Below are 55683 nucleotides of genomic sequence, written 5' to 3'. Positions count from 1 at the left end.
AGCGCCTCTTCCGCGTGAACACCCCCACTCAAAGGAACTGTGGTCTTGGCTCTCGCGTACCCTGACGCCCCGTCAGCCCGTCGACCAGGGCGTACCTGGACTATTCGCATCACAGGTCACCGCGACCGCACCGCCTCGGTCAGCTGCTCCTCCGGGTGCGGCATGCCCGCCCGGTCGCGTGACCTCCCGGCCCTGCGCCGCTTCGCCGAAGCCCATGCGGCGGCCCATGTCAGAGCGGCGACCGTACGCCCCGACGCGGCCTGCGGCTGCCGTCGGCAGCGGTGTGCGGCGCACGAGGGGACCCGGGTCGACTGCTCGGGTTCGGTGCTGCTCGTGCTGCGGCACGATCCGGCGGTCGGCCAGGTGTGGACCCTGTCCGAGGTCTGTGCGGCCTGCGCCTCGCTGATGACGCACACCCGGGTCGTCGGCAAGCCCGTGCCGCGCACCCGGCCGCCGCGCCAGGAGACGGTCGTACCGCTGGAAGCGCCGTCCCCGGCGGGCGCGCGTTCGGTTCCGGCCGGGTTCAGCGCGCCGCAGGCCGAGGCGGGTGTGCCGTCCCGGCCGGAGCGCCGGCGAAGGTGAGGTGTGCGGGGGTACACGGAAGGGACCCACCCCGAGCGGATGGTGGGCGGGTCCCGTCCGCGCCACCATTCTGCGGACCGGGCCATGTCAAAGGCACGTGTGAAACCCCGCCGCCCGGAGCGGACCGATCACACCCCGCGCGTATGCTCACGCGGGATCGCAGGAATTCCGGGCATACGAGACTCAACGACCCCCGCTTGACCCGCCAAGATCTCCCACGGGGATACTGGTGGGTCAGCCCCGCTCCCGCCCGCAGATTGGCCTATGTCGAACTCCTCCACAGCTTCGCCCACGATCCCCCACACGGTGTGGCTGGCTCGCGGCCGCCACGTCGGGTCCGAGGACGCGGCGGGTGTCGTACGGCGACAGTTGCAGCGACTCAAGGACCGCGAGGTCATCGACGACCTCATGGAACCGGACGAGAACCAGGGCCATGATCCCGGGGAGCTGGTCTTCGAGGCCCGTTGGCGGGTCGAGGAGACGGTGACCGTGCGGGCGCGGCTCACGTTTCCGGCGCCGCCGGAGCCGGGCTCGCCCTCGGCCTCGGCTTCGGGCGACGGGCGGGAATGGATCCTGGTCGCGGAGGCCGAGCGGACCTGGGCTCCCCACTGGCCCTCCCCCGCGACCGTCTTCTGGCCCGGGGACGCGGATGCCGGCTGGGACCACGCGCCGGTCCCCGGTCTGCGCTTCCGGGAGGTCAATCCGCTGCCGCACGACGAGAAGGACCTGCGGCGGCTGTTCCGGAGCTGCGCGCAGGACGGCTGGAGCGTGCACGTCGTCGTGCACGAGGCGATGACCCCGGACGCGCTCGGCCGGCTCCCGCTGGCCCGGCTGCTGCCGACGAGTCTGCGGCACTGTGTGGTGGAGCACCGGGCCACACCCGACCAACTACGGTCCGTCAACTGGGCGTTGCTGCGCGAGTTCGACTTCCAGGTGCCGCGCGGCGGCGCCGTCGTACTCCCCACCAACCCGGCCGCCCCCGGCTACGACGTGCGCGACTTCTCCGTGCGCAGCGTCTTCCTCGACGGCTCCGAGCCCACCGAACTCGTGGACGTGCTCTGCCGTTACGCCGCCTCCGCGCGCCCGCTGCCGGAGGGCGGGGAGGAAGCCGTCACCGCGCTGCGCGAGCAGTGGAGCCTGATGACGATGGAGGAGGAACTGGCCCGGGAGCGCAGGCTCGTGGCCATGTACGCCGAGGCGCTCGACGCGATGACCAAGTCCCGGGATCTGTACCGGGAAGCGGCCGACCGCGCGAACGAGGCGCTGGCCGCGCTGCGCGAGTCGGGGGGCGCTGTCGTGCCGGGCGGGCCTCCCGCGTCGACGGGGTCCCCGTTCCAGCGGACGTTCGGCCGCTTGCGGGACGCGACGAAGGCGCTGCGCCCGGCGCCGCCGGCCGAGAGAGACCCTGTACCGCCGGCGGCCGACGGGGACCGTGTCGATCCGTTGCGGGACGGCGACGAGTCAGCTGAAGAGCGGTAGCCGGTCGGCGTCCTCACCGAGGGAACGTCGTTCGTCCCCGGTGAGGGGTGTGCGGCCCGTGGCGGCGCGCGCGTAGTGCTCGTCCGTCCAGTCCAGGGGGACGGGGCGGCCCAGCAGTCCGTCCAGGGTGGTGCGCACAATGGCCAGTCCGTTCGCGGATGGGCCGTGCGCGTCGGGCAGCTCCCGGACGAGGTCGAGGTGGTGGATGCTCGCCTCGACCGCGAGGGTGGTCATCAGGTCGGCGGCGGTCAGGACGTGGCCCTGGGTCGACACCAGGAGGTCCGGGTCCGTCGCGGCGGCGGCCGTCACCGTGGCCGTGGCGGTCTCCAGGTACAGCGCGCGCAGCTGCCGGAAGTCGAGAAACATGCTCGCCCCGACCCTGCTCCAGCGCCGCCCGTTGGCCGCGCCTGCAGGATCGGGCCGCCAGTCCTGCCAGTAGCTGACGGCATCGCGGTCGGCCGGGCCCGGGGCGGGGGTGTGCAGCGCGACCAGAGCGCGCTGGGCGTCCGCGAGGCAGTGGAAGACCAGATCGCGTACCGCCCAGCCCGTGCAGGCGGTCGGCAGCCAGGACTCCTCGTCCCCGAGCGGCGCGACGACGGACGCCAACGCCTCGTAGGAATCGCGCAGTTCCTGGAGCGGGCGGCTCCGGTGACGCGAGTGGCTTCCGGGAACCTCAGTCATGCGACCACCCTACGCAGCACCGTGGCGGTGGTGAAAATGGACCACCAGTGGTGATCACCGCCCACGCGCCCCGCCGTCGCGCGGCCTAGCTTGGCGGTATGCCGATGCAACCCTGGTTCCGCGATGCCAAGTTGGGCATCTTCGTCCACTACGGGATCTACGCCGTCGACGGCGTGCCGGAGTCCTGGTCGTTCTACACGGGCCAGGTTCCGCACGACCAGTACATGCGCCAGCTGGACGGGTTCACCGCCGCGCGCTACGAACCACGGGACTGGGCAAGGCTGTTCGCGCGGGCGGGCGCCCGGTACGCGGTGCTCACCGCCCGGCACCACGACGGTGTGGCCCTGTGGGACTCGGCCCACGGCGACCTGGACGTGGTCCGCCGCACCCCGGCCGGCCGCGATCTGATCGGGCCCTATGCCGAGGCGCTGCGCGAGGAGGGCCTCAAGGTCGGGCTCTACTACTCCCACTCCGACTGGAACCACCCCGACTACGCCAGCGCGGTGCACCCGAACCCGCCGGACGACGAGATTGTCGCCAACCCGTACGCCTCCGCGCGGCCCGGCGAGGAGGATCCGGTCGCCTGGGCGCGCTACCTCGCCTACCGCGACGGCCAGGTCGGCGAGTTGGTGGACCGCTTCCGGCCCGATCTGCTGTGGTTCGACGGCGAGTGGGAGCGGGCCGAAGAGCAGTGGGGCATGCGGGAGTTGGCGGAGCTGATCCTCGCCGGAAAGCCCGACACCGTCCTCAACGCCCGCATGCTCGGCCACGGCGACTACGCGACGCCCGAGCAGGGGGTGCCGCTGCAAGCCCCGGACGGGCCTTGGGAGTTGTGTCTGACGGTCAACGACTCGTGGGGTTTCCAGCACGGGGACCACCATCACAAGTCGGTGCGGCAGCTGGTGCGTTACTTCACGGAGACCATCGGGATGGGCGGCAATCTGCTGCTCGACGTGGGCCCGAGGGAGGACGGGACGATCCCGGCCGCGCAGGTGGAGCGGCTCGAGGGGCTGGGCGCGTGGATCGCCCGGCACTCCGAGGCGGTGTACGGCACGGTGGCCGGCCTGCCCTCCGGGCACCACTACGGGGCGAGCACCCTGTCCGCCGATCGCCGCACGCTGTACCTGGTGTGCTTCGACCCGCCCCGCGAGTCGGTGTCGTTGCGCGGCCTGCGTACGCCCGTCAAGCGGGTCCAGGTACTCGGAACCGGCGCCGCACTCGGCCACGACGTGATCGGCGGGCTCGGCGAGGTGCCGGGCGTGACGTGGATCGACGCCTCGCGGGCCGCCGATGTGGACGACCTGGCGACGGTCCTGGCGGTGGAGCTGGACGGGGAGTTGGACCTGTACCGGGGTACGGGCCGGGACTGACCCGCAGAGTACGGGCCGGCTTCACCCGGTACCGGCGCGAACCGCCCTCGGTGAGGCGCCCAGTTCGCGTCGGCACGCCTTGTTGAAGGCCTGGAGGTCGCCGATGCCGACGGCCGCCGCGATCGCCGGGACGGACAGCGTCGACTCGCGGAGCAGGTGCCGCGCGTGTTCCAGGCGCCGGTGCCGGATGTAGGCGACAACCGTGCTGCCGATCTCGGCGCGGAACAGGCGGATGAGGTGGTTGTGCGAGACCCCGGCCACGCGCGCCACCTCGGGCACCGTCAGCGGTGCCGCCAGGTGCGCCTCGATGTGTGCGACGGCGAGGGCCAGCGCGGGATGGGGTCCGGCGGTGTCACCTGCGGTCGGGGTCGCGAGGTCGGCCACCCGCCACAGCACCGTCCACAACTCGGCAGCCGCACGGGCGGAGTTGCGCGGCGCCGCCGCCATGGCCCGCAGCATCAGGTCGGTGAGCACGGGTGTCTGCGTACCGGCGTCCTGCATCACGGGAACGGTCAACCGCTCACCGGCGGAGGGGAGTTCCAGGTGGGCGAAGAGATGCTCGGAGCGGCCCCGGTAGTGGAAGCGCACCAGCGCGCCGGGCGGCACCAGACTCACATGACCGGGCCTGATCCCGTACGGCACCCCGTCGACGGTCAACTCCGCCTCGTACCGGTAGAGATGGAGCTGCCAGAGGTCGGGCAGCCGGAACACGTCACGCGGGCTCGCCGTGCCGTGCACACCGACCCCGAGGCCCGCGACGCGCGGTGGGGCGTCGAGGCAGATCCGTACATGGGTTCCCGTTCCCGTACCGCTGGTCGCGCTCACGGTGAAAACGTACCAGCGCCCGACGTGGCGCAGATGGCTGTCAAGACCGTTCCCGGCGTTCGGGTGTGATGTTCCCCTCTTCGGCAATACCGGGGCCTCAACCGGGCATCCGGATAGGGCACATGCCGTGCGGCCGGACCGGAAAAGGGGAGCCCGTGGATTCGACCACAACCGTGATCGTCGTCGCCGTGGTGCTCGCGGTGGCACTGCTCGCCGTGGCCGTCGGAGTGCTGGTGCGGCTCGTCCGCATGCGGCGCGGACTGCGGCGCGCAGGGCTTCCGACCGGCCCCAAGTGGGTTTTCTGGGGTGCCGTCCTGTACTTCGTGCTGCCGACCGACCTGATGCCGGATCCCGTGTACTTGGACGACATCGCCGTACTTCTGCTCGCCCTGCGCTCGATGCGCAAGTCCCTCGGCGAGCAGGAGGAGGGGCGGCCGGGCGACCTCGGCTGAACCCTGAAAGGCTCTTACCTTCCTTACCCTGGTTACACAGAGTAAGGAAACCATTCACTCGTTCGATTCGTATAAGTCTCTGGAAGCAGACGGAAGTCAGCGGGCCAAGCGACCTCGCAGGGTGGCCACCGCTTGCACGAGGCAGTACCGACGAGGGAGAGACGATGCAACCGTTCGCGCTCAACTACGCTCGCCCGGCAGCACAGTTGGAGATTACCGCTCCGTACAGCTACGACTCCGGACTGCAGTTGAACGTGCTCGCCGACGGACGGGTCGCCGCCCATGATCTCGCTCTGCTGAGAGAACTGGGGACCACGACGTCCACCGCGGGATCGAAGACTCACTTCGACGACTGAACGCGGAACGACGAAAATGACCGTGTTGGTCCTTACCTGCGAAGAGGACGTCACCGCGGACCTGGTGATGGTGCACCTGCACGCGGCCGGTGTCCCCGTGGTCCGGATCGATCCCGCCGACCTCACCGGCGGGGTCGCGCTCTCCGGCGAGTACGTCCACGGAGCCTTCCGCGGCCATCTCGCCGCCGGCGGACGGCTGGTGAGCGTGAGCGGGCTGCGTTCCATCTGGGTGCGCAGACCGGGCGCCCCGGCGACCCGCGCACCCCAGCCCTCCGCGTGGCTCACCGAGGAGGCCTCACAGGCGCTCTACGGCATGCTGCGCGGCTCCGGCGCCCGCTGGATGAACCACCCCGACGCGGCGCGCCGCGCCCGGCACAAGCCCTGGCAGCTGCGGCTGGCCCAGCGCAGCGGACTGCCGGTGCCCGCGACGCTGATCACCACGTTCCCGCAGGCCGCCCGCGAGTTCTCCCGGCGCTTCCCGGACCTGGTGGTCAAGCCCGTCTCCGGTGCCCATCCGCAGGATCCGCCCCGGGCTGTGCCGACCAGCCGGGTCGCGCCGGACACCGACTTCGCCGCCGTGGCCTTCGGTCCCACGCTGCTGCAGCGCCGGATCGCCAAGCGTGCCGACATCCGGCTCACCGTGGTGGGCGACCGGATGCTGGCCGCCCGTATGGCGACCGCCCAGGACGCGGACCCCGCCGAGGTCGACGTCCGCTTCGCCGCGCCTGCGCAGCCCTGGCACCCCGCCGAGGTCCCGCCGCGCGTCGCCGAGGCCGTCCTGACGTATCTGCGCGAGGCCGAACTGGCCTACGGCGCCTTCGACTTCGCCGAGGACGCGGACGGCACCTGGTGGTTCCTGGAGTGCAACCAGTCGGGCCAGTTCGGCTTCGTCGAGGCGGACACCGGCCAGCCGATCGCCCGCACCATCGCGGAGTGGCTGGCCCTGCCAGCCGCCCCGGAACGGGAAGGTCTGGTCAACGAGTCGGACAGCACGGTCGCTTGAGGTAGCGGAAACGGTTCGCCGTAGTCACAGTTCGCAGCCGTCCTGCCAGTTGCACGCGCCACAGATGACCAGCCGCAGCGCCCTGTCGTACTGATGGTCGACCGTGACGTACGGGCGCAGCCGTTCGCTGCTTTCTCCACACCCCGGGCAGCTCGCGAACAGTCCCAGAGGGCCGAAGTCGCTGATCGCCAGGGTGTTTTCGGTCGGGTTGCCCCGAACCGGGAGCGGCGGCACGAGGGCCGGGAAGGCGAGGCGCACGATCATCGCCGCCGCCTCGTCCGACACCCGGCCCCGGCCCTGAGCGAGCCGTAGGTGGCGCAGCCCGGCCAGGGCGGACGGCAGGAGCGTGTCGTCGAGCCGGACGGGCACAGGTGCGCCGGGCGGCGCGGGTTCCGTCGGTGTTCGGTTCCACGCCGCCGACCACAGCAGGACGACGACGGTCTCCGGGTCGGGGGCACCGTCCGCGGCCGTCGGCCACACGTCGAGCACGACGTCGGCACCGGCGCGTCGCAGCGCGTCCGCGAGCGCCGACGCCGCCCGCTCGTCCTGCCGTTGATAGGTGAGTCGCGTGTGCACGCACTCATGGTGCGGCATGCCGGAGGCGTCCGGCACGCCTGTGGTGTTACGACCCGTATGTCCCCAGGAGGCTGCACACCGCGTCCTCCTCGACCGCGCGCACCTTGCTCAGCAGAGCGGCGTTCCCCGCCTGGTTCACCTGAGTTGTCAATGAGAAAGTGAGCGCGCGCCGGCCGTCGGGGGTGGCCGCGATCAACTGTGTGTAACCGAGGGTGTTTCCGGTATGTCCAAGAACGACCCCGCAGCGGGTTTCGTAGCGGAAGATGGCCAGTCCCGCGCTGTTGCTGCCCGGTCCCGCCGGTTCGGAGGCGCCGGGGATCCAGTGCCGCTGTTCCCGCAGCGCCGCCTTCGAGGTGAGGGCTCCGGAGGCGTAGCCGCCGATGAACGAGGCGAGGTCGCGGGGCGAGGAGGTGATGCCGCCGGACGCCCACACCCCCGACATGCCGATCGTCTCGCTGACGTCCTCGGGTCCGGACGGTCCGCCGACCGCGTAGCCGTGCATGTACGGCTCCGGCATCCGGTACCCCTGCGGCAGACTCGTGTCGCGCAGGCCCAGCGGCCGGTACACGTGGCGGCGCAGCAGGTCCTCGTAGCGCGTACCGGTCGCGGCCTCCGCCATCAGCGCCACGGCGATGTTGTCGGAGTTGGAGTACTGGTACTGCGAACCGGGCGCGAACCGCAGCGGCTCTCCCGCCACGAAGTCGAGCAGGTGCCGCGAGTCGAAGTGGTGGTGCGGGTCGGCCTGGATGAGGCTCCGGAACTCCGCGCTCTGGCTGTAGTCCGGGAGCCCGCTGGTGTGCTGGAGGAGCTGACGCAGCGTCACTGCCGCCCAGGCTTTGGGGAGTTGGGGCAGCCGGGTGCCGATCGTGTCGTCGAGGGTGAGCCGGTGCTGTCGTACGAGACTCAGGGCCACCGCCCCGCTGAACGCCTTGCTGGTGCTGGCGGTCCGGGTGTGGTCGCGCGCTTCGAGCGGGCGGCCGGTGGTGACGTCGGCGGTACCGGCCCGCAGCACGCGCTGCCGGTCGCCGTCGCGCAGCACGACGATCACCCCGGGCGGGCCGTCCGGCGCGGCGACCAGTTCGTCGAGGCCGCGCTGGAGGGAGTGGTCGTCGGCCGCGACGGGCGACGCGGGCACGAGGGCGCCGACACAGCCGGCGACCAGGAGGGAGACGAGACGGAGGGGGAAGGGCATCGGGTTTCCTGGGGGAAGTGGGGGGCAGGGCACGACCAGAATCCGGGGGCTCGTCGGCTCCCGCACGGGTAAGTGCTCCATACGGCCCCCTGTCCTCACGGTGTTGCCGGGTGGGGCGGGCTGTGCCGTAATCGGATGACCGGTGGTGCGGATCTTGGTGGTGTCGTGCCGCGCCGGAAGGAGCGGCTGGATGGACGCGTACGGTGCCGGGGACGGTGTCACGGCCGCCTCGGGAGGGCTGCTGGACCTGTTGCAGGTCGCGGCGGTGGTCCTGGACGCCGGCGGGTACATCGCCCTGTGGAGTCCCGAGGCGGAGCAACTGCTCGGCTACTCCGCCGAGGAGGCGCTGACGCAGCGCGCCGACCGGCTGCTGGTGGCGCCCGACGACCGGGTCCGGGCGCGTGAGCTGTTCGCCCAGGTGGGCTCGGGTGCCCGTTGGGCGGGGGTCTTCCCGATGCTGCACCGGGACGGCACCGAGCGGCCCGTGGAGTTCCGCACGATGCGGCTGCGCGACAGCCACGGCCAGGCACATCTGCTGGGACTGGCGGCGAACGCCACGACCGTACGCGGCGTCGAACGGGATCTGGCGCTGTCCCACAGCCTGGTGCGGCAGACACCGGTGGGCATCGCCGTGTTCGACACCGATCTGCGCTGGGTCACGGTGAACCCGGCCCTGGAGCGCATCAACGGCGTACCGGAGGCCGAGGTCGTCGGGCGTCGGGTCGGCGAGGTGCTGCCGGGTCTCGACGTGGCGGCCATCGAGTCGCGGATGCGGCATGTGCTGATCACCGGCAAGCCGCTGCTGGACCAGCAGACCGTGGGCCGTACGCAGGCCGATTCCGCGGAGCGGGCGTACTCGGAGTCGTACCACCGCATCGAGGACGCGCAGGGCCGGGTGCTCGGTCTCGCGATGGCCGTCCTGGACGTCACCGAGCGGGAGCAGGCGGCGGCCGAGGTCGCGCAGGCGCGCCAGCACCTGTCCGTGGTGGCCGAGGCCGGGGTACGGATCGGCACGACGCTGGACCTCCAGCAGACCGCGCGGGAGCTGGCCGACGTGGCGGTACCGCATGTGGCCGACCTGGCCGCCGTGGACGTACTGGAATCGGTCGTGGCGCACGGCCGGATCACTCCGGTGGCCGGGGACGCGCAGGTCGAGTTCCGGGCGCTGGCCGTCGCGGCCGGATACCTCACCGACGCGATCCACGCGGCGGACCCGGTCGGCGAACTGGCCACCTACGGCCCCCATCGCATCATCACCCAGTGCGTCCGCGAGGCCGGGCCGATCCTGGTGGAGCGGGTGGACCGGCCGATGATGCGGCGCATCGCCAGGGACGCACGCGCCGCCCAGACCCTGCGCGCGGCGGGCGTCCACTCCTACCTCGCCGTCCCGCTGATGGCCCGCGGCGAGGTGCTCGGCACACTGAGCCTCTACCGCACCGTCAACGAGCGCCCCTTCGACGAACAGGACCGCCTCCTCGCCTCGGAACTCGCCGCGCGCGCCGCGATCTGCATCGACAACGCCCGTCTCTACGGCCGTGAGCGCACCACCGCGCTGACCCTGCAGCGCAGCCTGCTGCCGCCGGCCCCGGCCCGGCAGGACGGGCTCGACATCGCCGCCCGCTATCTGCCGGCGCTGAGCGAGGTCGGCGGCGACTGGTACGACGTACTGCCGCTGGGGCCGGGCCGGACCGGGCTCGTCGTGGGCGATGTGATGGGCAAGGGAGTCCAAGCGGCCGCCATCATGGGGCAGTTGAGCTCGGCGACCCGCGCGCTGGCCCGACTCGACCTGCCGCCCGCCGAGTTGCTGCACCACCTGGACGACCTGACCGGCTCGCTCGACACGATCGCGACCTGCGCGTACGGCGTGGTCGACCTCGGCCGGGGCACCTGCGCCCTGTCCAGCGCCGGGCATCTGCCGCCCGTCCTGATCCGCCCCGACGGCCATGCGGAACTCCTCGACATCCCCGGCGGAGTCCCGCTCGGTGTCGGCGGGGTGGACTTCGGGACCGCCGAAGTCGAGTTCACCGCGGGCGCGTTGCTCGCCCTGTACACCGACGGGCTGGTGGAGAACCGGGGTGAGTCGATCGACGTGGGACTGCACACGCTGACGCGGCTGTTGCAGAGTTCCCGGCGGCCCCTGGAGCAGACGGGCGACATGCTCCTCAACGCGCTGCGCCCCGAGCCCGACGACGATGTCGCGCTCCTCCTGGTCCGCGCCACGGGCTGACCGGTCAGGCGCCCGTGGTCGAGCCGGGACGGATGATCATGAGGACGGTGACAGTGGCCCACAGCAGGTTGAAGATGCCGGTGAACATGGCGAGTTGAACGGTCCCGGCCCGCTCCACGGGCTTCCCCGCGCCGAGTTCCTCCAGGAGTTCGTCCTGACGCGGCAGGACGAAGGCGATCAGGAGGCCGGCCGCCACCGCGGTGAGGGTGATGGAGGCGATGAGCCAGCCGCTGCCCAGGACGCCCATCGCGGCGGCGGTGGCAAAGCCGAAGAGGGGCACCGCGAGGCCGACCGCGCCGTAGAGGCGGCAGATGCGGTGCAGCAGTCGTACGGTCGGCACCCCCGCGTCGGGACCGTCCCCACCGGTGAGGGCGCGGCGGGCCGCCGGCGGGAACATGCTGGCGGCTACGGTCACGGGGCCGACCGCGACGATGGCGGCCAGCACATGCAGTGCGAGAAGGATCTTGGTCACCGGCCCAGGCTAGGGAGGTCCCGACCGGCCGCACAGGGGCTGGAACGACAGCTTCCAACGGATTCCCGCCAAGCCCTCTGGTCAGGCTTTGGGGGCATGTAGTCGTGTCACCGGGCTGGCGGGAATCTGCCTATCGTGGTGTTCATGCATACCGTCGCGATCCTCGCTCTCGATCATGTGGTGCCGTTCGACATGGCGACCCCGATGGAGGTGTTCGGCCGCACCAGGCTGCCCGACGGCCGGAACGCGTACCGGATCCGGGTGTGCGGCGAGACGCCGGAGGTGCGCACAGACGGGTTCGCGCTGCGGGTCGACCACGGGCTGGAAGCGCTGGCGGACGCCGACACCGTCGTCGTCCCCGGCTGCTCGGAGCAAGCCGGACCGCCCTCCGCACGGGTGCTGGCGGCGCTGCGGGAGGCAGCGGCGGCGGGTACCCGGATCGTGTCGATCTGCGCCGGCGCCTTCGTGCTCGCCGCGGCCGGACTGCTGGACGGGCTGCGCGCCACCACCCACTGGATCGCCGCCGACCTGCTGGCCCGCGAGTATCCGCTGGTCGAGGTGGAACCGGACGTGCTGTACGTCGACAACGGGCAGATCCTCACCTCGGCCGGGGCCGCCGCCGGGCTCGACCTGTGTCTGCACCTCATCCGCCGGGACTTCGGCTCGGCCGTCGCCGCCGACGCGGCCCGCCTCTCGGTCATGCCGCTCGAACGCGAGGGCGGGCAGGCCCAGTTCATCGTGCACCGGCACCCGCCGGTCCCCCAGGGTTCGGCCCTCGAACCGCTCCTCCAGTGGATCGAGGACAACCTCGCCCACGAGGTCACCCTGGCGACGCTGGCGAAGCGATCGGGCATGAGCGAGCGGACGTTCAGCCGCCGTTTCCGCGAACAGACGGGCAGCACACCGCTCCAGTGGCTGCTGCGCGCCCGGGTCCGACGCGCCCAGTACCTGCTGGAGAACAGCGACCACCCCATCGAACGAGTCGCCCAGCAGGCGGGGTTCGGCTCCCCCACCGCGTTCCGCGAACGCTTCCGCAAGGTGGTCGGCACAAGCCCCCAGGCGTACCGCTCGGCGTTCCACGGCAGGACGGCCCGCGAAGTGGCGCTCTCCTGACGGCTCTACGCGAGGGCGCGGTCGTCGTCGGCCGCGCCACGCGCCGCCGCCAGCAGGGCGTCCGCCTTGACGATGGCTTCCTGGATCTCCTTGGTGCCCGTCATCACGCACAGGGTGTAGCTGACGTCGTTCAACTCGGCGGCCGCCTGCGGGCGTTGCCTCTCCGCCTGGGCGATGCGAAGCACCGCGTACCGGGTGAGCAGTTTCCTGACGGCCTTCGGGTCCGGGACGAGCACGGAGCACCCCTCTCTCGTTGTGCGCTCCTTGTGCCCCGCCGACGCCTGATCAAGCACACGGCCACGAGATCCGGTCAGGCGAGCTGCCCACTGTGCAGCGCCGTGTACGCCCCGCCCCGGCGCAGGAGTTCGTCGTGCGTACCGACCTCCAGGATCTCCCCGTCACCCATCACCACGATGCGGTCGGCGCCCCGGACGGTGGACAGCCGGTGCGCGACGACGAATGTCGTACGGCCGCGCAGCAGTCGGGCGAGTGCCTCCTGGACGAGCGCCTCCGAGCGGGTGTCCAGGGCCGAGGTCGCCTCGTCCAGCACGAGTACCTTGGGGTCGCGGATCAACGCCCGTGCGATGGCGAGGCGTTGACGCTGCCCGCCGGACAGCCGGGCCCCGCGCTCCCCCACCAGGGTCTCCAGTCCCTGCGGCAACTTGTCCACGAACTCGAGGGCGTTGGCGTCCCGCAGCGCCGCGCGCACCGACTCCTCGCCGGCGTCGTCCATGCCGTAGGCCACGTTGTCGCGGATCGTGCCGTCGAAGAGGATCGACTCCTGGGGGACGACCGAGACGAAGCGGCGGTAGGTGCGCAGGTCGAGGGTGTTCATGTCCGTGCCGTCGAGCAGGAGTTGGCCGCTCGTTGGGCGGATGAAGCCGATGACGAGGTTGAGGACCGTGGACTTGCCGGCGCCGGACGCACCGACCAGGGCGACGGTCTCGCCGGGTGCGACGGTGAGGGTGAAGTCGTGGACGGCGGGGCGGAGTTGGCCCCCGTCGTAGGTGTGGCCGACGCTCCGGAAGGTGACGGCTCCGCGTACCGCGGTGACCACCTCCTTGCCCTCGTTGTCCTCCAGCTCGGGTGCCTGGAGCACCTCTCCGACCGAACGGACCGATTCCAGGCCCTTGGTGATGACGGGGGCCAGGCCCATGAGGGTCGTGGTGGAGTTGGTGAGGGTGGTCAGGAAGGCGCTGAGCATGACGACGTCGCCGGCGGTGACGCCCCAGACGCCGTAGTACGACACCAGGGCCGCGCCGGCGAGGACCAGGACGCCGACGACGTTCAGCACCACCCAGGCCAGCGAGCCGAAGCGGCCGTTGAGGAGGTCGAGGCGGTTTCCGGTGGTGAGGAGGCGGCGCAGGGTGCCGTCCATGCGGCGCAGGGCCTTGCCCTCCAGGCCGTGGGCGCGGGTGACCGGGATGAGGCGGGTCATCTCCGTCACGCGCGAGGAAAGGGTTTCGACCTCGTGGCGGAAGTGCTCGTTGTGGGTGCGCAGGCGGGCCCGCAGCCGGGACACGAGCAGCGCGGCGACCGGCACGACGACCACGAAGACGGGCACGAACTCCGGTGTGCGGAAGGCGATGATGACCAGGCTGCCGGTGAGCACGGTGATCGCGCCGAGCCCGGTCTCGGCGGTCTGCTGGACCATCTGCTCGACGGTCTCCACGTCCCGCACGACCTTGGCCTGGAGCACTCCGGCGCTGACCCGCGAGTGATAGCCGATGGAGAGCTGCTGCATCCGGGTGCACAGGGCCGAGCGCAGATCGGTGCCCATGCGGCGGACGCTGCCGTACAGGAGGCGGACGTAGAGGACGTGCAGGGGGTAGTTGATCAGCAGGATGAACAGGATGACGCCGGTGCTGATCCAGAGTCTGCTGACCGGCTGGTGCTGGACGACCGTGTCGATGATGGACGCGGTGATCAGCGGGAGCAGCCAGATGGGGCTGTGCTTGACCGTGAACACGGCGACGGCCAGGGCGAGGCGTCTGCGGTCCTCGTGGAACAGGTAGGCGAGGGTACGGATCGGGTGTTCGTCGCGGTAGCGGTGGTCGAGCGGCTTCTCCGTGGACGACGCCATCGGTGGTGGTCCTCCCCCTGTGACCGGTTGGCGGGCAAGCGCTTTCTTCCCTTGCCCGCCACAACTACACCTCCGGCGTCACCGCCGTCTCAGGCGGCGTCCAGCTCCGCGAACTCCTCGGCGGAGAGCGTCAGTTCGGGTGCGGCGGCCGAGTCGCGGATCGTCTCGGGGCGGCTGGCGCCCGGGATCGGTACGACGACCGGGGACTTGGCGAGCATCCAGGCCAGGCACACCCGCTGCGGGCTGACGCCGTGCTTCTCGGCGATCTCGGCGAACGGCGCGTAGGCGGAGCCGAGTTCACCGGCCCTGCTGATACCGCCGAGGGGGCTCCAGGGCAGGAACGCGATGCCGAGTTCGTCGCACAGCTCCAGCTCCGGCTCGCTGGAGCGGAAGGCCGGGGAGAACTGGTTCTGCACGGAGACCAGCCGCCCGCCGAGTATCTCGTTCGCGAGCCGGATCTGCTCCGGGTTCGCGTTCGAGATCCCGGCGAGGCGGATCTTGCCCGCGTCGAGCAGATCCCGGATCGCGCCGACGGAGTCCGCGTACGGGACCCTCGGGTCGGGGCGGTGGAACTGGTAGAGCCCGATGGCCTCCACGCCCAGCCGGCGCAAGGAGGCCTCGCAGGCCTCCTTGAGGTACTCGGGGCTGCCGTTCAGGGTCCAGCTGCCGTCCCCGGGGCGCAGATGGCCGCCCTTGGTGGCGACCAGGACGTCCCCGCCGCGGTCGTGCGAGGCGAGGGCCTTGGCGATCAGGGTCTCGTTGTGTCCGACCTCGTCGGCGTGCAGGTGGTAGGCGTCCGCGGTGTCGATCAGCGTCACGCCCGCGTCGAGGGCGGCGTGGATGGTCGCGAGGGAGCGTGCCTCGTCCGGCCGCCCCTCGATCGACATGGGCATACCGCCCAGGCCGATCGCACTGACCTCGACGTCACCGATACGGCGGGTGTCCATTGCTCGTGCTCCTCTTCCGGTCTTCCGGCTGTCGCGCAGAACCGTGCCGTCCCGCCGGACGACCGATCGGGTCGCGGCGGGCAGGGCACGCCCTCCAGCCTCTCCGGCCCGGGTCCGCAGGTCCAATAGAAGAAACCGAACGCATCCAGCAGCGGGACTGCTCAATCGGCGAGCGGCCGCAGCACGCGACGCGTTTGTCAGGACTTCTCAAGGCGCCCATGAGGCTCTCCATATGCAGGGCGTCCAGGCTCGGAGTCGTTGCCCCAGCGAAGGGACCCCACCATGAACAACCACGACCTGCTGTCCCGGAGAGGCGCGTGGATCATGGCCGCCGGGCTGGCCTGTGCGGTGGCGGGAGCCACCTTCGGCAGTACGTCCGCCGTTGCGGATTCGTCGGCTCCCGCACCCGCGGCCACGGCCTCGCCGGCTCCGACGCCGACCGGTCCGGAGGGCGGCGGTCCCCAGGCCGACCCGTTCGACGGCGGGGCGACCGGCATCGTCGACACCACGTCCGCGTCGGGCTTCACCATGACGACGGCGACGGGCGTGAAGGTGACCGTGACCGAATCCTCCGCCACCAAGATCGCCGGAGCCCCGGCCAAGGCCGTGAAGAGAGGTGCGAGCGTCCTCGTCCTCGGAACGGTCGACGGCGCGACCGTCGCCGCGACGCGGGTCGTCGTCCAGCGCGGCGGCGACGGCGGAGCGGCAGCCGCCGAAGCGGCGGGAGTGATCGCCTTCCAGCAGGGGGCACCGTCACCGGACAAGTCGGTCGGCCGGATCCCGGACTACACCGAGGGCGAAGGCACGATCGTCAACGGCACGACCGCCTGCAAGGCGATCGAGGCGGCCCAGGCCGTCGTCCCCGGCGGCATCAACGACCGTGTCGTCGAACTGAGCGACGGCGAGTACGCGGTCCACAACATCAGCGTCAACTGGCCGCACCACGTCTTCGTCGACAAGAATTTCAAGGTCGTCGGCTGGGTGTAGGCGCCGACGGGGCTTGCGCACCAGCCCCGTTCGTATGGCACGCTCACCGGCGACCGGCCGCTCGGAGCGACTCCGGTGGTCACCAGGTTCGCCGCGCGGACGCACGCCGTGCATCCGCCCCGTGGAGAGGCACCGCCATGCGCATCGGACTGCTCGGCACCGGCCCTTGGGCACAGATGGCACACGCCCCCGCCCTCGCCGGGCACGCGGAGTGGGACTTCGCCGGGGTGTGGGGCCGCCGCCCGGACGCGGCCAAGGAACTGGCCGACCAGTACGGCGTCCCGGCCTACGACGACGTCGACGCCCTCCTCGCGGACGTGGACGCCGTCGCCGTGGCCCTTCCGCCGTCCGTGCAGGCCGAGTTGGCGGTGCGGGCCGCACGGGCGGGCCGGCATCTGCTGCTGGACAAGCCTCTCGCGCCGACGGTCGAGCAGGGGCAAGCGGTGGTCGACGCGGTGCGGGAGGCCGGGGTCGCGTCGGTCGTGTTCTTCACCACCCGTTTCCTGCCGGAGACCGAGGCGTGGATCACCGAACAGGCCGCCGCCGAGGGCTGGTTCACCGCTCGGGCCGAGTGGCTGGGCTCGGTGTTCACCAGCGACAGCCCGTTCGCCGCCTCGCCCTGGCGGCAGGAGAAGGGCGCGCTGTGGGACGTGGGCCCGCACGCCCTGTCCGTGCTGCTCCCGGTGCTCGGTGACGTCCGCCGGGTGGCGGCGGCCGTGCGGGGTCCCGGGGACACGGCCGTGCTGGTCCTCGACCACGTGGGCGGTGCGTCGAGCACGCTCACCCTGAGCCTCACCGCGCCGCCCGCCGCGGCGGGGGTCGGCCTCGAACTCCGGGGCGCGGCCGGGGTGGCCGGCCTTCCGGACAGCTCGGGCAGCGCGGTGTCCGCCCTGGTCCGGGCCGCCGACGCGCTGGGCGAGGCCGTCCGCACGGGCCGTCCGCACCCGTGCGACGCGGCTTTCGGGCAGCGGGTCACCGAGATCCTGGCGGAGGCCGAGGCGATGGTGGCCGACGCGGCCGGCTGATCACTCACCGCCGGGCGCCGCCTCGTCCCCGTCCCCGTCCTCGTCGAACGGCTCGTCGCTCCATCTGAACCAGGCCCGCTCCCCCTCGATGTGCAGGAGGAACTCGGGCACGGGCCCGTCCGGCGAGGTGAGCGTGACCTGCCGCCGGACCTCGTCGTAGGCCTCCTCCCACCGCGCCCACTCGTCGTCCGCCTGCGCCAGGGCGAGTTCCCGCGCGAACAGCTCCCGTACGGCGTCGAAGGCCGGACCCGCGGTGAACTTGCCCGACAGCCAAGGGAAATCGGCGTCGTCGATCAGGATCTCCCCGACCAGTTCCCCGACCGTCTCCTCGCTCCCGTGCACCTGCCAGACCTCGCCGACGAACCCCATGCCCGCCTCCATCCCGCCGTAGAGCCATGTGCCGTAGATCGACCTGACGCCAGCATGGCACCCGGCACTGACAGTCGGCCCGGAACCGGTCACGGGCCGGGCCGACCGCCCTGCGAACCGACGGGGCTACTCGACGAACTGGAAGTTGGCGCGCTCCCGGATCACCGGATAGCCGACCTCGGCGAAGTGCGCGGCCATCGGGAAGTTGCCCTGGTCCGTGGCGGCGGCGATGAATTCGGCGCCGTGCTCGGCGAGATAGTGGGTGCACTCGGCGAGCAGGTCACGGGCGTAGCCGTGGCCGCGCTGTTCCGGTACGACTCCGATGAAGCCGACGCAGGGGCCCGACGGGTTGCGGGCCGGGATGTGGATGCCCACGAGGTCGCCCTCCGGGGTGCGGGCGACCTGCCACCACTCGCGCGGGGACGGGCACCAGCGGAAGAAGTCGATCTCCTCCTGTGCGGCCTTTTCCACTCCCCCTTGGCTGATGGCCCGTTGGGCGTGGGCGTCGAGGGTGACGGAGTGGATGCGGCGCAGTGCGTCGAAGAACACGGCGTCGTCGGGTTCGGGAGCGAAGTCGAGGCGGCCGGGGCGATCGGGAAGACCGCACTCCGGAGTCCATCGGTAGATGAACCGCTCGACGAGGAGCTCGTATCCGGCCGAGCGCAGGGCTGTGAAACGGGCTTCGGCCGCGGCGCGGACCTCGGGGCTCTCACGCCAGCCGGCGGGAATGTTCAGTTCCACGTCGACTCGCCAGGGCACACTGCGCAGGAGTTCGGCCCCCGCCTCCTCCTCTCCCTCGATCAGGTCGAAGCAGTCGACGGCGAGGGGTTCGGCGTCGTCGGGGCCGCCCCACCAGGCGGCGCGCGCGACGACCGTGCCGTCGCGCAGGGCCACCCGCTGCCAGTCGGGCCGCCAGGTCGTCAGCCGGTGCGCGGCGCGGGCGCCGAGCGGGTCGGGAAGTGCGTCGAAAAGGTGCGCGTCGTTCTCGTCGAGCGCGCGAATGACCAGATCGGTCATGGACTGATTCCTCCGGGATGCGTACTGCTGAAGCGCTCCCGGTCAGGTCAGTCGAGGCACACCGGGTCAACAGGGAGGGAGCGCTGGGGTGTTGTGAACCTCATGGCACTCGCCTCCTTCCGTTGGTCTCCGGGCGTGCACGCAGACTCTAGGGGGTTGGTCTTCCGTCCGTCCATCGCATTTGCGGGCCCTGCCGGGGCTCCCGGCAACTCATCAGAGGGGGAACACCACATGGGACGAAGGAGGCTTCTGCGGGTGCCACTGCGGTTCTTCGGGCGGGCGCCCTTTCGGCGCCGCGCCAGGGCGTCAGCCTTCGTTCCGGAGCCAGTATTTGACGGTGTGTCAATCGGCGACGGGAGCCCCTGCCGCCCGCTCCCTGCGACCGCTGGCCGCCACCAGGGCGATTACCGCGAGTACCGCCAGGAAGACGAGGACCAGGAGCAGTACCGTCAGGACGGTGGGGTGATTCCACAGGGCGAACAGCAGGGCGAGTAGCAGCAGGAAGCCGATTGTGAGCCGGCGCCGGTTGTCCGCCGTCCACGTCCCCACTCGACCGGTTCGGATGTCGTGGGCGTCCGCCCACCGGGCCACGGAGTCGGCGGTGTGCTCAGACCTGGTCCGCACGGCCCGCGCCCCTCGGCCGGGCCCCACGAAATACGCACCGAGGGCGACGACCACACCGAGCACGATCACGGTGCGCAGCGTGACCCGCAGGAAGTGCAGGAGATGGTCGAAGACGGCTGCCGCGGCCGCCTCCGACTGCACCTGCGGGGGCAGATGGTCCAGGTAGTAGTGGCGGGCGACGACCAGGCCGATCGCGACGATCAGAGCAGCCCCGGCGGCACCCAGGGCGGTCTTCGCCAGGGCACGCCGGCGCCCGTACGCGAGGAACACTCCCGCCGCCCCGAGGACCACCGTCAGCACCGGCATCCAGGTACCGACCACGTCGAGGGCGTGCGCGGCGCTCTGCATGCGCTTGAGCTGATCGGACTTGAAGAGAACCATCTGCTTGTTGACGTCCGGGATGTTCGCGGCCGGTGTCAGACCGGCGTCGACGAGTTCCTGCTTCACCCGGTCGACGGCGGTGCCGACATCCAGCGTCACTGTCCCTTCGTCGACCCCGACCGCACCGCGTCCCTTCCCGGTCAGGGCGTGCACCACGGCCGTGTGGGCGGCCCGGTTGGCCGACGTCCACACCTTCTCGAACCTGTCGCTCCGGACGAAGCGCGTCGCCACCTTGTCCGCGGCGCCGGTCACGGCCGCGTCCAGTTGCGGGGCCAGCCCCCGCACCGCCCGAGCCGCGGTGGGCGGCAGGCCCTGCGACTGGAGCCAGGCCGCGAGTTCGGCGGTGGCGCGCTTGCCGTCGACCCGTACGTCGACGGCCTGGACGATCCGGTTGCGCGCGGCGTCCTCGATCGCGGGGTCGGAGGCGAGGGGCTTCACCGTGGCGACATAGCGGTCCGTGTCGAGGACGATGTCGTGCACCCAGACGGTCAGCACCGACACGGGGACCAGGACGCAGGTGAGGACGATCAGAACCGCCGAGGCGACCTTCCGCACGATCCGGCCGGCCGTGGTCGACCGGCCGCCCGGTGGCGATCCCTCCTGGGCAGGGGCCTGCGATGGTTCCCGCGGGCTGGTCATCCGTCCTCCAGGCGTCGGGTGCGGCCGGTTGTGGCTGGCGTCGGTATCCATTCCTCCCGATCACGGGGCACACGGCATCCGGGGTGCGCCATCCGGAGTGCCCTCAGGGGCACGGCACCCGTTCGTCGTGTCGATGCCGGACACGCCGGTGCCAGGTCGGATCATGCACAGGTCGGCATGTTCGATCCCGATTGGTGCCCAATGTCAGAAAACGGATCAGACAGACGGTGCTGTGCCCCGTCCCGGGGTGAGTCGCCGCAGCAGGTGAGCGTGACCGTGCCGTCCGCACCCCCGGTCGACGCCTGGGCGGTCGGCATGGTGCACCTGCCGGACGGTCCGTTCCTGATGGGCGCGGAGGACGACTGGGTCGTTCCCGAGGACGGGGAGGGCCCCGTCCATACGGTCCGCCTCGTGCCCTTCTGGATCGACCGCTGTGCTGTCACCAACGCGGAGTTCGAGGAGTTCGCCGACGCGACCGGGCACATCACGGACGCCGAACGCTACGGCTGGTCGTTCGTCTTCGCCGGGCTGCTGCCCGACGACTTCCCGGACACCCGCTCGGTCGCCGAGGCCCCCTGGGGGCGGCAGGTGCACGGGGCGTGCCGGCGCCACCCCGAGGGCCCCGGCTCCGATGTGGGCGAACGCGCCGAACACCCGGTCGTCCAGGTCTCGTGGAACGACGCCACCGCCTACGTCGCGTGGGCGGGAAAGCGGCTGCCGACCGAAGCGGAGTGGGAGTACGCCGCACGCGGCGGCCTCGAACAGCCGGTGTTCCCCTGGGGCGACGAACCGGAGCCCGGCGGCGGCCATCGGATGAACGTGTGGCAGGGCACCTTTGCCGACCGCAACACCCGCGCGGACGGCTGGTACGGAACGGCGCCCGTCACCGCATACCCCCCGAACGGACACGGCCTGCACAACATGTGCGGCAACGTCTGGGAGTGGTACGCCCACTGGTACTCGCCTGCCTACTACGCGCGCAGCCCGCAGGACGATCCGCCCGGCCCGTCGTTCGGCGTGCAACGGGTGATCCGAGGCGGGTCCTACCTGTGCCACGCCTCCTACTGCCGCCGCTACCGCGACGCCGCACCGGTGAGGTCCCGGTGAGCGGTGGCAGTGCGTGGGCCGGGGCGGCCGTGGCCACCGTCACGGCGGGGTACGCAGTCGTCTCCCGGCGGCTCTCCACGACCGCCGTGTCGGGGCCCATGGTGTTCGCCGGGTTCGGGGTGGCGATCGGCCCGCTCGGGCTCGACCTCATCGACCTGAAGCACGACGCGGGACCGTTGCTCACCCTGGTCGAAGCGGCCCTGACACTGGTCCTGCTGACCGACGCGACGTCCGTACGGCGTCGTGATCTGCGGGTCGGCGGATTTCTCCCCGGCCGGCTGCTGGGAATCGGACTGCCGTTGACCATCGGGGCGGGCTGGCTCCTGGCCTGGCCGCTGCTGCCGGGGCTGACGCTGTGGGAGCTGGCGCTGGTCGGAACGATCCTGGCGCCGACCGACGCGGCGCTGGGCAAAACCGCGGTCTCCAATCCACGTGTCCCCCCGCTCGTGCGCAGCGGTCTGAACGTCGAGAGCGGCCTCAACGACGGGATGGCGCTGCCCTTCTTCCTGCTGTTCCTCGCGGCTCTGCCGGGAACCCACGCCTCGGAGGAGGGAGTCGCCGGAGTCTTCTGGCGTGCGCTCGTGGTCAGCACCGCGCTGGGGCTGGCCGTCGGAGGGTTCGGTGGGTGGCTGTTGTCCTGGTCGCGCGAGCGGGGGTGGGTCAGCGGCACCTGGCGGCAGGTGTTCGTCCTTGCCGTGGCGGCGGGCTCGTACACGCTGGCGGTCGTCGTCGACGGGAGCGGGTTCATCGCCGCCTGGGTGGCCGGCTTCGCCTTCGGTGTCTCCCAGCGGCGCTCCACGGCGGCGGAGCCCGTGGACGAGGGTGCGGACACCGCGCGGCTTGCCGAGCAACTCGCCGAGTTCCTGGCGTCGTTGAGCTTTCTGGTGTTCGGTGCCGTGCTGCTCGGGCCGGCTCTGGAGCACCTCGACTGGCGGATCGTCACATACGCCGTGCTGAGCCTCACGGTGGTGCGCATGCTGCCCGTCGCCGTTTCCCTGACCGGGAGTCGGCTGGCACTTCCCACGGTCGGCTACATCGGGTGGTTCGGACCGCGCGGACTCGCGTCCGTCGTCTTCGGGCTGCTGGTGGTGGAGGAGCACGTCCCGGGGGTTCGGCTCATCGGCCGGGTCGTCGCGGTCACCGTCGCGCTGAGCATCCTGCTGCACGGCATGTCCGCCGTGTTCCTCGCCAACCGGTACGGCGCCTGGCATCGGAGGGCCGCCGCCGCGCGGCCGCACCTGCGTGAGGGGAACTCCGGCACACGGTAGGGCAGGGACGAGTCACGGAGGAAACATGGGTGGAGACGAAGCAGGGCATCGCGGCAGCAGGACGCAGCGGTGGGCGGCCCGACTGGCGATCACGGCGGCCGTCGTCGCAGTGGCTCTGCCTCTCGTGGTCGCGGGTTTCCGGAGTCTGGGGCTGGCCGCCGTCGCGCTGGCCGGGCTCGCCCTGAGCGCGGCCGGGCTGTGGTGGGCCCTCAGCCGCAAGGGGCTGGTCAGGTGGCTCGCGGTCGCCCTGGCCGTAGCCGTACAGGGGGCGGTGATCGCGCTCTTCGTGGCAGTCGGCCTGTTCTGGCTCGTGATCGTCGTTCTCGTGTTGTGGGCCGTGGTGTGTTTCGAGGGCTGGGCCGCCCTCGCCGAGGACGGCGGGCGTGTCGCTCCGGTCGAATACCGCACCGCCGCGCCCGAGCGCCCGTTCCTCATCATGAATCCGCGCTCGGGCGGCGGGAAGGTGGGGAGGTTCGGCCTGCGGGAGAAGGCCGAAGCCCTGGGCGCCCAGGTCGTGTTGCTCGACCCCGCTCACCCCCGGGACGTCGCCGCGCTCGCCCGGGACGCGCTGGCCAACGGTGCGGACCTGCTCGGCGTGGCGGGCGGAGACGGCACGCAGGCCCTCGTCGCCGGCGTGGCGGCGGAGCACGACGTCCCCTTCATGGTGATCTCGGCCGGTACCCGCAATCACTTCGCCCTCGACCTCGGGCTCGACCGCGAGAACCCCGCCACGTGCCTCGACGCACTCACCGACGGTGTCGAACTCCGTGTCGACCTCGGGCGCGTCGGAGAGCACACCTTCGTCAACAACGTGTCGTTCGGCGCCTACGCCGAGGTCGTCCAGAGCCCCGCCTACCGCGACGACAAGATCGGCACCATCCTCCGGCTGCTGCCGGACATCCTGACCCATCACATCGGCTCTCGGCTCAAGGTCCGGGGCACGGGCGTCAGCATCGACTCCCCCCAGGCCGTGCTCGTGAGCAACAACCCCTACAGCACGGACGACCCGGTGGGCCTGGGACACCGGGAGCGATTGGACACGGGCGTCCTCGGAGTACTGGGCGTCAACGTCGACAACGCGGCCCAGGCGGCCGAACTGATCCGTGGCCGACGCTCGTCCGGGCTCACCGTCGCGACCGCGCCCACCGTCGTCATCGATGCCGACGCGCCCCGGGTCGAGGTCGGCATCGACGGCGAGGCGCTCTCCCTTCCCACCCCCGTCCACTGCGCGATCCGCCCTGAGGCCCTGCGCGTACGCGTCCCCCGCAGCCGGCCCGGCGTGCCCCGGACACGGCCCCGTCTGGACTGGCGGCGACTGCGCGATCTGGCGCTGGCGCACGGCCGAGTCAGCGGCGGCGCAGGTACCACACCAGCGCGGTGATCGCGGCAACGGCGAAGACCGCGAGCAGCATCACGCTCCAGTGCTGGTCGCCGAAGCGAAGGTCGGCGGCCAGCACGACACCCACGATCACGACCGGCACCAGGCATGCCAGCAGGACCCGCACCGTCACCAGGAGAAGCCCCGGGCGCAGCGTGGGCCGCCGCCCCGCCGGACCGCCCTGCGGCAGCACGCCGGTCCCGCCGTTCAGCGCGAAGTGCCGGGCGGCGACAACGGCGAGTTGGTTGGTCGCGCGCCGGTACGTCTCGGCGCAGACCGGAACCCAGACGAACGGCACCACGAAGCCGACGAGGACCAGCGCGATCGTGCCCGCCCACACCGCGGCACCGCGCAACCTTCCGCGCGGATGTTCCTGGGGCGTGACCAGACCGATGAGGTACGCCAGTCTCCTGACGGTGCTCCACCAGCCGGCCTTCGCCGAGCCGCCCCCGGCCGCGGGACGTGCCTGCCGCAGCGCCTCCTCGGCCTGTGCCACCGTCGGATGAACGCCCTGGATCACGAGCAGGTCGGCCACGACCGTCTCGTCCCCGGGGTCACGGCCGGACAGGGCCGCGAGTTCGAGCACCATCCGCACCTGGGCGAGCAGCGCACCACAGAACGCGATCGGCAGCAGCGCCATGAACGGGCCGCCCAGGAAGGAGCCCTCCACGACGGAGGTGCGCACTCCCCGGCGCACCACCTGGTGTGCCCGTTCAGCGGTGTCCGCTTGGTGTTCCGGTCCCCCGGGCGGTCGCTGGGCCATCCGCTCCGCGGCCGGCGACCCGAGGAGTTCGACCGCGAACACGGCCATGCGCTCCGGCATGTGCCGCGGATCCGCTCGGACCGTACGCAGCAGTTTCCTGGCCGCGCCGGGAGTATGACGCCCCGCTGACTCGCCGTCCCTCACCTGCGGCACGCTAGCCAAGTGATCCCGGCTTTCCGCTTCGCCGGTCTCACTCGCCGGCTGATTCACCCGGATGAAGCGCACAGGGCGCGAGCCCCTGAAGGCGGCGGCGGCCTGTCTGTGCGAGGAATGGACTGTGAATCGTAAGCAGCTCGGGGACTGGGCGAGGGCGGCTCAGGACATGCCCCGGCGGACACCGGTGATCGGTCGGATGCTCGGCCGGCTGATCAGCGTCAACTGGATGGACGCCAGCGCGCGGCTGGCGGCCCAGACGTTCCTCGCCGCGCTGCCGCTGCTCATCGTGGTGGCCGCGTTCGCGCCGAAGCCGGTCAAGGACGTGCTGGTCGACTCCGTTCAGGCCATGTTCGGGCACGACGCGCCGGTCGAGGACATCGAGAAGACGTTCGGCGCGCAGGGCGACACGAAGGAGACGTATGGGGCTGTCGGAATCGTCGTCACGCTCATTTCGGCGACCGCCCTCAGCCGTGCCCTGCAGAGGGTGTGCGAACGCTGCTGGGATCTGCCCAAGGCCGGCACCCGACTGGCCGCGTGGCGTTGGCTGGCGTGGCTGCTGGGCTGGCTGGCCGCGGTGCTGTTGCAGGCTCCGTTGCGCCACGGCTTCGGAGGCGGCACCTGGCTCGGTGTCGTGCTCTCGCTGACGATCTCCGTACTGCTGTGGTGGTGGACGCAGCATCTGCTGCTCGCGGCGCGGATCGGCTGGCTGCCGCTGCTGCCCGGAGCCGTTCTGACGGGCGTCGGCATGGTGGTGTTCATCTATGCGTCGGGCCTGTTCATGCCCGCGACCATGAAGCGGAGCATCGACCAGTTCGGGTCCCTCGGCTACGTGTTCACCCTGCTCTCGTGGCTGATCGGGTGCAGCTGCGTGGTCGTCGCCGGAGTCGCGCTGGGCCAGGTCACCGCCGTTTCGGGGCCGTTCCCGCGGTGGCTGGGCACTCCCGGGGAGAACGAGGAGCCGTAGGTCCGCCGTCAGCCCCTGAGGATGCGGTCCTTCTGGACGGCGAACTCCTCGTCCGACAGCACGCCCTGCTCATGGAGTTTGCCCAGGCGTTCCAGGTTGGAGATCTCCTCGTCCGTCAGCCCCGGGGACGCCTGCGCGGAGGCTTCCGCGTCGGGCACGGTCTGCTGTGCGGCGGAACGCTCGGCCCGGTGCCGGGCGAGCCGGCCGGAGACCGCGCTCGCCGTGCCGGCGGCCACCGCCGTTCGGGCGGCCACCCCGACAAGGCCTGGACGTTCGCGACGCGCCAGACGGCGACCCAGCATGGTACTCACCTTCCCTTTCCGGTGCGCGTGTGCCGCCTCACGCGGCGTCCTGGTACGCCCGCTCCACCACTTCTGCGGGGATGCGTTCATGGGCGACGAGCCGGCCCCCGGCACGGCGGACCGCGCCCGACATCCCGGCTGCCCAGGTGTCCTCCCACAGGAGGAGGGCCGCCGACGAGTCCGGCGGGAGTTCGCCGGCGACCAGCGCGAGGTCCTCCCGGGTGAACAGCCCTCCGACCTCTCCGTCGATGTCGTCGAACACCGATGCCTCCGTGGGGTCGAGGGCATCGAGCTCGAGGTAGGAGACGGCGCCGTCCGCGTCCTTCTTGACGAAGGTCAGATCGAGGATCCGCACGGTGCCGCTCGCCACGAGAGCCCTCAGCTCCGGTGCGATCTCGCCCCGGAAACGGTTGCCGGGAAAGGCGACGATCACGTATTCGACAGGTCCCACGTCCATGGCTGTGCCCCTTCCTCACCCACCGTCAGCCGGCGAGCACCTTCTCCTTGGCCTGCTCGTACTCGGCGTCGGTGATGTCCCCGTGGTCGTGCAGGCCGGCGAGCTTCGAGAGTTCCTCGACGTGCCCTGTGGGTGTGGGCGTGCCCCCGCCGGTACCGGCTGCCTCTCGGACGTAGGCCTGGAATTCCTGCTCGTTCCTGCGGGCCCTGCGCATCTCACGTTCGCCCATGCCCCTGCCTCGGGCGATGAGGTACACGAAGCAGCCGAGGAACGGCAGGACGACGCAGAAGACCGACCATCCGGCCTTGCCCCAGCCGCTCAGCGAGTCGTCCCGGAAGATGTCGCCGAAGACGCGGAAGAGCAGCATGAACCACAGGACCCAGAGGAAGACCCACATGATGGTCAGGAATGCGTTCAGCAGCGGATAGTCCATGATCCTTCTCCTTGGTACGGGGCCGTCGGTCGAGGCGATCTCGGTGACGCCGCCCATGCCCACGGAGTGGTGGTTGCGGCCGGACGGCAGTGCCGCACGGCTCGGCGAGCACAGGGCGGTGGTGTGGAAGCGGGTGCAGCACAGGCCAGGCCGTTCTGTGCCGGGCGGTCGGAGACGGGGGTCTCGCACGGGCCGCCGAAGGTGCTGGGGGCGCCGGAGCCGACGTCGTCGAGCATGATCAGCATGACGTTCGGCGCCTGCTCGGGCGGCATCGGCGGGCGGATGGGCGGGAACGAGGTGTCCGGGTCCTTCGCGTCGTACGTGATCGGTCCCAGGCGATGCACGTCGGGGATCGGGAGAATCCGGCGGTGGGTCTCGGACATGGACCGTGCCTTCCTTCCAGGCCGTCCCGGCGGGGCCGCGCTTTCCCTGCCCCAACGGTGCGCCGGCGCCGCGCCCTCGCGCCTCACCCGTCCCGGGTGAAGACCGGCGCGGCGGTGCGGCCGTCCGGATGTCGCCCGCGCCGAGGGGCTGACCAGCATCCTTTGCGGCATTCCGGGCCTGGGGCGATGATCAATCGGTAGGCGTTTTTCCGGACTGCGAACTGCGGTGTTGCGGTGAGTGCCATGCCCGATCCGACCTCCGGCGGACACCGGGACGATGCTGCCGAACGCCTTGCGCCGAGCGGTGACCCCCTCCTGGCAGCGCGGTTCAGTGTGCCGACCCCTCCAGACACGTTCGTGCGCAGGCCGCGCCTCGTCGAGCGGCTGACTCTGGGCAGGCAGGTGCCCGTAACCCTCGTCAACGGACCAGCCGGCGCGGGCAAGACACTGTTGGTGGCCGACTGGATCGCCACGGAGGGTTCGCCGAGCCGTCCGGCGTGGCTGACGGTGGAGACCGAGGACAACGCCCCCGGCGTGTTCTGGACCTACGTGCTGGAGGCGATGCGGCGCCTCGGCCTGGGTCCGCCGGACGCCGTCGGCAGCCCGGCCCGCTCCGGCGAGGTGGACCACTCGCTGCTCGCCAGGCTCGCGGCCCACCTCAGTGAGCTGACGGAGCCCGTGGTCCTGGTGCTCGACGAGTTCGACCGCGTGGCGGGCTCTACGGAGATCGCCGACGAACTCGAGTTCGTGCTCCGCCACGTGGGCGACGGGCTGCGCCTGATCCTCATCAGCCGTACGGAACCGCTGCTGCCGTTGCACCGCTACCGCGCCGCCGGCCAGGTCACCGACATCCGGGGTGCCGAGCTGGCGTTCCGGCCGGAGGAGACGGCCGAGTTGCTGAGCAGGCACGGCATGCAGCTGTCGGAGCGTGGCGTGCGGGCACTGACCGAGCGGACCGGCGGCTGGGCGGCCGGGCTGCGGCTCTGCATCCTGGCGGCGCAGCAGGCCGAGGATCCGGACCTCTTCCTGAAGAACTTCGAAGCGGGCCAGAGCACGCTCGCCGACTTCCTGCTCGCCGAGGTGCTCGACACACAGCCGGCCGAGACCCAGGACCTGATGCTGCGCAGCAGCATCCTCGAACAGATCCACCCCGACCTCGCCAACGCCCTCACGGGCCGTGCCGACGCGGACCCGATCCTCGCCGGGCTGCAGCGCGCGAACGCGTTCGTCGGACCCGTCGGCCACTCCTGGTACCGGCTCCACCCGCTCTTCGCCGAGATCCTCCGGGTCCATCTGCGGGTCCGGTGCCCGGGGCTGGAACCCGAGCTGCACCGGAGGGCGGCACGCTGGCTCAGCGAGGCGGGGATGTTCGCGGAGGCGCTGCCCCATGCCGCGGACGGCGGTGACTGGGAACGCACGTCGCACCAGTTCGTCGAGGAGCTGGCGATCGGGCAGCTGCTCACGGGGCTGGACGCCGAACGCCTCGACCGGCTCTTCTCACAGATGCCCCCGGCCACGCCCGGTCCTGCCGCGGATCTGGTGCGAACCGCCCGTCATCTGACCCGCCACGACGTCGACCGCGGGCTCGACCATCTGCGCCGCGCCGAGGACAACCTGCACAACGACGGCCCCCCGTCTCCGGCACTACGGCTCAGCTGCGCCGAGTTGCGGGTCCTCGCCGCCCGGATGACCGGCGCGGCCGATCTGGCCGAGGCCGCCGCACAGGACGTGGAGGCGGCGCGACGCGCCGTTCCCGCCGAGCGCCTGGAAGCCCACCCGGAGCTGCGCGCGCTGATGCTCACGGACCTGGGATCGGCCCAGCTGTGGGCGGGACGCTTCGACGCCGCCCGGTCGACGCTGTCCGCCGCCGTGCATCTGCACGACGGTCCGCACACCGCGCTCCCCCGCCACGAATGTCTCAGCCGGCTGGCGCTGATCGACTTCCTGCGCGGCTGGCCCGACCGCGCCGAGAGACATGCCCGGGAGGCGCTCGCCGAAGCGGAGCGCGGCGGACTGCCTCCCTCCACCCGTACCGGAGTCGTCCAGCTGGTGCTGGCCGCCGTCGCCCTCGACCGTGACGAGCTCGCCGCCGCACACGCCGGCCTCGATCAGGCTGCCGCCTCCACGGCGGCCGCGCACGATCCCATCGTGCTCGCCGGCCTGCCCCTCCTGCGGTCGCGCCTCCTGCTCGCCAGGGGCAACCCCGAAGCGGCACTCCACGTCCTGGACGAGCTGGAGGAACCGCACGCCGTCGCCGAGCCCTCGCCTTGGGTGTGCGACCGTACGGCCCTCGCGATGGCCGGCGCGCATCTCGCGGCAGGCCGGCCGGAGGTTGCCATGGAGATCCTGGAGAAGGACCCGGCCGCCGGACCGGAGAGCGTCGTGGCCGCGGCCCGCGCCCGGCTTGCCGTCGGCTGCGTCGAAGAGGCGCTGGACCTGCTCGGCACGCTCGCGGGTGGACCGGAAGACGGCCCCGCCGTCACGACCAGGGTGCTGCTGGCACGGGCGCAGGCCGCCCATGCGCTGGGCAACGGCTCCGCGGCGGAGCGTCTGACCGCGAGAGCCCTGTCCACGGCCCGCCCCGCACGGCTGAGGCGGCCGTTCGTCGAGGCCGGACCGTGGCTGCGGCACCTGGTGCACCGCCGACCGGAACTGACCCGCGGGCACGACTGGCTGCCGCCCGCGCTCGTGGGACACACCCGGGTACCTCACGCGCACGGCACGGGCCCCGGCCTCCTGACCGAGCCGCTCAGCAGGCGTGAGCACGAGGTGCTGGAACGGCTGGCGCAGACGATGTCGACGGAGGACATCGCCGCGAACCTCCATCTGTCGGTCAACACCGTCAAGACCCATCTCAAGAACATCTATCGCAAGCTCGCCGCGACCCGGCGGAGCGAAGCCGTGCGGCACGCCCGCGAGCTGCACCTCCTGTGACGAGGAGCCGGTCACCTGGGACGGGTGATGCCGCACACCGTCCGGCGGCCCCAGCATGGAGCGTGTGGCCCGGAGCCGCCGTACGACTGCGAGAGAAGCACGCTCATGCGATACGAGATCCGCGTCGACGGGGAGATGTCCCACACCATGACCGAGGCGTTCCCGGAGCTCGAAGGCGTCGTCGCGGCCGGGCAGACCGTGCTCTGCGGGCAGATCGCCGACGAGGTGCAGCTGTACGGCCTGCTGACGCGTTTCCAGTCACTGGGGTTGCACGTGGTGGAGATGCGCCGCCTTCATGAGTGATCCGGCCCGCGCGGCGGACCGGATCACCGGATCAGGGGACGAACCCACTCACGCGGCGAGCACCTTGGACTTGGCCTTCTCGTACTCGGCGTCGGTGATGTCGCCGTGGTCGTGCAGGCCGGCGAGCTTGGCCAGTTCGTCCGCCTTGTTGGCCTGCGGCGCCGTGGTCTCGGCCGCCGCCTGCCGTACGTAAGTGCGGAACTGCTGTTCCCGGGCCTGCGCCTGCTGCACGTCCCGCTTGCCCATGCCCTTGCCCCGGGCGATCAGATAGACGAGGACGCCCAGGTAGGGCAGTACGCAGACGAGAAGGGTCCAGCCCGCCTTGCCCCACCCGCCGAGCTTGTCGTCGCGGAAGATGTCGCCGATGACCCTGAACAGGAGCATGAACCACAGCACCCACAGGAAGAACCACATCATGGTGAGGAACGCGTCGAGCAGCGGGTAGTCGGACATGTTGACCTCCATGGCCGCAGCCGAGTGGTGTTGACGGCACCACGGTCCACCGGCGCGGAGTGCGGCGGATCACCCGGTACGGGTGGCCTCGCGGACGGCACGGCGGCCGCATCCTCGCACCAGGAGCCCGTTCGACCCGCGCACCACGTGGTCGACATGCGACCAGGAGGCAGAGCCGTGGCAACGGATCTCGTTCCCGGGACTGCGGACCTCGCGGATGCCCTGGCGGCCGTGGAGGCCGCGTACGGCGAGCTGAACGCCGGCGACGGCGCCGACGAGCGGTCGCTGCGGCGGCTCCACCAGTGCGCCGAGGAACTGGCCGAGGCGACCACCCGGCACGGGCACCGCCCCGGAGTCATCCGGCTCGACGAGCCGTGGAACCTGCACTGCCACTGAGGTGGCAGGGGCCCTCCGGCCTCGACCACGCATCACCCGTCACGGGTGGTCCACCCCGGCCCTGTCACCCGTCCGGACCGCCGAGGCGGTGTGACATGACGCGCGCGAACGACACCCGGCTCATACCGTGATCACGTGGAGCTTGAGCCGTGGCACACGCGAGGTCCCGTCACCACGCCCCGCGTCAGGCGCCTGGCCGCGTTCCTGAGCCCGGCCGTGGCGGTGGCGACGATGGCGGCGGCGGTCGGACTCGGTCTGGGACTGCCGCACTGGGAGGACTCCCTCCCCCGAGTCGGTCTGACGTACGACCCGGGAACCGCCGCGACGACCCTCGCGGCCATCGCGGGCGGCATGATCACCCTGTCCGGGTTCGTCATCACCGCGGTCACCCTGGTCATCCAGACCGTGCAGAACATGTCTCCCCGGCTGATCGGGGTCATCGGCCATTTCCGCCGGTCGCTGGCCGTCGTGGGGCTGGTGACCGGTACCGCGGTGTACGCGCTGGTCGTGCTGGCCCAGATCCGGCCCCACGAGACACCGCGCCTGTCCGTGACGGTGGCCGTCGCCCTGGTGGCCGTCGACACGGCCGTGCTGCTGCAGAGTCTCACCGGGCTCCGGCACCTGGTGACCGGCGGTGGGCTCGCCCGGGCGGTGGGTGAGCTCATGGCCGGGTCGATCGACGCCGCGCTCCCGCCGGACGGCACGGTGGTGGCCTCCGGCGCGGCGGACGGCTGGACGTCCGGATCGGGGGTTCCGTTGGTGCACACGGGGCGGGCGGGTGTCGTGCGGAGCGTCGACGAGCGTCGGCTGCTGCGCACCGCGACGGGCCGGGAGGTACGTGTCTCGCTCACTGTCAGTCCCGGGGACCACGTCGGTGAAGGCACGGTCCTGGGGTATGTGCACGGGACGGCGGCGTCGCGTGGACCGCGTCCCGTCCCCCTGCGCCGCCTGGCTTCCTGCGTACGCGTCGACCGGGTCCGCTCCATCGCCCAGGATCCGGCGTACGGCCTCAGGCTCCTGGCCGACATCGCGATCCGCGCGCTCTCACCGGCCGTCAACGACCCCGCGACCGCCGTACAGGCACTGGACCAGATCGAGGAGACCCTCGTACGGCTGGTCACGCGTCCGCTCGGCGTCACCTTGGTGACCGACGCCGACGGGACACCCCGTCTGCGCCGGTCGGCCCCCGGATGGCCCGAGCTGGTGAGTCTGGCGCTGGACGAGATCCTCGACTACGGGGCGACGTCCTTGCAGGTGGTACGGCGCGTACGGATGCTTCTCGACACCGTCGTCGCAGTCGCCCCGGACCAGCGGCGAGCCCCGCTGGCCGAGCGCCTGGCCCTGCTGGACCGCCTCGCCCGCGCCTTCCGGGATCCGCTGCTCGTCGCGGTGGCGGAGGGTGCGGACCGGCAGGGACTCGGCGGGGCCCCGTCGAACCCTCGCTAGCCGATCTGGTCCTTCCGCTGGACCACGCACAGCGCCCAGATGACGAACCCGTAGAGGGCGATCAGGGTGAGCGACCAGACGGGGTAGTACGGGATGGAGAGGAAGTTGGCGATGATCAGCAGCGCCGCGATGCCCACGCCGACGACTCTCGCCCAGGTGGCCGTCGCGAACAGACCGAGGCCCACGATCATGGCGATCACGCCGAGCGTCAGCTGGATCCAGCCCCAGCTCGTCAGGTCGAACTTGAAGACGTAGTTGGGGGTGTTGACGAAGACGTCGTCCTGGGCGATCGCCATGATGCCCCGGAACAGGTCCAGGGTGCCGGCGACGAACAGCATCACCGCGGCGAAGAGCGTGAGTCCGGTGGCGGCGGCCCGAACCCCCGGTGAGTGGTGGTGGATCGTGGTGGCCATTGCGGGACCTCCATTCCTCGTACGGCTGCGGCCCGCAGCCGCTCGTGTCCGAGCCTCCACCCGGTCGGCCCGTCCGTCGTCACCCGGGAGGGGTGAGCAGTGGTGAGGGACGACCGGGACTCAGGCGGCCATCGCGGTGACCCGGTCGGCCTGCACGGCCTCGGCGAAGACCTCGTAGTCGCGCTCGTTCTGGTCGGCGTACGCCTCCGCGAACTCGACCATGGCGCGGTCGAAGGCACCGCCCGTGCCGAGGTAGGCGGCGATGGCGACCGGATCGCCCGAACGGGCGTGGGCGCGGGCCAGAGAGCCACCGCACAGGCCCGCGTAGAGGCGCAGCATGGCGGGCGTCATGGTCTCGGGCCGTGGTGTGCCCTTCCAGTCACGCAGCTGCCTGACGTAGAAGTCGCGCAGCCTGCCGTCCATGCCCGTGACGCGCTCCCAGCCGAGGAAGATGTCACTGTTCGCCTGCATCAGCCGCTGCCCGGCGACGACCCGCTTGCCCTGGTTGTCGTACCGGCTCGGGCCGCAGTACGGAGCGAGGACCGACTCTCCGGCCTCCTTGGCCTGGAGCAGCAGTGGATCGCCTTCGTCCCTGCCCACCATGAGGACGATCCAGCAACGGGTCCCCACGCTGCCGACCCCCACCACCTTGCGTGCCATGTCGACCAGGCGGAAGCGTTCCAGCAGGTACCGGCGCTCGGTGGAGAGGCTGCGCCCGTAGTCGGCGATCAGCGCGCGCACGGGCCCTCCGAGCTCCTCGTCCTCGGTGCCCGGAGTCAGATCGTCGAGCGGGGTGATGAGGGGTGGGTCGGCGACGATCCGGAGCTCGCCGTCGACCACGCCGGTGAGCTTGTCGAACGCCTGGAGGCTGTCCCGGGTACGGGCCTTGGCCAGGGCCCGGGACGTCCGTCGGCGTGACTTCTTGTCCGGCAGCAGGACGTGAAGCCGGTCGGCGTCGTCCTGGGCGTACCAGATGTCCAGCGTGCGCATGCCGGAGAACCGCTGCATCCGCTCCCGGTACCCCCGCGCCGCCTCGGTGACGACAGCGGCGCGCTGGTCGTCGTCCAGGCCGTTGGCGCGGCCGGCGACGGCGAAGCTGGCGGTCAGCCGTTTGACGTCCCATTCGAAGGGGCCCGGCAGTGTCTCGTCGAAGTCGTTGATGTCGAAGACCAGGTGCCGTTCGGGCGAGGCGAACAGGCCGAAGTTCAGCAGGTGGGCGTCGCCGCACAGCTGGGTGGTGATGTCCGTGTGAGGCACCTGGCCGAGGTCGCCGGCCATGATCGCGGCGGCCCCCCGGAAGAACCGGAAGGGCGACTCCACCATCCGGCCGTACCGGATGGGCAGCAGCTCGGGTACCCGGGTGACGGCCTGCTGCTCCAGAACGCCGACGGGATCGGGCCGCCGCTCGGCCGGGACGAATCCGGCGTGGCTCGACCGGGGTACGGCGGATCGGGCCGCCCTGCCCCGCGCCACTCGCTCGGCCACGGTGAGGTGGCCGCTGACCTGGTGTGTCATTGTCATCGCGTCCTCCCTGTCGCACGCGTCTCCACATCCGGCAGGCGGCGCATCTCGTCGACGCGCAGTCCCAGGTTCCGGAAACGCAGGAGCAGTCCGTACAGATGCGCCTCGTCCGTCACCGAGCCGGTGAAGACCGTCTGCTCGGAACCGGTCTCCGTCGCCAGCTCCGGGAACGCCTCGGCCAGTGCCATGGAGACGCGACCGTCGACACGGAACTCGTAACGCATGCCGGCACCACCCTCTCCCACCGCGCTGGGGACCCTCTTCCTCGCATGCTGCCCGCCGTACGGCCGCGCCGGATCACCCGCCGGAGGTGACTGCACGGCTTTCCGCGGGCCCGGACCCGGAGTCCGGCCGGCCGACCGACCGACCGCCAACCGGTTGACCTCGGTGGCGGGTCGCGGTTCGATCGCCGCGATCGCTGCGACGATGCGCCCATGTCATCCCGGGAACACACCGCTGAGAGTCCGGCGACCGCACGACCGGTCCTGGTGACACTCGCGGCCGGCCAATTCCTGATGGCCCTCGACAGCTCTGTCATGAACGTCTCGATCGCGACGGTGGCCGACGACGTGAACACGACGGTGACGGGCATCCAGGGCGCGATCACCGCCTACACCCTCATCATGGCGATGTTCATGATCCCGGGCGGCAAGGTCGGCGCGCTGATCGGCCACAAACGCGCGTTCATGATCGGCTGCGCCGTGTACGGGTGCGGCTCCCTGACCACGGCGCTGGCCCCGAACCTGCCGGTGCTCCTGTTCGGCTGGGCACTCCTGGAGGGCCTCGGGGCGGCGCTCATCCTGCCCGCGATCGTGGCGCTCGTCGCCGCCAACTTCGGCGTCGAACGCCGACCCGCCGCCTACGGACTCGTCACGGCCGCGGGAGCCGTGGCGATCGCCCTCGGACCGCTCATCGGGGGTGTCGCGACCACGTACTTCTCCTGGCGCTGGGTGTTCGCCGGTGAAGTCGTGATCGTGCTCGGCATCCTGGCCCTCGGCCGGCGTATCACCGACGCACCGGCCGAAAGCCACCCCCGCATCGATCTCGTCGGCGCGGCGCTCTCCGCCCTCGGACTCGGGATCTTCGTCTACGGCGTACTCCGCTCGGACGAGTGGGGCTGGTTCCAGCCGAAGCCCGACGCACCCTCATGGCTCGGGATCTCACTGGTCGTCTGGCTGATGCTGGCCGGGCTGCTCCTGATCTGGCTGTTCCTGCGCTGGGAGGCGCGGCTCGTGGAGCGGCGCAGGGAACCACTCGTGGACCCTGCACTCCTGCGGAACCGCCAGCTCACCGGCGGGCTGACTATGTTCTTCTTCCAGTACCTCGTCCAGATGGGCGTGTTCTTCGTCGTACCCCTCTATCTGTCGGTGGCCCTCGGCCTGTCCGCGCTCAAGACCGGCGCACGCATCCTTCCGCTCTCGCTGACCCTGCTGGCCGCCGCGATCCTCATCCCGCGTTTCCTGCCGCAGGTCTCACCGCGGCGGGTGGTGCGGCTCGGGATCCTGGCCCTGTTCGCCGGAGCGGTGGTCCTGATGGCCGCGCTCGACGCCGACGCGGGTGCGGAGGTCGTCACCGTCCCCCTCCTGCTGATCGGGCTCGGCATGGGCGCGCTGGCGTCCCAGCTGGGCTCGGTCACCGTGTCCGCGGTACCGGACGAGCGGAGCGCGGAGGTCGGGGGCGTCCAGAACGCGGTCACCAACCTCGGCTCCTCGATCGGCACCGCACTCGCCGGGTCGATCCTGATCGCCGCGCTGACGAGTTCGTTCATCAGCAGCATCGAGCAGAACCCGGACGTCCCGGAGCGCGTGAAAAGCACGGCGAGTGTCGAACTCCAAAGCGGCGTGCCCTTCCTGTCGGACGCCCAGCTCAAGGCGGCTCTCGACAAGGAGGGCACGAGCGCGGACGTCACGCAGGCGGCGCTCGACGCGAACGCCGACGCGAGACTCGACGGCCTGCGCGCCGCACTGGCGATCCTCGCCCTCACCTCCCTGCTCGCGATGTTCTTCACCCACCGGATCCCGACGACCCAGCCCCGCTCGAAGTCGTAACCGGCCGCCGGACACCCCTCCGGCCGTCCGGGCGAGCTTCCTGCGGCCGACGGACGACGAGTCCGCCGGCCGCGGTGCGGGTCAGTTCGGGAGGCCCTCCGGATCGGTCGCCCAGGTCGTGTTCGGTTCGGTGGCCAGCCGGAAGTCCAGCCCGCCGCCCTTCAGGGTCAGGGCCGCGCCGGTCCATGAGCGGGTGAGGTCTCGGCCGTTGAGCCGTACGGCGTCGACGTAGGTGTGGGTGTCGTCGGCGCCGGGTGCGGTGATGACGATGTCCGTGCGGCCCGGTCGGTCCAGGACCGCCTTCGGGAAGAGCGGTGCACCGAGCAGCAGGTCGGCGCTGCCCGGGGTGCGCGGATAGATGCCGAGGGCGGAGAGGACGTACCAGGCGGACATGGTGCCGAGGTCGTCGTTGCCGGGCAGGCCCTTGGGGCCGGTGCCGTACGCGGTGTCGAGGATCTGGCGGACCGTCGCCTGGGTCTTCCAGGGCTGTCCGAGGGAGTTGTAGAGCCACGGGGCGTGGATGTCGGGCTCGTTGGTCGGGTCGTAGCGCAGGGCGTCGCCGCCCCGGACCGACCAGGAACCGTCCGCCGTATGGAAGAAGCCGTCGAGCCGGGTCACGGCCGTCTCGCGGCCACCCATCGCCTCGGCGAGGCCCCGCACATCCTGCGGGACCATCCACACGTAGGCGGCGGCCGAGCCCTGGGCGAAACCGAGGTCGCTCGCCGGGTTGAACGGGGTCACCCAGGAGCCGTCGAGGTTGCGGGCCTGGATGTAGCCGGTGGCGGGGTTGAAGACGTTGCGCCAGTAGTCGCCTCGTGCTTCGAAGTCCGTCGCCTCCTGCGTCCGTCCCAGCAGTTTCGCCCACTGGGCGAGGGCGGAGTCGGCAACAGCGTCCTCCAGGGTTTCGGCGGCGCCGCCCCAGCAGTGGCACACGTCCTGGGCGGCGTAGTGGGAGGTCATGTACTGGGCCAGGTTGGGGCGTTGGCCCACGCACTGGCCGGGGCAGCCGGCGTCCGAGAGTTCGTCCGGGTTGGGCACGGTGGCCTGGTGGACGAGGGAGTCGAAGGCCCCCTTGTAGTCGAAGTTCCGTACGCCCATGGCGTAGAAGGTGGCCAGGGTCGCGGCGGACGGGTCGCCCGTCATGACGTGGGTGGCGCCGCTGATGTGCACCCAGCGGTCCCAGACTCCGCCGTTCTGCTGGGCGAAGTTGTAGAGCGACTGGGCGAAGTCGCCCGCGACGGTGGGCTCCAGGAGGGCGAGCAGTTGGATCTGGGCGCGGTACTGGTCCCATCCGGAGAAGTTGCTGTACTGGGCCCGCTGACCGCGTGCCAGCCGGTGGACGGTCTGGTCCATGCCCCAGTAGCGGCCGTCGGTGTCGCTGATCAGGTTGGGCTGCGTGAGGGCGTGATAGAGCGCCGTGTAGAAGGTCTGGCGGCGGGCGGGGGTTCCGCCGTCGAGGCGTACGGTGCTCAACTCGCGGTCCCACGCGCGGGCGCCCGCCCTGGCGACGTCGGCCACGCGCGCGTGCGGGGCGATTTCGTGGCGAAGGTTGGTCTCGGCCCCGGCGAGGCTGACGTAGGAGATGCCGAGCCGCATGTGGACATCGTTGTCAGCCGCCGTGTCGAAGCCCACCCAGCCGCCGGAGCCGCGTCCCGCGCGGGCGGCGCCGGTGGCGTACCCCTCGCCTCCGGAGGCCGTCGTCGAACCGGGTGACACCGTGCTGTCGTGCCACGTGCCGACCGAGGAGAAGGCGCGGTCGAAGGAGGCGCTGAAGTAGAGCTTGTAGTAGCTCTTGCGGTTGTTGACGCCGCCGTTGGCGCGGCGCCCGCAGAAGGCGCCGGTGAGGACCCAGCCGCTCACCTTGCGGTGGGCGGTGTCGATGTCGACGTGCGCGTCCGCGCTGCCGTTGAGGGGAGTTGGAGACCCGGAAGAGCAGGCTGGCCGGACGGTCGGCGGGGAAGGTGAAGTCGGCGACTCCGGCGCGCTTGCTGACGGCGAGGTCGGCGGTGGCACCGGAGGCGAGGCCGAGGGTGTAGCGGCCGGGAGTGGCCTTCTCGTCGGCGTGCGAGAAGGCCGACGCGTACACGGCGTCCTTCGTGTCCGCCGACGGGGACGAGGTGACGTCGCCGGCGAACGGCATGATCGGTACGTCGCCGGCCGCGCCCGGGTTGCAGCCGGCGCCGTTGACGTGGGTGAGGCTCAGGCCGCGGATGCGGGTGGCGCCGTACTCGTAGCCGTTGGCGGCGCCCGTGCTGGTCTGGTCGCCGGTGGTGCTGGTCGGGGACCAGGCGATCATGCCGCCCGGGAGGGTGGCGCCGGGGTAGGTGTTGCCGCCGTTGGAGGATCCGATCAGCGGATCGACGAGGGAGGACAGCTCGCCGGAGGTGCCGGTCGCCGCGGCGAGGGCGGGGAATGGGGCGGCTGCGGCGAGCGCGGTCGTGACCGCGACGGCCGCGACTCCGACGCCGAACCGCCTTGCCGTGCCCAGTAGTTGGTGACGCATGCGTCAAGTCGCCTTTCGGGGAAGGGACATGGGGCCGAAGAGACAGGGGGCGTCGCGAGGCTAGGAGGCCGCGGGTTGGGAGGGAAGAGGCACCCGGGTACGGGTGATGAAGCGCGGGTGAACGCTTCGCCGTGCGCTTAAGTGGCCCTTAAGCGCGGGTTAAGCGACTCATCCGACCTCGTTCCCGCAGGTCAGCGCGGTGCCGACGTCTCCCCGACCCGTTGGCCGAGGCAGCCGCAGTGCGTAACATCAGGCCCCGGCGGCGGTGCCGGCGCACGCTGTGAGAGCGCTCTCAAAGCGTCGGCACCGTCCGCTCCGCACGGCCCGACTCGCCCGGAGGCCCCCCCATATGACTCCCCCGATCCCCCGCCATCAGCGCACGCTGGGCCGCCGCAAGCTGTTCTTCGCGCTCGGTGGCGCCGCAGTGGCCGCTCCCGCACTCGCAGCCCTCGCACCGCACGCCCTCGCGGACACCAAGTCCCTGAAGACGGAGGCCGATCAGGCGGGCGAGCTGCCATTGACGCTGGTCAACAACAGCGGTTCGTTCGACAACGCGAGCGTGCACGTCTACGTCGTCGGCAACGTGGACGGCCAGCAGGTGCGGGTCGCCCCAGACGGGACGCTCGCGCCGATAGCGCTCTCGGACAACGGCGCCGACGGCTTCACGGACTATGCGATCAGTCTCGACTCCGGTGCGGAGACGACGATTTCACTGCCGTACCTGTCGGGCCGCATCTACGTCTCCCTCGGTGCGAAGCTCAAGTTCAAGGCCGTGGCGGACGGCAACGGCAACCCGGCGCTCCAGTACCCGGCCGGCTGGGTCACCTCCGACCCCAACTACCAAGTCCTGCACGACTGCGCCGAGTTCACGCACAGCGCGTCGGGGATGTTCTGCAACACGACGATGGTCGACATGTTCAGCGTGCCGTTGAGCATCCGGCTGACCGGCGCACAGGACCAGACGACGGGCACGCTGCGCGACGGCGGCCGGGCGTCCGTGTTCGCCGCGGTACGGCAGGTCGAGGCGTTCGCCCCGCTGGTCGTGGACGACACCCGGGTCGTCGCGCCGGGGCACGGGCTGGACGCGGGACTGTTCGCGGCGGACTACTTCGCGCCGTACATCGACGAGGTGTGGAGCACCTACACCGGCAAGGACCTCACCGTGACGACCGACGCGGGCGCCTTCACCGGGCGGGTGCGCGCCGACCGGTTCACCTTCACCGGCCCCGCCTCGGTCTCGTTCGCGAAGCCGTCGACGCGGGACGTGCTGTTCTGCGACGGGAACCTGGCCGCCCCGAACGACGGCACCACCGGGCCCGGTAGCGGCCGTCCTCGGCGCGGGCTTCAACCGCTCCACGCTCCTGTCGAACTCCGCCCAACCGACCACCGAAGCCTCGGAGTTTTACCGCACCGACCTCACGAACCACTACGCGAAGGCGGTGCACGCGGCCACCGCCGACGGCCGGGCCTACGGCTTCGCCTTCGACGACGTGGCGGACTTCGCGTCGTACGTCCAGGACACGGCACCGACGGCGATACGGCTGACACTCACGCCGTTCTGAAGCCGGAGAGGGCGGGAGCGCGGCCCCCGCCCTCTCCCGTTCCGTGCCGCTCAGTTCGGCCTTTGCATGCGCCGGCGCCACCACGCCAGACCCGCGCCGATCAGCAGGACGCCCGCCGCACCCGAGCCCACCGACGCGGCGATCAGACCGGTGTTGCTCGTGCCGTCGGCGGCGCCGGTCGGCCGCAGGGCGTTGCCCACCTGGTCACGGACGCTGTTGCCCCCTGCCGTGCCCTTCGCAAGCGGGCCGCGTGAACCCGCCACGGGCTCGGCCAGGTAGGGGAAGGAGTCGCCGAACTTCTGGTCGTTGGCGTCGACCGCGTCCCCCAAGTCGTTCTTGGAACCGACCAGTTCGCCCTCGACGGCCTGGAGCGAGATGTCCACGACGTCATCGGTGAGCCGGCGCCCGTTCGGGAAGCCCGCGTTGTCGCCGTCGAGCACGCCGAGTCGCTTCGGGTCGGCGGCCGGCTTGATCGAGGTGTTCAGGCGCAGCATCTCCGCCGGTCGTACGTTCGGCGGGTGGTTGAGGCCCTTGACGCCCTTCAGATAGACATCGACGAGATCGGTGCGCGGTTCCGCGGGTGCCTTGATCTTGTAGATGGCCTGAAGGAGCTTCGGCAGTTCCGGGTTGGTCACGTTCTTCAGGAACTGGGCGTCGTTCCAAGGTGAGGACGCGTTGAACTTGTCCTTGTCCTTCAGCGGGTTGACGACCTCGTTGACCAGCGGGTTGCCCAGCCGCGAGACCTGTTCGTAGTCGCCCTTGGCGTTCTTCCGCTGGGTGGTCGACCAGATGCCCACGACCGGCTGCTGCTTCGACTCGGTGATCATGTCGGTGGGCAGTTGCAGGGCGATCGAGTTGACGTTGTAGCCCTTGAGCGTGTCGTTGCCGACCTCGGAGAGGTTCCCGCCGTACAGCAGGTCGAAGACGCGCAGGTCCAGGAAGAACGGGTCGTCCGCCTGGCCGGCGAACGTCCGCCCTCCGTGGGCGAGTTGACGGACCGCCTGTTGGCGCAGCGTGCCGTAGTCCGGCATCGACGCCTTGCCGACGTTCGACGGTGCCACCGGTATGTCGTCGGCGAGCTTCGTCTTCGACACGAGGCTCTGGTTGTGCAGCTTGAGCAGGTCGATGTCGTAGGTCTGGGTGACGTTCAGGTCCGGGTCGTCGAGGCTGGTGACCGGGCCCGTGTTGTACAGGAACGTCTTCTTGTTCTTCGTGTGCGTCTTGAAGGTGTAGCGCAGCAGCAACTCTCCTTGCGCGTCACCGTTGTTGTCGATGTGGATGTCGTACTGGGCGTCGTCCGCGAACGTGTAGAAGTTCGGGCCGCCCGCCGGATCCTCGAACGGGATCCAGTTCGCGATGATCGTCGTCGTCTCCGGATCGTCCGGACTGACGAAGGCGTACACGTCCGTGTTGTCGTACTTGGGGTGCCCCGAGATCAGCGGGGCCTCCCGGTGACTGGAGGCGGAAGCCGCCCCCGGTTCCAGCGTGGTCATGCCGGCGGCTGCGAGTCCCCCGGCGGCCAGCGCACCTGCTACGAGGGTCGCGAGGCTCCTGCGCCGCGCACCGCTCCTGGCGATAGGTGTCATACCGTCCGTCCTCCGTGCCAACTTCCCTGACGCTCGAGGATTCGGAACGGCCACCCCTTGCGGATTGGTGAATATTAAGTGATCTGACCGATCTTTCAGTTGATCCAGCGATTTGGCGCTCGGCGTGCGGGGCCGGTCCCGTCGTAGGAGCGTGGTGGTGTGGCAAAGGTGCGGGGTCTCGTGTCGCGCCGGACCCGGGAGCCGGCCCGGCGCGGCTGGCTGCGGGGTGCGCCCGCTCCCATGTGGGTGCGGGTACTGCCGGCCTTGCTGGTCGCCGGTGTGGGCGTGGCGACGCTGGTGAGTGCGGACCGGCTGGACATCGGCTTCGTGCTGGGTGCCATTCCGCCGCTGGCCGGTCTGTCGTACGGCCCGGTGGCGACCGTGCTCTACGGCGGTCTCAGCGTCGCGCTGCTGACCGTCCCGGCCTTCCACCTCAACGATCCGGGCAGTACGGACCTGTTGACCATCTGCTTCGTCGCGCTGCTGAGTGTGTTCATCTCGTTCGTACGGAGCCGGCGCGACGCCCAGCTCGATCTCGAGCGTACGGTCGCCGAGGCCGCGCAGCGGGCGGTGGCACCGCCGTTGCCGGAGCGGGTGGGGCGGGTGCGCTGTGCGGGGCTGTATCGGGCCGCGCAGCGCGGGACGCTGGTCGGGGGCGACTTCTTCGACGTGCGGGACGGCCCGTTCGGGGTGCGGGCGGTCATGGGTGATGTGCAGGGGCACGGGCTGTCGGCGGTGGCTACGGTGGCTTCGCTGCTCGGCGCGTTCCGGGAGGCGGTGCTCGACCGGCCGGACCTCGAATCGGTCGCCGCGCGGCTGGACCGCAGGCTCGTGGTGGACTCCGCGCGCTCGCCGCACGCGGAGTTGTTCGCCACGGCCGTACTGCTGGAGTTCTCGGCGGACGCGCGGGCGGTACGGATCGTGGCCTGCGGGCATCCGGCACCGGTGGTGCTGCGCGAGGGGCGGGTCCTGGAGATCGACATCGTGCCGTGGACGCCGCTCGGTCTCGGACTTGCCGAGTCGGGCCCGCTCGGTGCCGTCACCGTTCCGCTGCTGCCCGGGGACCGGCTGTTCCTGGCGTCCGACGGGGTGTGGGAGGCCCGGGACGCCTCCGGCGCCTTCTATCCGTTCGCGGGACGGCTGGCCACGTTCGCCGACGGGGACTCGGCCGACCTGCCGGAGCGGGTCTGGGCCGATGTGCTGCGGTACGCGGAGGAGATCCGCGACGACGTCACCATGCTGGTCCTGACGCCCGACGACTGACGCTCACGTCCCTTCGTGCTCACCCTCCGCGTCGATGTGCGGCAGGATCCGGTCCAGGAAGCGGGGTGTCCACCAGGCGTGCCGTCCCAGCAGGGTCATGACGGCGGGCACCATCAGCAGGCGTACGACCGTGGCGTCGATGAGGACACTCACGGCCAGGCCGAGGCCGAGCATCTTGACCACGATGTTGTCGCTGAGGACGAAGGCCGCGAAGACGCTGACCATGATCAGCGCGGCGCAGGTGATGACGCGCGCGGTGATCTCCAGGGCGTGGGCGACGGAGGCCTCGGCGTCGCCGGTGCGCAGCCAGGCCTCGTGGACGCGGGAGAGCAGGAAGATCTCGTAGTCCATGCTCAGGCCGAAGATGATCGCGAACATCATCATCGGGACGTAGCTCTCGATGGGGACCTTGCCGGAGACGCCCAGCGCGGGGCCGCCCCAGCCCCACTGGAAGACGGCGACGACCACGCCGTAGGAGGCGGCGATCGAGAGCACGTTGAGGACAGCCGCCTTGACGGCGACGAGGAGGCCGCGGAAGACGGCGAGGATGATCAGGAAGGCGAGGGCCACGACCACGCCGATGATCAGGGGCAGCCTGCTGGACACGATGTCGCGGAAGTCGACCTGCGCGGCCGTGGTGCCGGTGACATAGCCCTTGGCGGAGGTGCCGGAGACCGCGGCCGGGAGGGTGTCGTGGACGAGGCGGTTGGTGAGGTCGGTGGTGTCGGCGCTCTGTGGGGACTGCTTGGAGTAGACGGTGCCGACCAGGACGTCCCCGTCCTTGGTGGTCGTCAGCGGGGTGACCTTGGCGGCGCCCTGCACCCCGTCGAGGGTCTTCTGGGCCTGGGTGGAGAGGGCCGAGCGCTGGGAGGAGGAGACGGCTGTCTGGTCGATGACGATGGTGAGCGGGCCGTTGGAGCCGGGCCCGAAGGCGTCGGTCATCAGGTCGTAGGCGCGCCGGTCGGTGAACGAGGTGGGGTCGGCGCCGTCGCCGATGTGGCCGAGCTGGATCGAGAAGAGCGGGATCGCGAGGACGACGACTGTGGCGACGCCCGCCGCGAGGAAGGTCCACGGGCGGTGTTCCACGCGCTGCGCGTAGCGGTGCCAGGTACCCGTTGGTTCGGTGCCGGGTTCGGCGTCGGTCTCGGCGACCGGGCGGCGCACCCGGTAGCGGTCGATCCGTTTCCCGACGAGCCCGAGCAGGGCGGGTACGAGGGTGAGCGCGCCGATGACCGCGGACACGACCGTCACGGCGGCGGCGAGTCCGAGTTTGCCGATGAAGGGCACTCCGGACACGAAGAGTCCGGCGAGGGCGATGATCACCGTGCAGCCGGAGACGAGCACGGCCCGGCCGCTGGTGGCGGTGGCCTTTCCGGCGGCGCGCACAGGGTCCGCGCCGTTCATGAGGTTCTGCCGGTGACGGGTGATCAGAAACAGGGCGTAGTCGATGCCGACACCGAGTCCGATCATCGTCGCCAGGGTGGGTGACACCGTCGCGAAGGTGAAGGCCGCCGCCAGCAGTCCGAGGCAGGCGAGTCCGCCGATCACACTGATCAGCGCGGTCACCAGGGGCATCGCGGCGGCGATCACACTGCCGAAGCCGATCAGCAGGACGACGATCGCGACGGCGAACCCGATGAGTTCGCTGACCCGGTCGTCGGCGGCGGGCCTGGCCAGTTCGCCGAGCGGTCCGCCGTACTCGACCTGCGCTCCGGCGGTGCGCAGCGGCTTCACGGAGTTGTCGACGCCGTGGAGGTAGCCGTCACCGAGGGTGGACGGCTGGACGTCGAAGCGGATGGTGATGTAGCCGGTCTTCGCGTCGGACGACAGGGGTCCCACGTTCGGACCGGACGACGCCGGCGCCTGTGTTCCGGGCTGCGGCAGCGGGTTCTGCACCGACAGGACGTGCGGGAGTTTCTGCAGGTCGCCGACCGTCTCGGACATCTGAGAGCTCAGCGAGGTGAGCTGTTTGTCCTTGTCGTGCAGGACGATCTGGCTGCTGTAGCCGCCGGCCGCCGGATCGTGGTCCTTGAGGACCTGCAGACCGTGCTGGGACTGTACGCCGGACAGCGAGAAGTCGTCCGAATACTCGCCCCCGAAGGACCTGTTGAGGACCTGGAGCGCGGCCAGCGCGACGAGCCAGGCGACGATGACGATCACGAAGTGCCGCGCGCACCACTCCCCCAGTCGTCGCAGCACCCCCTTGGCTGCGGCCCCGCTGCCCCCTGCACTGGAATCCGTGGGCGTCATGACCTCGGCCTTTTCCGCCAGGGGACATTTCCGACACCCCCATTAGACGCCCACGGGATCACTCCGGCATCTCGGGCCCGCGCTCAGGCGGCTGTCATCCCACGTCCCAGAGGAACCGGTGGGTGTGGATGCCGAAGTACGGGAACGACCGGACGCTCCGGACCCCTTCGATCGGCCGTACGACGTCGTTGACGAAGTCCAGCAGGTCCCGCGGTCCCGGCGTGACCACTTCCGCGAACAGGTCGAAGCCGCCGGAGGTGAGCACGGAGTACACCACCTCGTCGCGCAGGGCGAGTTCGTCGGCGACCGTGCGCGGGTCGCCGTCCGCCTCGATGCCGAGCATGGCCATCGCCTGGCCGCCCATGGCCATCGGGTCGGTCACCCCGACGACCTGAACGGTCTTGGAATCCAGGAGGCGTTGCAGCCGCTGCCGGGCGGCCGACGCCGACAGACCGACCTTCGGTCCGAGATCGGCGTAGGCGATACGTCCGTCGGTCTGCAGCTCGCGCAGGATGGCCCGGTCGATGTCGTCCACGTGCTTGTTCTCCAACTCCCTGTGTCAGACGGCCAGTTCGGCGAGGGCTTCGGCGAAGACCCGGGTGTGGGTGTCGACGTCCTGCTCGGTGGTGTCGGGGCACATCAGCGCCATGCTGTGGAACGGGGTGAGCAGGATGCCCCGGTTGGCGAGGTAGAGGTGCAGGAAGTCCTCCAGCTCCGGGTCGCCGGCCGCCTCGGACTCGGTGCCGGTGCGCGGGGCCGGGGACGTGAAGCGGTACTCGCTGCGGGCGCCGAGGCGGCTCACCGTCCAGGGCAGCGCGTGGGCGTCGATGCCCTCCTGGACACCGGCGGCGAAGCGTTCGGACAGCTTCGCCATGTGGGCGAACGCCTCGTCGGTCAGGACGTGTTCGAGCGTGGCGCGCATCGCGGCGACGGAGAGCGCGTTGCCCGCGAGGGTGCCGCCGACCCCGCCCATGTCGACCAGGTCGAGGTCGGCGCGGCCGAGCAGCCGGTCGGCGAGTTCGGCGGAGAGGCCGTAGGCGCCGGCGGGGATGCCGCCGCCGATCGCCTTGCCGATGGTGAGCAGGTCGGGTTCGAGGTCCCAGGCGGCGGTGCAGCCGCCCGGTCCCGCGGAGAAGGTGTGCGTCTCGTCGATGATGAGCAACGTGCCGTGGCGCGCGGTGAGTTCGCGTACGGCGGCCAGATAGCCGGGCTCGGGCAGCACGATGCCGATGTTGGTGAGCGCGGGTTCCATGAGGACGGCGGCGACGTCGCCGTGCGCCAACTCCCGTTCCAGTTGGGCGGGGTCGTTGAACTCGGCGACGCGGCTGGTGAGTGTGACATCGCAGGGGGCGCCGACGTTGCCGGGACGGGCCGTGCCCTGCCCGTCCGGGCCTACGACGATGAGCGATTCGTCAACGCTGCCGTGGTAGCTGTAGCTGTTCACCAGGATCTTGGGGCGGCCGGTGACGGCCCGGGCGAGCCGGATCGCCCAGCGGTTGGCGTCGGTCGCGGTGAGCGAGAAGCTCCAGCGGGCGAGTCCGAAGCGGCGGGTGAGTTCCGCGCCGACCCACTCGGCGTCCTCCGTGGGCAGCATCGCCGTGGCGCCGCCCTGTTCGGCGAACCGGCGTTGCACCGCCTCCGCGACCACGGCGGGCGAGTGGCCGGCCATGGCCCCGGTGTCGCCGAGGCTGAAGTCGATGTACTCGTGACCGTCGATGTCGGTGACACGGGCGCCCCGGGCGGTGTCGAGGTAGCGGGGGAAGGCTCCGGCGGTCTTGTTCATCCAGGTCATCGGCACCCGCCCGAAGAGATGCTCGGCACGGGCGTAGGCGGCCTTCGAGCGCGGGTTGAGCCGCTCGGCCTCGGCGCTCTCCCTGGCGAGCAGGTCCTGGAGGCGAGTGCGGTCCATGGGATACCCCGGTGGTGTCGGCGACGGAATGTCCGGACGATACGACCGAAAGTGCGGCTCTAGCAAGAGATGGCTGCGAAATCGGCTGCCGTGACGATCGATTCGTGCGCGTGTCTCATCGCTCGGCCCGGGAGGCTCAGCGGGTGCGCGACACCCCTCACACCGCTCCGCCTCGGTGCTTGACGCGCCGATCCAAGGATCTCAACTGCCTTTCCCCACACGCCATTTCAGACACTCGGCGCAGAAGTGAACAGAGACCTGTCAGTTTCGAAGGGAAGTCCCGTGACACCGTGCGAGAGCGGTCGATGACGGTGTGTACTGTCCTCCGGGCACCCCGCCTAAGGGGCTCGAACTCAGCCCTGCCCGACTTCTCCTGGACTCGATTCGATGACCGAATTACCGGACCTGGTGACCGGTGCGCTCGCCGCCGGCACGCTGTCCGCACTGGCGCTCGGCGCCGGTCTGCTCCGGTCACGCCGTCAACGTGCCCTGCAGCGCGCGGAGATCGCGGAGCTGCGAGACCGGCTGGCCGGCGTTCAGACCGCCTTCGTGGCCGAGGTCGAACATCTCGCCGTCCAGCGGATTCCGGCCGTCGCCCGGCAGTTGACGCATCCACGGGTGACCGTACCGGGACCGGCGCAGCCGCAGTTCATCGGTTCGCCCCTCGGGATCGCGCTCGAGAACGTGCTCACCACCCTGCGTTCGGAACTCACCGCGCAGCGCACCCGTGTCGACGCCGCCGCGCAGGCCGGGATGCGCGGGGCCACCCGGGAGATCCAGGCCGCGCTGTACCGCTTGCAGGACGCCCTGCGCGCGCTCCAACAGCGGTACGACGAACCGGAGTTGACGCAGACCCTGTTCATGCTGGACCACGAGAACGAGCAGTCGCTGCGCCGCGCACAGGTCACGGCGGTCGTGTGCGGGGCCTGGGTCGGGCTGGCCCGTGAGGACTCGCACCTCGTGGAGGCGGTGACCGGCGGGCAGGCCCGGCTCGCCGGGTACCACCGAGTGCGGGTGCACAACCACCTGGAAGCCGGTACCGCGCTGGTCTCGCACGCCGTCGAGCCGGTCGCGATCATCGTCGCCGAGCTCGTCGACAACGCGCTGCGGCACTCCGCCCCGGACACCGAGGTCGTGGTCAACCTGGAGCACGTCCATCACGGCGTCTGCGTCACCGTCGACGACGCGGGCGTGGGCATGACCCCGGACGAACGCGAGCACGCCCGGCGGACGGTGGCCGGAACCGACCCGGTGCTGCTCACCGACCTGGGCGACCCGCCGCGCATGGGGTTCGCCGCGATCGGCCGTCTCACCCGGCAGTTCGACCTCGGCGTCGACGTGTCCTCGCCCTCCCCGTACGGCGGTGTCCGCGCGGTCCTGCGGATCGACAGCCACCTCCTCAGCAGGATCGACCCCGAGCGGCAGCCGCCCGCGGCGGGCGCCCCGCGCTCCACCCGCCCGGCCCCCGCTCCCACCCGTGCGCCCGCACCCGCCCCGGCCCACTCCTACGGCTCCGAACTCGACGAACGGGCCGCTGCCGAGGTGCCCGGACACCAGGCCGTGCCCGACACCGGCGGACTACCGCGCCGGCGCCGACGCTCCTCGGTCGCCGCCGCGAACGCGCAGGCGGCCCCGGCCGTACCCGTCGCCCCGGCACAGTCCGAGTGGCGCCCGGAGCAGGCCGCCGCCGCGCTCGGCGCGCTCCAGTCCGGCACGGCCGCCGCGCGCGCCGCGAGCGTCGTGGACGAAAAGTCCGCGGGACCGCGACCGGCGGTGCGCGACCTCGATCAGAAGAACCATGGGAACGACTACGAGGGGGGAGCGGCTAGATGATCAGCCGCGATGGGGGCGACACGGCGTGGGTGCTCGATCCGATCCTGGAGGTGCCGCATGTGGTGGCCGCGGTGCTGCTGACCCGGGACGGGCTGGTGCGGGGGTACACCGACGCGCTGTCCCAGGCCACGGGCGAGCGGGTCGCGGCGATCACCAGCACGGTGCAGGGGGCGTGCCGTACCGCGGCAGCGGCGTTCGCCGACCGGGAGGGCGCCGAGGTCCGGCAGGTGGTGATCGAGTCGGACCACGGGTATGTACTCATCGTCCCCACGGATCACGGGACTTGTGTGGCGGCCTACGGCGACCCCGAGGTGCGGCTCGATCTGCTCGCGCACCGGGTGCACTCGCAGGTGGCGCGGCTGGGTGAGAAGACGATGGCCGCCGCTCCGCGGGGAGTTGACGGCGGCGCGCCGGCATGACGGGCCGCCGCGGCGGCCGTCCTCTGGTTCCCGCGTATCTGTCGACCGGCGGGGTGGCCCGGCCGAGCCGCCCGCAGCTGGAGCGGCTGACGGTGCTCTCCGGCAGCGGCGAGCCCGTCCCGGCCGGACTGCCCGCGGCCCAACTCGCCCTGCTGGACGCCCTGCTCGGCGGTTCGCTGACGGTACTGGAGGCGGCGGCCCTGCTGGAGCTGCCGGTCTCCGCGGTACGGGTCCTGGCCGCCGGTCTCCTCGACCGGGGCCTGGCCCTCGCCCGCGCCCCGATCCCGCCCGCCGAACGCTTCGACCCCGACCTGCTGAAGAGAGTGGCCGATGGCCTACGCGCCCTCAAGCACGACTAGTGGCATCCATCTGCCGGACACCGCACAGGAGTTGGTCAAGATCCTGATCGCGGGCCCGTTCGGGGTGGGCAAGACGACCCTGATCGACTCGGTGTCGGAGATCCGGCCGCTGCACACCGAGGAGCGGCTGACCGAGGCGTCCGTCCACGTCGACGATCTCGACGGGGTGCGGGAGAAGTCGACGACGACCGTCGCCATCGACTTCGGGCGGCTCAGCCTCCCGGGCGGGATCGTGCTGTACCTCTTCGGCACCCCCGGACAGGAGCGTTTCCGGGCACTGTGGGAGGACATCGCCCACGGCGCGCTCGGGGCACTGGTCCTGGTCGACAGCCGCCGTATCGACGCCTCCTTCGACATGCTCGGGTTGGTGGAGGAGAGCGGGCTGCCGTACGCCGTCGCCCTCAACACCTTCCCGGACGCGCCCCGGCACCACACGGACGAACAGCTGCGCGCCGCCCTGGACCTGGCGCCCGGCACCCCGCTGGTGACCTGTGACGCCCGGGACGCGGACTCCTCCATCGACGCGCTGCTCGCCCTGGTCCAGCACCTGATCGACCGCGACCCCCCGGAGCACCGGTGACCACTTCGTCCACCGTCCGACCAGTCCGGCTGTGGGAGGACGGCTTCGCGCTGGATCCCTACGGCTACTACGCGGCCCTGCGCGCCCAGGGCCCGGTCGGCTGGGCCGAACTCGCCCCGGGCGTACCGGCGTACATCGTCACCGAACGGCGGGCCGCGCTGGAACTGCTGCGCGACACCGTCACGTTCTCGCACGATCCCCGGCCGTGGGAGTCCACGGTCGCCGAGGACTCGCCGGTCCTAGGGATGATGCGCTGGCGGCCCAACTCCCTGTTCGCGGACGGCGCCGCGCACATCCGCTACCGTGCCTCCCTGATCGACGCCTTCGACCGGATCGAGCCGCACGACCTGCGGGACCGGGTGCACCGGGCCGTTCATGTCCTGGTGAGCCGGATCGGGCCGCGCGGACAGGCCGATCTGGTGGGCGAGTTCGCCCGGCCGCTGATGGCGCTGGTCTTCAACAGCCTGTTCGGACTGCCCGACAGCCAGAGCGAGCGGCTGGACCGGGCGCTGGGCATGATGATGGAGGGCGGCGCCCGAGCGGCCGAGGGCGAGGCCGAGTTCGGCGGCTACGTCCTCGAACTCGTCGCCGCCAAGGCCGAGTTGCGCGGAGACGACCTGCCGAGCTGGCTCCTGGACCATCCTGCCGGGCTGAGTCCGGAGGAGGTCGCCTGGCAGGTGTTCCTCACCCTGGGCGCGGGTCACGAGCCGACCGCGAACCTGGTGTCCAACGCCCTCTCGCGCATCCTCGGCACCTCGGTCTACTACTCCACTTTGACCAGTGGCGCCCGCCCGGTGATGGACGCCGTGGTGGAGGTCCTGCACCACGAGACCCCGCTCGCCAACTACGGGATCCACTACGCCCGTTCGCCCGTCACGTTCCACGGCGCGTGGATCAGGCCGGCGATCCCGGTCGTCGTCTCGTACGGCGCGCTCGCGCACTTCGCCGAGCAGGAGGTCGTCAGCGGCCGGCATCCCCAGGACGCCTCGCACCTGTCGTGGTCGGCAGGCCCGCACGCCTGCCCGGTCAAGCGGCACACGCTGCTCATCGCGACGGAGGCGATCGAGCGGCTCACCCTGTGGCTGCCCGACCTCGAACCCGTCGTGGAACGGAAGCAGTTGACCTGGCGCCCCGGACCCTTCCACCGCTCGCTCACGTCGCTGCCCGTGCGGTTCAGTCCCCGCTCCCCCGACCAGCCAGGAGACCCGTCGTGACCGTGTCCGACCGCATCGCCCTCGACCCATTCGGCGCCGACATGGCCGCCGAGAGCGCCAAGCTGCGTGCCCTCGGCCCGATCGTGCCCGTCGAACTGCCCGGCGGCATCCCCGCCTGGGCGCCGACCGGCTACGACACCCTCAAGGAACTGATCCTCGACCCGCAGGTCAGCAGGGACCCCCGGCTGCACTGGCGTCTGTGGCCCGAGCTGGACCAACACCCCTCCTGGGGCTGGGTGTTGGGCTGGATCGGCGTCGTCAACATGCTCTCCACCTACGGCGCCGACCACGCCCGTCTGCGCAAACTCGTGGCGCCGAGCTTCACCCACCGGCGCACCGAGGCGATGCGTGCCCGGGTGGAGACGATCACGGCGGAGCTGCTCGACGCGCTCGCGGCCGACGACGCCGAGGTGGTCGACATCAGGGCCGCCCTCGCGCATCCCCTGCCGATGCGGATCATCTGCGAACTCTTCGGTGTTCCCGACGAGTTGGTGGCCGACACCGGGCGGCTGATCGCGGCCATCATGGACACCTCCGACCCGTCCCCGGAGCACGCGGCGTTCGTGCAGCAGCAGATCGGCACCGTACTGCCCGCGCTGATCGCCCACCGCAGCCAGCACCCCGGCGACGACCTCACCACCGAGCTGATCCGGGTACGGGACGAGGGCGGCGACCGGCTCAGCGACGAGGAACTGCTGTACACGCTGCTGCTGGTGATCGGCGCGGGGTTCGAAACGACGGTCAACCTCATCGGCAACGCGATCGTCGCCCTGCTGAAGCGCCCCGAGCAGTTGGCGGACGTGCGCTCCGGGAAGATCGGCTGGGACGCGGTCGTCGACGAGACCCTGCGCGTCCATCCCTCCATCGCCTCGCTGCCCCTGCGGTTCGCGGTCAGCGACCTCACCGTCGGCGGCGTCACCGTCCCGGCCGGGGACGCCATCATCACCACATACGCGGCGGCCGGGCTCGACCCCGCGCACTACGGCCCCGACGCGGACGTCTTCGACGCGGCCCGCGGCGCCGACGACCACCTGTCCTTCGGCATCGGCGTGCACCGCTGCATCGGCGCGCCGCTGGCCCGGGTGGAGGCCCTGACCGCGCTTCCCGCGTTCTTCGACCGCTTCCCGGACGCCCGCCTCGCCGCCGACACGGACACCCTGCGCCAGGTGCCGTCCTTCATCGCCTTCGGCTGGCAGGAGATCCCGGTACGGCTGCGCGGCTGAACGGGGAGAGCATGGTGCGGCCGGGGATCCCTCCGTACGGCCGCTCGCACACCCGGCGCCCGAACGGCTCCGCCGCGGCCTCGGAGGGGAGCCGCCGGCGGAGCCGTGCTACCCGGGTTCGGGGGGAGCCCCGAGCGCACTTGTCGGCTTCCCCGGTTTCGCGGGGGTACGCCCGTGCGAATCGGGCGGTGTGAGGGCCCGCGCGGCGACCCGTGGCCGTACGGCATAAGCTCGGCGGGTGGCCAAGTACTTCGACGTGCACCCGGACAACCCGCAGCCGCGCACCATCTCGCAGGTCGCGGACAGTGTGCGGTCGGGTGCGCTGATCGCGTATCCGACCGACTCCTGCTACGCGCTGGGCTGCCAGCTCGGCAACCGTGACGGCATGGAGCGGATCCGTACGATCCGGCAGCTGAACGACCGGCACCACTTCACGCTGGTGTGCCAGAACTTCGCCCAGCTGGGCCAGTTCGTGCACATCGACAACGATGTGTTCCGGGCCATCAAGGCGTCCACGCCCGGCAGTTACACCTTCATCCTCCCGGCGACGAAGGAGGTGCCGCGCCAGCTGCTGAACGCGAAGAAGAAGACCGTGGGTGTGCGCATCCCCGACCATGTCGTCACCCAGGCGCTGCTGGCCGAGCTGGGCGAGCCGCTGCTGTCGAGCACCCTGCTCCTGCCCGACGAGGAGGAGCCGATGACCCAGGGCTGGGAGATCAAGGACCGGCTCGACCACGTGGTGGACGCGGTGGTCGACTCCGGGGACTGCGGCACGGAACCGACGACGGTCATCGACTTCTCCAGCGGCGAGGCAGAGATCGTCCGCAAGGGCGCGGGGGACGTCTCCCGCTTCGAGTGACCCCGACGGCGGGGCCGTGGGCGGGCGTGCCACGATGATCGGAACACGCCGCGCCGGGCCGGCAGCCGGCCCGGCGCCGAACCGCTGGGAGGCACCCCCGCCATGACCGCCGTACAGGGCACAGCCGTGGACATCCCCACCGAGGACGGCATCGCCGACGCCTATCTGGTGCATCCCGGTGACGAGCGCGCCCGTCCGGCCGTGCTGCTCTACCAGGACGCCTTCGGACTGCGTCCGCACCTCAAGGCGATGGCCGACCGGCTGGCCGGGGCCGGTTACACGGTCCTCGTGCCGAACGTGTTCTACCGGCAGGGGCGTGCGCCCGTGGTCGAGCTGCCCGAGTTCATCGATCACGACGGACGTCCGGAGATCTTCGAGAAGGTCGGCCCGCTGATCATGGGGCTGGCCCGGCACCCCGAGCTGATCGAGCGGGACGCCGGTGCCTATCTGCGCTGGCTGGCCGACTCCCCCCTGGTCGCCGACGGGCCGATCGCGATCACCGGCTACTGCATGGGCGCCCGGCTGGCGTTGTACACCGCCGGTGCCTACCCGGACCGGGTCGCGGCCGCGGCCGGCTTCCACGGCGGGCGGCTGGCCACCGACGACCCGGACAGCCCGCACCTGGCCGCCGAACACATCACCGCCGAGCTGTACTTCGGCCACGCCGACCAGGACCCCTCGCTGCCCGAGGACCAGATCAAGCGGTTCGAGGACGCGCTGACCGCGGCCGGTGTCCGGCACCGCTGCGAGGTCTACCCGGGCGCGCACCACGGCTACACGCAGGCCGACACCTCGGCGTACAACGCGGAGGCCGACGAACGGCACTGGGCCGCGCTGCTCGACCTGCTGGACCGCACGTTCTGATCGGCGGACCGCTTTCACTGGTTCAACCCAGGTGCCCACGGCGCGAGTCGCCGTGGGCACCTTAGGTTCCACTCAATTTAAGTCACGCGGGGCGGCGCGCAACTGATAGCGCGGGAACCACCGGAAGGTGCAAA

51 protein-coding genes and 2 pseudogenes are annotated in these 55683 nt (G+C 71.1%); 29 read left to right on the top strand and 24 right to left on the bottom strand.

Annotated elements, in window-relative coordinates; all coding sequences use genetic code 11:
* Positions 1-162 precede the first annotated feature (162 nt).
* Together ACFXC1_RS08180 and ACFXC1_RS08175 are read left to right on the top strand one after the other, a co-directional pair.
* A complete protein-coding gene (locus ACFXC1_RS08180; protein WP_381240417.1) occupies positions 163-582 on the top strand; it encodes a hypothetical protein in 420 nt (139 codons plus the stop codon).
* Between the two features lie 264 nt (positions 583-846).
* Positions 847-2061 (top strand): hypothetical protein, encoded by a 1215-nt coding sequence (locus ACFXC1_RS08175; RefSeq protein WP_381240414.1) that lies wholly within the window; start codon positions 847-849, stop codon positions 2059-2061.
* Here the strand turns inward: ACFXC1_RS08175 and ACFXC1_RS08170 are convergent.
* Positions 2044-2742 (bottom strand): maleylpyruvate isomerase N-terminal domain-containing protein, encoded by a 699-nt coding sequence (locus ACFXC1_RS08170; protein ID WP_381240411.1) that lies wholly within the window; start codon positions 2740-2742, stop codon positions 2044-2046. The genes ACFXC1_RS08175 and ACFXC1_RS08170 overlap by 18 nt on opposite strands.
* Before the next feature lie 98 nt (positions 2743-2840).
* Here ACFXC1_RS08170 and ACFXC1_RS08165 point away from each other — a divergent pair, with 98 nt between their 5' ends.
* Positions 2841-4112, top strand: coding sequence for an alpha-L-fucosidase (locus ACFXC1_RS08165; RefSeq protein WP_381240409.1), 1272 nt, complete (start codon positions 2841-2843; stop codon positions 4110-4112).
* A gap of 21 nt (positions 4113-4133) precedes the next feature.
* Here ACFXC1_RS08165 and ACFXC1_RS08160 read toward each other — a convergent pair whose 3' ends face one another.
* Positions 4134-4937, bottom strand: coding sequence for an AraC family transcriptional regulator (locus ACFXC1_RS08160; RefSeq protein WP_381240407.1), 804 nt, complete (start codon positions 4935-4937; stop codon positions 4134-4136).
* Positions 4938-5092: 155 nt separating this feature from the next.
* On the opposite strand from ACFXC1_RS08160, the gene ACFXC1_RS08155 reads away from it, so the two are divergent.
* From ACFXC1_RS08155 to tgmB, 3 genes are all read left to right on the top strand, one after another.
* Positions 5093-5389 (top strand): YkvA family protein, encoded by a 297-nt coding sequence (locus tag ACFXC1_RS08155; protein WP_019070093.1) that lies wholly within the window; start codon positions 5093-5095, stop codon positions 5387-5389.
* A gap of 164 nt (positions 5390-5553) precedes the next feature.
* Positions 5554-5745 (top strand): putative ATP-grasp-modified RiPP, encoded by a 192-nt coding sequence (gene tgmA, locus ACFXC1_RS08150; protein WP_381240404.1) that lies wholly within the window; start codon positions 5554-5556, stop codon positions 5743-5745.
* Between the two features lie 16 nt (positions 5746-5761).
* Positions 5762-6748: an ATP-grasp ribosomal peptide maturase gene (tgmB, locus tag ACFXC1_RS08145; RefSeq protein WP_381240402.1), complete on the top strand. Its 987-nt coding sequence runs from the start codon at positions 5762-5764 to the stop codon at positions 6746-6748.
* Positions 6749-6772: 24 nt separating this feature from the next.
* Here tgmB and ACFXC1_RS08140 read toward each other — a convergent pair whose 3' ends face one another.
* Both ACFXC1_RS08140 and ACFXC1_RS08135 read right to left on the bottom strand, forming a co-directional pair.
* Positions 6773-7324, bottom strand: a complete 552-nt coding sequence (locus tag ACFXC1_RS08140) for a hypothetical protein (RefSeq protein WP_381240399.1) — start codon at positions 7322-7324, stop codon at positions 6773-6775.
* A 46-nt stretch (positions 7325-7370) separates the two neighbouring features.
* Positions 7371-8516 (bottom strand): serine hydrolase domain-containing protein, encoded by a 1146-nt coding sequence (locus ACFXC1_RS08135; RefSeq protein WP_381240397.1) that lies wholly within the window; start codon positions 8514-8516, stop codon positions 7371-7373.
* A 190-nt stretch (positions 8517-8706) separates the two neighbouring features.
* Here ACFXC1_RS08135 and ACFXC1_RS08130 point away from each other — a divergent pair, with 190 nt between their 5' ends.
* Entirely contained in the window at positions 8707-10743 is a 2037-nt protein-coding gene (locus tag ACFXC1_RS08130) for a SpoIIE family protein phosphatase (protein WP_381240394.1), read from the top strand.
* A gap of 4 nt (positions 10744-10747) precedes the next feature.
* Here the strand turns inward: ACFXC1_RS08130 and ACFXC1_RS08125 are convergent, their stop codons facing one another.
* Positions 10748-11215 carry a hypothetical protein gene (locus ACFXC1_RS08125; protein ID WP_381240391.1) on the bottom strand — a complete coding sequence of 156 codons (468 nt, stop codon included), beginning with the start codon at positions 11213-11215 and terminating at the stop codon, positions 10748-10750.
* A 144-nt stretch (positions 11216-11359) separates the two neighbouring features.
* On the opposite strand from ACFXC1_RS08125, the gene ACFXC1_RS08120 reads away from it, so the two are divergent.
* On the top strand, positions 11360-12328 hold the full coding sequence (locus ACFXC1_RS08120; protein ID WP_381240389.1) for a GlxA family transcriptional regulator: 969 nt from the start codon (positions 11360-11362) through the stop codon (positions 12326-12328).
* Between the two features lie 5 nt (positions 12329-12333).
* Here the strand turns inward: ACFXC1_RS08120 and ACFXC1_RS08115 are convergent, their stop codons facing one another.
* From ACFXC1_RS08115 to ACFXC1_RS08105, 3 genes are all read right to left on the bottom strand, one after another.
* Positions 12334-12564 carry a DUF5133 domain-containing protein gene (locus tag ACFXC1_RS08115; protein WP_381240386.1) on the bottom strand — a complete coding sequence of 77 codons (231 nt, stop codon included), beginning with the start codon at positions 12562-12564 and terminating at the stop codon, positions 12334-12336.
* Positions 12565-12638: 74 nt separating this feature from the next.
* Entirely contained in the window at positions 12639-14411 is a 1773-nt protein-coding gene (locus ACFXC1_RS08110) for an ABC transporter ATP-binding protein (protein WP_381240384.1), read from the bottom strand.
* Positions 14412-14500: 89 nt separating this feature from the next.
* Positions 14501-15358, bottom strand: a complete 858-nt coding sequence (locus tag ACFXC1_RS08105) for an aldo/keto reductase (protein WP_381240381.1) — start codon at positions 15356-15358, stop codon at positions 14501-14503.
* Between the two features lie 282 nt (positions 15359-15640).
* Here ACFXC1_RS08105 and ACFXC1_RS08100 point away from each other — a divergent pair, with 282 nt between their 5' ends.
* The gene (locus ACFXC1_RS08100; protein WP_381240379.1) at positions 15641-16345 is read left to right on the top strand and encodes a hypothetical protein; all 705 of its coding nucleotides are present in this window, start codon (positions 15641-15643) and stop codon (positions 16343-16345) included.
* Between the two features lie 137 nt (positions 16346-16482).
* Positions 16483-17370 (top strand): Gfo/Idh/MocA family protein, encoded by an 888-nt coding sequence (locus tag ACFXC1_RS08095; RefSeq protein ID WP_381240376.1) that lies wholly within the window; start codon positions 16483-16485, stop codon positions 17368-17370.
* Here the strand turns inward: ACFXC1_RS08095 and ACFXC1_RS08090 are convergent, their stop codons facing one another.
* The 3 genes from ACFXC1_RS08090 to ACFXC1_RS08080 all read right to left on the bottom strand — a co-directional run bounded on the left by ACFXC1_RS08090 (position 17371) and on the right by ACFXC1_RS08080 (position 20400).
* The gene (locus ACFXC1_RS08090; RefSeq protein ID WP_381240374.1) at positions 17371-17739 is read right to left on the bottom strand and encodes a hypothetical protein; all 369 of its coding nucleotides are present in this window, start codon (positions 17737-17739) and stop codon (positions 17371-17373) included.
* Between the two features lie 126 nt (positions 17740-17865).
* The gene (locus tag ACFXC1_RS08085; protein WP_381240371.1) at positions 17866-18756 is read right to left on the bottom strand and encodes a GNAT family N-acetyltransferase; all 891 of its coding nucleotides are present in this window, start codon (positions 18754-18756) and stop codon (positions 17866-17868) included.
* 342 nt (positions 18757-19098) lie between these two features.
* On the bottom strand, positions 19099-20400 hold the full coding sequence (locus ACFXC1_RS08080; protein WP_381240368.1) for a hypothetical protein: 1302 nt from the start codon (positions 20398-20400) through the stop codon (positions 19099-19101).
* Positions 20401-20601: 201 nt separating this feature from the next.
* Between ACFXC1_RS08080 and ACFXC1_RS08075 the strand changes: the two genes are divergently transcribed.
* Genes ACFXC1_RS08075 through ACFXC1_RS08065 form a run of 3 tightly spaced genes read left to right on the top strand, consistent with a single transcriptional unit; the run spans position 20602 to position 24156 of the window.
* A complete protein-coding gene (locus tag ACFXC1_RS08075) occupies positions 20602-21507 on the top strand; it encodes a formylglycine-generating enzyme family protein (RefSeq protein WP_463293351.1) in 906 nt (301 codons plus the stop codon).
* On the top strand, positions 21504-22775 hold the full coding sequence (locus ACFXC1_RS08070; RefSeq protein ID WP_381240364.1) for a cation:proton antiporter: 1272 nt from the start codon (positions 21504-21506) through the stop codon (positions 22773-22775). Before ACFXC1_RS08075 ends, ACFXC1_RS08070 begins: the two co-directional genes overlap by 4 nt.
* A gap of 25 nt (positions 22776-22800) precedes the next feature.
* Positions 22801-24156: a diacylglycerol/lipid kinase family protein gene (locus ACFXC1_RS08065; protein WP_381240361.1), complete on the top strand. Its 1356-nt coding sequence runs from the start codon at positions 22801-22803 to the stop codon at positions 24154-24156.
* Here ACFXC1_RS08065 and ACFXC1_RS08060 read toward each other — a convergent pair.
* Positions 24122-24976 carry a hypothetical protein gene (locus ACFXC1_RS08060; RefSeq protein ID WP_381240359.1) on the bottom strand — a complete coding sequence of 285 codons (855 nt, stop codon included), beginning with the start codon at positions 24974-24976 and terminating at the stop codon, positions 24122-24124. The two genes, ACFXC1_RS08065 and ACFXC1_RS08060, sit on opposite strands and share 35 nt — an antisense overlap.
* Positions 24977-25193: 217 nt before the next feature.
* Between ACFXC1_RS08060 and ACFXC1_RS08055 the strand changes: the two genes are divergently transcribed.
* A complete protein-coding gene (locus tag ACFXC1_RS08055) occupies positions 25194-26036 on the top strand; it encodes a YhjD/YihY/BrkB family envelope integrity protein (protein ID WP_381240356.1) in 843 nt (280 codons plus the stop codon).
* An 8-nt stretch (positions 26037-26044) separates the two neighbouring features.
* Here the strand turns inward: ACFXC1_RS08055 and ACFXC1_RS08050 are convergent, their stop codons facing one another.
* Genes ACFXC1_RS08050 through ACFXC1_RS08040 form a run of 3 tightly spaced genes read right to left on the bottom strand, consistent with a single transcriptional unit; the run spans position 26045 to position 27228 of the window.
* A complete protein-coding gene (locus ACFXC1_RS08050) occupies positions 26045-26338 on the bottom strand; it encodes an SHOCT domain-containing protein (protein ID WP_381240354.1) in 294 nt (97 codons plus the stop codon).
* 37 nt (positions 26339-26375) lie between these two features.
* Positions 26376-26795 carry a DUF6325 family protein gene (locus ACFXC1_RS08045; protein ID WP_381240352.1) on the bottom strand — a complete coding sequence of 140 codons (420 nt, stop codon included), beginning with the start codon at positions 26793-26795 and terminating at the stop codon, positions 26376-26378.
* Between the two features lie 25 nt (positions 26796-26820).
* A complete protein-coding gene (locus ACFXC1_RS08040; protein ID WP_381241127.1) occupies positions 26821-27228 on the bottom strand; it encodes an SHOCT domain-containing protein in 408 nt (135 codons plus the stop codon).
* 626 nt (positions 27229-27854) lie between these two features.
* On the opposite strand from ACFXC1_RS08040, the gene ACFXC1_RS08035 reads away from it, so the two are divergent.
* Both ACFXC1_RS08035 and ACFXC1_RS08030 read left to right on the top strand, forming a co-directional pair.
* On the top strand, positions 27855-30545 hold the full coding sequence (locus tag ACFXC1_RS08035; protein ID WP_381240351.1) for a LuxR C-terminal-related transcriptional regulator: 2691 nt from the start codon (positions 27855-27857) through the stop codon (positions 30543-30545).
* 105 nt (positions 30546-30650) lie between these two features.
* Positions 30651-30848, top strand: a complete 198-nt coding sequence (locus tag ACFXC1_RS08030; protein WP_381240348.1) for a hypothetical protein — start codon at positions 30651-30653, stop codon at positions 30846-30848.
* Positions 30849-30896: 48 nt separating this feature from the next.
* Here ACFXC1_RS08030 and ACFXC1_RS08025 read toward each other — a convergent pair whose 3' ends face one another.
* A complete protein-coding gene (locus ACFXC1_RS08025) occupies positions 30897-31301 on the bottom strand; it encodes an SHOCT domain-containing protein (protein WP_381240346.1) in 405 nt (134 codons plus the stop codon).
* Between the two features lie 177 nt (positions 31302-31478).
* On the opposite strand from ACFXC1_RS08025, the gene ACFXC1_RS08020 reads away from it, so the two are divergent.
* Both ACFXC1_RS08020 and ACFXC1_RS08015 read left to right on the top strand, forming a co-directional pair.
* Positions 31479-31697: a hypothetical protein gene (locus tag ACFXC1_RS08020; RefSeq protein WP_381240343.1), complete on the top strand. Its 219-nt coding sequence runs from the start codon at positions 31479-31481 to the stop codon at positions 31695-31697.
* Positions 31698-31832: 135 nt separating this feature from the next.
* Positions 31833-33143 carry a DUF2254 family protein gene (locus ACFXC1_RS08015; RefSeq protein ID WP_381240341.1) on the top strand — a complete coding sequence of 437 codons (1311 nt, stop codon included), beginning with the start codon at positions 31833-31835 and terminating at the stop codon, positions 33141-33143.
* On the opposite strand, the gene ACFXC1_RS08010 is transcribed toward ACFXC1_RS08015, so the two are convergent.
* The 3 genes from ACFXC1_RS08010 to ACFXC1_RS08000 form a co-directional block, all read right to left on the bottom strand.
* Positions 33140-33556, bottom strand: coding sequence for a DUF7144 family membrane protein (locus ACFXC1_RS08010; RefSeq protein ID WP_381240339.1), 417 nt, complete (start codon positions 33554-33556; stop codon positions 33140-33142). The genes ACFXC1_RS08015 and ACFXC1_RS08010 overlap by 4 nt on opposite strands.
* Positions 33557-33676: 120 nt before the next feature.
* On the bottom strand, positions 33677-35077 hold the full coding sequence (locus ACFXC1_RS08005; RefSeq protein ID WP_381240336.1) for a DUF2252 domain-containing protein: 1401 nt from the start codon (positions 35075-35077) through the stop codon (positions 33677-33679).
* The gene (locus ACFXC1_RS08000) at positions 35074-35301 is read right to left on the bottom strand and encodes a hypothetical protein (RefSeq protein WP_019070059.1); all 228 of its coding nucleotides are present in this window, start codon (positions 35299-35301) and stop codon (positions 35074-35076) included. Before ACFXC1_RS08000 ends, ACFXC1_RS08005 begins: the two co-directional genes overlap by 4 nt.
* Positions 35302-35511: 210 nt before the next feature.
* Between ACFXC1_RS08000 and ACFXC1_RS07995 the strand changes: the two genes are divergently transcribed.
* Positions 35512-37125, top strand: coding sequence for an MFS transporter (locus tag ACFXC1_RS07995; protein WP_381240333.1), 1614 nt, complete (start codon positions 35512-35514; stop codon positions 37123-37125).
* An 81-nt stretch (positions 37126-37206) separates the two neighbouring features.
* Here ACFXC1_RS07995 and ACFXC1_RS07990 read toward each other — a convergent pair.
* Positions 37207-39628 (bottom strand): annotated as a pseudogene (locus ACFXC1_RS07990) (GH92 family glycosyl hydrolase).
* A 349-nt stretch (positions 39629-39977) separates the two neighbouring features.
* Here ACFXC1_RS07990 and ACFXC1_RS07985 point away from each other — a divergent pair.
* Positions 39978-41190, top strand: a pseudogene (locus ACFXC1_RS07985) (beta-1,3-glucanase family protein).
* Positions 41191-41240: 50 nt separating this feature from the next.
* On the opposite strand, the gene ACFXC1_RS07980 reads toward ACFXC1_RS07985, so the two are convergent.
* Positions 41241-42776, bottom strand: a complete 1536-nt coding sequence (locus tag ACFXC1_RS07980; protein WP_381240332.1) for a DUF4331 family protein — start codon at positions 42774-42776, stop codon at positions 41241-41243.
* A gap of 240 nt (positions 42777-43016) precedes the next feature.
* Here ACFXC1_RS07980 and ACFXC1_RS07975 point away from each other — a divergent pair, with 240 nt between their 5' ends.
* Positions 43017-44039 carry a PP2C family protein-serine/threonine phosphatase gene (locus ACFXC1_RS07975; protein ID WP_381241126.1) on the top strand — a complete coding sequence of 341 codons (1023 nt, stop codon included), beginning with the start codon at positions 43017-43019 and terminating at the stop codon, positions 44037-44039.
* Positions 44040-44042: 3 nt separating this feature from the next.
* Here ACFXC1_RS07975 and ACFXC1_RS07970 read toward each other — a convergent pair whose 3' ends face one another.
* The 3 genes from ACFXC1_RS07970 to ACFXC1_RS07960 form a co-directional block, all read right to left on the bottom strand.
* Complete coding sequence (locus tag ACFXC1_RS07970; protein WP_381240330.1) at positions 44043-46289, bottom strand: MMPL family transporter; 2247 nt, start codon at positions 46287-46289, stop codon at positions 44043-44045.
* 94 nt (positions 46290-46383) lie between these two features.
* A complete protein-coding gene (locus ACFXC1_RS07965; protein ID WP_381241124.1) occupies positions 46384-46824 on the bottom strand; it encodes an Lrp/AsnC family transcriptional regulator in 441 nt (146 codons plus the stop codon).
* 24 nt (positions 46825-46848) lie between these two features.
* Positions 46849-48198 (bottom strand): transaminase, encoded by a 1350-nt coding sequence (locus ACFXC1_RS07960; RefSeq protein WP_381240327.1) that lies wholly within the window; start codon positions 48196-48198, stop codon positions 46849-46851.
* A gap of 387 nt (positions 48199-48585) precedes the next feature.
* On the opposite strand from ACFXC1_RS07960, the gene ACFXC1_RS07955 reads away from it, so the two are divergent.
* The 8 genes from ACFXC1_RS07955 (at position 48586) to ACFXC1_RS07920 (ending at position 55549) form a co-directional block, all read left to right on the top strand.
* Positions 48586-50031, top strand: a complete 1446-nt coding sequence (locus tag ACFXC1_RS07955) for an ATP-binding protein (protein WP_381240324.1) — start codon at positions 48586-48588, stop codon at positions 50029-50031.
* A complete protein-coding gene (locus ACFXC1_RS07950; RefSeq protein ID WP_381240322.1) occupies positions 50028-50450 on the top strand; it encodes a roadblock/LC7 domain-containing protein in 423 nt (140 codons plus the stop codon). The genes ACFXC1_RS07955 and ACFXC1_RS07950 overlap by 4 nt, the downstream gene beginning before the upstream one ends.
* Positions 50447-50809 (top strand): DUF742 domain-containing protein, encoded by a 363-nt coding sequence (locus ACFXC1_RS07945; RefSeq protein ID WP_381240319.1) that lies wholly within the window; start codon positions 50447-50449, stop codon positions 50807-50809. The genes ACFXC1_RS07950 and ACFXC1_RS07945 overlap by 4 nt, the downstream gene beginning before the upstream one ends.
* A complete protein-coding gene (locus ACFXC1_RS07940; protein ID WP_381240316.1) occupies positions 50781-51389 on the top strand; it encodes a GTP-binding protein in 609 nt (202 codons plus the stop codon). The genes ACFXC1_RS07945 and ACFXC1_RS07940 overlap by 29 nt, the downstream gene beginning before the upstream one ends.
* Positions 51386-52603, top strand: coding sequence for a cytochrome P450 family protein (locus tag ACFXC1_RS07935; protein WP_381240314.1), 1218 nt, complete (start codon positions 51386-51388; stop codon positions 52601-52603). The genes ACFXC1_RS07940 and ACFXC1_RS07935 overlap by 4 nt, the downstream gene beginning before the upstream one ends.
* A complete protein-coding gene (locus tag ACFXC1_RS07930) occupies positions 52600-53826 on the top strand; it encodes a cytochrome P450 family protein (RefSeq protein ID WP_381240311.1) in 1227 nt (408 codons plus the stop codon). The genes ACFXC1_RS07935 and ACFXC1_RS07930 overlap by 4 nt, the downstream gene beginning before the upstream one ends.
* 238 nt (positions 53827-54064) lie before the next feature.
* On the top strand, positions 54065-54685 hold the full coding sequence (locus ACFXC1_RS07925) for an L-threonylcarbamoyladenylate synthase (RefSeq protein ID WP_381240309.1): 621 nt from the start codon (positions 54065-54067) through the stop codon (positions 54683-54685).
* Positions 54686-54787: 102 nt separating this feature from the next.
* The gene (locus ACFXC1_RS07920; protein ID WP_381240307.1) at positions 54788-55549 is read left to right on the top strand and encodes a dienelactone hydrolase family protein; all 762 of its coding nucleotides are present in this window, start codon (positions 54788-54790) and stop codon (positions 55547-55549) included.
* Positions 55550-55683: the final 134 nt, after the last annotated feature.

Source organism: Streptomyces hokutonensis (assembly GCF_042751305.1).
GTDB classification, from domain to species: domain Bacteria; phylum Actinomycetota; class Actinomycetes; order Streptomycetales; family Streptomycetaceae; genus Streptomyces; species Streptomyces hokutonensis_A.
Note: the sequence above shows the minus strand (reverse complement) of the source record. Positions and strands in the feature narration are given on the sequence as shown.

Excerpts from the sequence above, each read along its gene's own strand:
- ACFXC1_RS08180 (WP_381240417.1), top strand. The coding sequence starts at position 163 with ATGCCCGCCCGGTCGCGTGACCTCCCGGCCCTGCGCCGCTTCGCCGAA.
- ACFXC1_RS08175 (WP_381240414.1), top strand. The coding sequence starts at position 847 with ATGTCGAACTCCTCCACAGCTTCGCCCACGATCCCCCACACGGTGTGG.
- ACFXC1_RS08170 (WP_381240411.1), bottom strand. The coding sequence starts at position 2,742 with ATGACTGAGGTTCCCGGAAGCCACTCGCGTCACCGGAGCCGCCCGCTC.
- ACFXC1_RS08165 (WP_381240409.1), top strand. The coding sequence starts at position 2,841 with ATGCCGATGCAACCCTGGTTCCGCGATGCCAAGTTGGGCATCTTCGTC.
- tgmA (WP_381240404.1), top strand. The coding sequence starts at position 5,554 with ATGCAACCGTTCGCGCTCAACTACGCTCGCCCGGCAGCACAGTTGGAG.
- tgmB (WP_381240402.1), top strand. The coding sequence starts at position 5,762 with ATGACCGTGTTGGTCCTTACCTGCGAAGAGGACGTCACCGCGGACCTG.
- ACFXC1_RS08135 (WP_381240397.1), bottom strand. The coding sequence starts at position 8,516 with ATGCCCTTCCCCCTCCGTCTCGTCTCCCTCCTGGTCGCCGGCTGTGTC.
- ACFXC1_RS08130 (WP_381240394.1), top strand. The coding sequence starts at position 8,707 with ATGGACGCGTACGGTGCCGGGGACGGTGTCACGGCCGCCTCGGGAGGG.
- ACFXC1_RS08120 (WP_381240389.1), top strand. The coding sequence starts at position 11,360 with ATGCATACCGTCGCGATCCTCGCTCTCGATCATGTGGTGCCGTTCGAC.
- ACFXC1_RS08110 (WP_381240384.1), bottom strand. The coding sequence starts at position 14,411 with ATGGCGTCGTCCACGGAGAAGCCGCTCGACCACCGCTACCGCGACGAA.
- ACFXC1_RS08105 (WP_381240381.1), bottom strand. The coding sequence starts at position 15,358 with ATGGACACCCGCCGTATCGGTGACGTCGAGGTCAGTGCGATCGGCCTG.
- ACFXC1_RS08100 (WP_381240379.1), top strand. The coding sequence starts at position 15,641 with ATGAACAACCACGACCTGCTGTCCCGGAGAGGCGCGTGGATCATGGCC.
- ACFXC1_RS08095 (WP_381240376.1), top strand. The coding sequence starts at position 16,483 with ATGCGCATCGGACTGCTCGGCACCGGCCCTTGGGCACAGATGGCACAC.
- ACFXC1_RS08090 (WP_381240374.1), bottom strand. The coding sequence starts at position 17,739 with ATGGGGTTCGTCGGCGAGGTCTGGCAGGTGCACGGGAGCGAGGAGACG.
- ACFXC1_RS08085 (WP_381240371.1), bottom strand. The coding sequence starts at position 18,756 with ATGACCGATCTGGTCATTCGCGCGCTCGACGAGAACGACGCGCACCTT.
- ACFXC1_RS08080 (WP_381240368.1), bottom strand. The coding sequence starts at position 20,400 with ATGACCAGCCCGCGGGAACCATCGCAGGCCCCTGCCCAGGAGGGATCG.
- ACFXC1_RS08075 (WP_463293351.1), top strand. The coding sequence starts at position 20,602 with ATGTCAGAAAACGGATCAGACAGACGGTGCTGTGCCCCGTCCCGGGGT.
- ACFXC1_RS08065 (WP_381240361.1), top strand. The coding sequence starts at position 22,801 with ATGGGTGGAGACGAAGCAGGGCATCGCGGCAGCAGGACGCAGCGGTGG.
- ACFXC1_RS08060 (WP_381240359.1), bottom strand. The coding sequence starts at position 24,976 with ATGCCGGAGCGCATGGCCGTGTTCGCGGTCGAACTCCTCGGGTCGCCG.
- ACFXC1_RS08050 (WP_381240354.1), bottom strand. The coding sequence starts at position 26,338 with ATGCTGGGTCGCCGTCTGGCGCGTCGCGAACGTCCAGGCCTTGTCGGG.
- ACFXC1_RS08045 (WP_381240352.1), bottom strand. The coding sequence starts at position 26,795 with ATGGACGTGGGACCTGTCGAATACGTGATCGTCGCCTTTCCCGGCAAC.
- ACFXC1_RS08040 (WP_381241127.1), bottom strand. The coding sequence starts at position 27,228 with ATGGACTATCCGCTGCTGAACGCATTCCTGACCATCATGTGGGTCTTC.
- ACFXC1_RS08035 (WP_381240351.1), top strand. The coding sequence starts at position 27,855 with ATGCCCGATCCGACCTCCGGCGGACACCGGGACGATGCTGCCGAACGC.
- ACFXC1_RS08030 (WP_381240348.1), top strand. The coding sequence starts at position 30,651 with ATGCGATACGAGATCCGCGTCGACGGGGAGATGTCCCACACCATGACC.
- ACFXC1_RS08025 (WP_381240346.1), bottom strand. The coding sequence starts at position 31,301 with ATGTCCGACTACCCGCTGCTCGACGCGTTCCTCACCATGATGTGGTTC.
- ACFXC1_RS08010 (WP_381240339.1), bottom strand. The coding sequence starts at position 33,556 with ATGGCCACCACGATCCACCACCACTCACCGGGGGTTCGGGCCGCCGCC.
- ACFXC1_RS08005 (WP_381240336.1), bottom strand. The coding sequence starts at position 35,077 with ATGACAATGACACACCAGGTCAGCGGCCACCTCACCGTGGCCGAGCGA.
- ACFXC1_RS08000 (WP_019070059.1), bottom strand. The coding sequence starts at position 35,301 with ATGCGTTACGAGTTCCGTGTCGACGGTCGCGTCTCCATGGCACTGGCC.
- ACFXC1_RS07995 (WP_381240333.1), top strand. The coding sequence starts at position 35,512 with ATGTCATCCCGGGAACACACCGCTGAGAGTCCGGCGACCGCACGACCG.
- ACFXC1_RS07980 (WP_381240332.1), bottom strand. The coding sequence starts at position 42,776 with ATGACACCTATCGCCAGGAGCGGTGCGCGGCGCAGGAGCCTCGCGACC.
- ACFXC1_RS07975 (WP_381241126.1), top strand. The coding sequence starts at position 43,017 with ATGTGGGTGCGGGTACTGCCGGCCTTGCTGGTCGCCGGTGTGGGCGTG.
- ACFXC1_RS07970 (WP_381240330.1), bottom strand. The coding sequence starts at position 46,289 with ATGACGCCCACGGATTCCAGTGCAGGGGGCAGCGGGGCCGCAGCCAAG.
- ACFXC1_RS07960 (WP_381240327.1), bottom strand. The coding sequence starts at position 48,198 with ATGGACCGCACTCGCCTCCAGGACCTGCTCGCCAGGGAGAGCGCCGAG.
- ACFXC1_RS07955 (WP_381240324.1), top strand. The coding sequence starts at position 48,586 with ATGACCGAATTACCGGACCTGGTGACCGGTGCGCTCGCCGCCGGCACG.
- ACFXC1_RS07950 (WP_381240322.1), top strand. The coding sequence starts at position 50,028 with ATGATCAGCCGCGATGGGGGCGACACGGCGTGGGTGCTCGATCCGATC.
- ACFXC1_RS07945 (WP_381240319.1), top strand. The coding sequence starts at position 50,447 with ATGACGGGCCGCCGCGGCGGCCGTCCTCTGGTTCCCGCGTATCTGTCG.
- ACFXC1_RS07940 (WP_381240316.1), top strand. The coding sequence starts at position 50,781 with ATGGCCTACGCGCCCTCAAGCACGACTAGTGGCATCCATCTGCCGGAC.
- ACFXC1_RS07920 (WP_381240307.1), top strand. The coding sequence starts at position 54,788 with ATGACCGCCGTACAGGGCACAGCCGTGGACATCCCCACCGAGGACGGC.